We start from the raw sequence: 54,942 nt of genomic DNA on the forward strand, positions 1-54,942 counted from the left end.
CGGTCGCCGGTAGCCATGGAGAAACTGGCGGCGTGAAACCTTAACTGGTGTCCAGAATTACTTGACCAGTTCAGCTTGCTCGCGAAAGCGGAGTGTCAGTCAGCGCCGATGGGGAATGTGCCACCGCCATCGCGAGCAGGCTCGCTCCCACAAGATCAAGCGTTTCAGTCGCGATTGCGATACTGGGCCGGCACCCACTCATACTTTCCGGCTTCGCGTCGAATATGGCCGATACCGGGGAAGGGCAAATGCGCGACCGCAGACAGGCGCATTTCATCGGCTGAGGTTTCGAACTGACGCAGCCGCTGGGCTCGTGCGTTGTCCTGATTGACGTCAAAACTGATGGTCACCTCGGGCCGGGCGAACTGGATCAGGCCGACGTGCAGGATATCCCCCCAGAAATCGAGGCTTTGGCCCTGACTCTCGACCCTGTAGAAGCTATGGCCCGGCGTGTGGCCCGGTGTCGGGATGGCGGTGATGCCGGGGAGGAGGGTGGTCTTTGCGGTGAACGTCTTGACCTTGCCCGCCTCAAGGTAGGGGCCAATCGTCTTGCGCGCTTCTTCCAGGTGCTTGGGTTCGAGTCCTCTGCTCAGGTTGGCCGGATCCAGGAAGAAATCCACATCGGCCTGACCCACGTGAATGGTCGCGTTGGGGAATAGCATCTGCCCATCCCGCGTCAGCCCGCCGGAATGATCGGTGTGAATGTGGGTGATCAGAATGTCACTGATCTGCTCCGGCCGATAGCCAGCGGCGGCCAGGCTCTGGGGCAGTTTGCCGGCTACATTGCCGAACAGTTCGCCGGCGCCTGTATCCACCAGTACCAGATGAGAACCGGTGTCGATCACGTAGGCGTTGATCGAGGTTTCCACCGGGTTACGGACGAAGCCTTTTTGCAAAAGCGCGTCTATTTGCCCGGTGCTGATGCCCCGCAGCAGCGGGTGAAGATTAAGCGGTAGCGTACCGTCGCTCAGTGCGCTGACCTGTACCTCACCCACTTGGAATCGATAGACGCCCGGCAGCTGGGGTTTGTGTGATCGCGAGGCTTCTATTGGCGTTGCGGTGGAAGTCAGGGGGTAGATCGCTGCCGTGAGGAAAAGGGCAGCTAGCAATGTTGTGCGATGGAGAATGGATTGGGTGTGCATGGCAGGAATCCTGGGCAGCGCGAACCTCAGTGATCGCTGGAGCAAAGATAAGGCGACGGCGGGACGGGGGGAACGCCTGCCTCGGTTATACGACGCATCGTTGTGGCTGATGGCCGGGCGCAGTGACGCGCTTGGGTGAGCTCGTGGCGAGTGGGTTTATCCCCGCTGAAGGGGCGCACCAACTGTTTGGTGCGTGTTTAAGGCTATGCTTATCAGGTCCCCCATAAACACCAAGCAGCCCATCAGGAGAACCCGTGAAACAATCGACACCTGTCGCAGCGCTGCTCTGTCTGCTGCTCGGTACTGGCGTTGCCAGGGCCGAGCCGTATCAGGTGGTCACCGAAGAATGGGCCCCGTACAACTATCAGGAGAACAACCAGCTCACCGGCATGACCACTGAAATCGTGCGAGCCATCATGGCACTGACCGGGGATGACTTCGAGGTGCTGCTGCAGCCCAGCATGCGCGCCACCCAGGTACTGAGGACCCGAAGCAAGACCATCATGTTCTCGCTGTTTCGCACGGCGGAGCGCGAGCCGTTGTACAAGTGGGTCGGGCCGATCGTGGAAGAGTCCATTCATGCCTATCAGTTGGCCAGTACGCCGCCGGTGAACTCCCTGGAACAACTGCTGCACGCCCCGCAGATCACCACGCGACATGCCGGCCTGGTGCCGCAGATGCTGCAGTCGCTGGGCTTCAACAACCTGGACAAAAGTGCAACCGAGAGCAAGCTGCTCTACCGCATGCTGCTCGCCGGGCGCACCAAGATCATCGTAGGTGACACCGATGCCGGGGTGGCTTACTACAGCCGCCAGTTGAATATCGCACCGGGCACACTGCGCAAAATTCCCATCGAACTCTACCGGTCATCGCTGTACATCGCCTTCAGCCTTGACTCTGACGATGAGGTAGTGGCTGCGTGGATAAAGGCTTTGGAGCAGTTGCGGCGCTCTGGCGAGGTGGAGCGGATTCAGCGGCGGTATGAGCGGCCCGTCGGGCAATAAACGAAGCTCGCTCGTCACATCCTCACTTTACACTCTGCACGCGCATGTTGATGGACATGAAGTCCTTTTTGTCCGTGCTGGCGTGATAGAAGAAACCATAGTCAACCAAATAGTAATAATGCTCCAGCGGCACGGGGGTTGTGCTTGGGCGCTGTTGACGATGGCAGCTCAACGCCTTGGCGTTGCCGCTCAAGCCTGGGTTCAAACGTTTGGCGGGGCCTTCACTGTCGACGGTGCAGTCGACGGTTTTCGGCTCATCGCCCATGGTTCCAAGCAGATCGCTAGTGATGCTGCCCCGTTGGGTATAACTCAACTGACTGCCCACAGGCATGTGCTGCCAATCACCCCGAAAACTCAGGCTGTTGACGACCACGGTGTTTTCCGAGCGGGTGGCCTGCTCTCGGCCTGAAAGCCTGATCAGGCCGCGCCAGTTGATCTGGCGGCCATTGAGGTATTCGCTTTTGTGAACAATGTTGAGCTGCTGGGTCGCGGGGTCGGTCGACAGGAAGTACTCAGTGCGTTCTGGCCAGCTTTTTTCAGCATTACTGCCGGTGCCTGCCAGCTCTATATAGGTCAGCGTCTTGGCCGGCGGCGGCATGTGCAGTTGCTCGATACTCTTCAACACACCTGGGTTGATGTCGGGCAGCGCGTCAGCCGCCACCGGTGCCTTGGTGCGCGACTTGAGCGCCAGCAGACCGGCAATGCTTGTCGTCGCGCTGCACACGAGTTCAAACACCTTCAACTGATCCTCGTCGGCCGCCGCAATAACCTTGGCCTCGGGAAACATCTCGACTTTTCCGTCAGTTACTTCGTTATTGGAATTGAGGTAATAACGGGCCAACAGCTTGGCATTTCGTGCTGCACAGTCCATCGTGTACTGCTCACGGATCTGTGTGAAAGGTGCGTTGCTAATCGGGTTGAGACGTGTCTTCGGCTCGTCGTACGCCATCCAGAACTGCACCTGTTTGCCATTTTTTTGCAAACTGCTGTTATCGAGCAACAACCACCGTTCACCTTCGCCCTTCGCCACTTGGCGCCAGTCCGGGATGGGTAGCCTTTTACACGCCTGCGTGAAATCCCGGTTGTTCATCAGCGAGCTGTGATAGCGCGCGGGCAACGCAGTCGCCGGGGCATACTGGGCGGTATTGCTGGAGTAGGAGCGCCGGAGCATGAACGAATAAACCAGGGTGACCTGCGGTTTCGAGCAGGCCGCCGAAAACTGAACAGTTTGCCAGAACGGCAAATTCGGTTCGCGGGGTGCAAACACCTGGAAGTTGATGACGTCGCCCTCGCGCATCAGGCTGTTGGGCGTCAACGGTTGAGCGAGCAGGGCGGCTTGTTTATCGGCCGGCGTCTGGTGGCTGGCGCAAGCGGTTAGCAGCAGGGAGGCGAGGAAAAGGGTTGAGCGTTGCACAGAGGTCTCCGGTAAGTCCATTGAGGGAGGCGTTATTGCTTGGAGGGCAGGAGGTAGGATATAGCTTGTACTCATGCGTGTCGCCGAGGGTTGTGTTTCTTGGATCGAGCCCTCGTTGTGCCGGGCGAACAACCTTTCCTCCACCCAAACCCCTCAAAGCAACCTTTAAATGCCAGAATCTCTTTACCAGATGGTTTTGGAGATCACCATGCTTCACGCATTTGAACAACGGCTCGACCCTTTTCCGCCCGACGAGGCACCTCCGCCACCTGAAGGTCTGGCGCGGTTCCTGTGGGCCTGCACGCGGGGCGCTCGCGGTTACATTCTCGCGCTCGCGCTGCTCAGCGCCGCTGTGTCGATTTACGAAGCCTGGCTGTTTTCTTTTCTCGGGCAGGTCGTGGACATGCTATCGATCTGGCAGGCAGGCGGCGATGCGGCCAGGCAGGAAAGTCGAGTGCTGTGGGGCATCGGTGTGGTGCTGGTGACGAGCATTGGGCTGGTAGCGCTGCGCACGATGGTGCAGCACCAGATATTGGCGATCAATCTGCCGTTGCGGTTGCGCTGGGATTTTCACCGGCTGATGCTGCGGCAAAGCCTTTCGTTCTTCTCCGATGAGTTCTCCGGCCGGGTCACCACCAAGGTGATGCAGACGGCGCTGTCGGTGCGCGAGGTGTTATTCACCATTATCGAGATCGCTCCGGGGATCGGGGTGTACTTCATTGCGATCATCGCGTTGGCCGGCGGCTTTGACTTGAAGCTGATGCTGCCGTTCATTGTCTGGGTGGCGTTGTTCGGTCTTGCCATGCGCTACTTCGTGCCCCGCCTTGAGAAAGTAGGGCAGGAGCAGGCCCATGCGCGGTCATCAATGACCGGGCGTATCTCAGACGCCTACACCAACATCACCACGGTAAAGCTGTTCTCCCATTCCAAACGTGAAGCCCACTTCGCGCGCGCTGCCATGGAGGATTTCAAGCAGACCGGCTTTCGCCAGATGCGCCTGGTCAGCCAGTTCGAGATCGTCAATCAGGCATTGGTGGTCGGGTTGATCATGGGGGCAGGCGGTTATGCCCTATGGCTATGGCACCAAGGTCAAGTGGGCGCGGGTGCGGTGGCGGCGATTATTGCCATGGCGTTGCGCATCAATGGCATGTCGCACTGGATCATGTGGCAAATGACCTCGCTGTTCGAGAGCATCGGCACCGTGCAGGATGGCATGGCGACCCTGGCCTGCGGCCCCAAGGTGCAGGATGCCCCGGACGCCAGGGAGCTGGTCACCACGGGCGGCGCGGTGACTTTCGACAATGTGAGCTTCAATTACAACGGCGAACGCCAGGTGCTCGATGGCCTGAGCCTGAGCATTCGCCCGGGCGAAAAGATCGGGCTGGTGGGCCGCTCCGGTGCCGGTAAATCCACGCTGATCAACCTGCTGCTGCGCTTTTACGACGTGGACAAGGGTGAGATCCGCATCGACGGGCAGAACATCGCGCACGTCACCCAGGACAGTCTGCGCAGTGCCATCGGTATGGTGACTCAGGACACTTCGCTGCTGCACCGCTCCATTCGCGACAACATCGCCTATGGACGCCCCGATGCCACCGACGAGCAAATCCGCAGCGCCGCGGCCAGTGCCCAAGCCGATGGGTTCATCAGCCAACTGAGCGACAAGCAAGGCCACAGCGGCTACGACACCCTGGTGGGCGAGCGGGGTATCAAGCTTTCGGGCGGCCAGCGTCAACGCGTCGCCATTGCCCGGGTAATGCTCAAAAATGCCCCGATCCTGCTGCTTGACGAGGCCACCAGCGCCCTGGATTCAGAGGTCGAAGTCGCCATCCAGGAAAGCCTCGATGAAATGATGCAGGGCAAGACCGTGATCGCCATCGCCCATCGATTGTCCACGATTGCGGCGATGGACAGGCTGATCGTCATGGATGATGGACGCATCATCGAACAAGGCACCCACACCGAATTGCTCGGGAAAAACGGCACCTATGCGCGGTTGTGGCATCACCAGAGTGGCGGATTTCTGGGGGAGGATCAGGGCGTGGCTGAGGCGGTGGAGTAGGTATGAGGGGGAAATAGTCTGGAACGATCATTTTGTGGACTGGCTACTGAGATATCTAGTCGAGGCATCGATCCACTCAACATTCCAGGGAAGCCAATGCTCAGTTCGCTCATATCAAATGGTCAACCACAAACGCCTGACCCATCTGAACTGACGGTCCCCTGGTGGAGTTTTACGAAAACTGTCCTGGCTGGGACGGCTCTATCGTTGGTGCGTGATGGGCTGATTGGATTGGACGACCCCCTTGCTGATCAGCCTTTCACGCTACGCCAGCTGCTACGGCATGAGGCAGGACTCGCCGATTATGGCGAACTTGCGGAGTATCACGCCGCCGTTACGAACAGTGAATCAGCCTGGTCGGCCGATGAAATGATGCAACGCCTTGACGGCACTCGACTTCGATACACCCCTGGAACCGCTTGGCGCTACTCGAATGTGGGCTACTTGCTCATCGGCCGGCTCATTGAACGGCTGACAGATCTGACGCTCGATGAAGCAGTGAGTCAACGCGTGCTAACTCCCCTGGGCCTGTCGAACGTTCGCTTCGCTAAAACGCGAGCAGACCTACAAGCGACCCCTCTTGGAAGCGCCTCAAAATATGACCCCGCCTGGGTCTATCATGGCTTGCTGATCGGCCCGATTTCGCAAGCAGCGCTATTGCTGGACCGACTCCTTTCTGCCGATCTTTTCTCCAAGGGCCTGCTCCAGGAAATGCAGGCAGTACGAGCATTGGGCGGCCCGATTCCCGGACGCCCATGGATCACGCCTGGCTATGGCCTGGGTGTGATGCAGGGTGCGATTGACGGCGGATTTTCCCTCTGCGGACACACAGGCTGCGGGCCTGGCAGTGTCATTGCCGTTTACCGCATCTGCGATGGCGATGCATCGGTTTGTTGCGCCGCTTTTGAGAGGGGGGCTGGTGAAGGTGCGGTCGAAACCTTTGTGGTTGGACAGATGCTGCAAGTCCTGCGGCAGGGGGCTGAAGACGGCTAAATGTTCTTGGCTTCGGTCTCGTGATTGGCCTAACGCCTGCCTGCGGCGTCAAGCCATTACTGCTCAAGCATCAAACCACGCCAAAAGATGATCGGCTTTTCTACCCGTGCGGGTTCCGGTGGCAACTGCTCTTCTATGGACTTGTCGTGCGCTGGCGGCTCCTCTGGTTCAGGCGCCGCAGTCGGGTACTTGGCGGTATACACATCATCTACTGACATCTTTTGTCGTGCGCTTATTTGATTGTTATGGTGACTTTGCCTTTTGATCTGCCCTGCTCGACGTAGCGCAACGCCTCTGCGGTCGATGCAAAAGGGAAGGAGCGATCGATGACCGGTTTGATGACCCCAGCCTCGATAAGCGAGGTGATTTTCTGCAGTTGTATCCCGTTGGCTCGCATGAACAAAAACGCATAGCTCACCCCATGTCTGCGGGCTTTTCTGCGAATACCGCTGCTCAGCAGGCGCATGACTTGCCCCAGCACCCAGGACAGGCCTTGCTCTTGAGCAAATTGCGCGGTCGGCGGCCCTGAAAGGGAAATGAGCTGTCCGCCAGGTTTGAGCACCTTGATCGATTTCTCCAGTACATCGGCGCCGAGGCTGTTCAACACCACGTCGAAATCGCGCAACTCCTTTGCAAAATCCTGCTGTTTGTAATCGATGACCACATCCGCCCCGAGTGCTTTCACCCATTGAACATTCGCCGTACTGGTGGTGGTCGCAACGAAGGCGCCAAGGTGTTTGGCGAGCTGGATAGCAAACGTGCCGACTCCGCCTGATCCAGCATGAATCAACACCTTCTGGCCTTTTTTCAGCTGGGCGGTCTCAACCAGCACCTGCCAGGCCGTCAAAGCCGCCAAGGGGATGGCAGCCGCTTCGGCCATGTCGAGATTCGAGGGTTTCAGCGCGAGCGCGTTTTCGTCCACGGCGATCAGTTCAGCAAACGTCCCGATCCGGGCCTCTGGAGGACGTGCATAGACTTCGTCGCCTGGCTTGAATCGCTTCACCGCCGAACCCGTGCTAACAACCACTCCGGCCAGGTCATTGCCCAATACCAATGGAAACGTATAGGGCAGGATCAGTTTGAATTCCCCCGTTCTGATCTTCGAGTCCAACGGGTTCACGCTGGTTGCATGCACCTGAACCAGAACGTCATGCACACCGACCACAGGGTCGGGCACTTCGCCAATCATTCCGTTCTGCTTGCCGTAGCGGTCGATAAAAAATGCCTTCATGTTGCAGCTGCTCTTGTCGGGGGAATGAGAGTGGGGCGAGGCCGACCTGTCGACATGGGTCAGTCTTGAGTCAAATAGCGCTGCGCCACGGCGGACTGCCTGATCTGCGACAAAAGACCCTGACGCGCGGTTTGCAGGGCATCCCAGCGCTCGCCTTCATGCAGCGGAGGGATGGTCACCGGCTCGCGACGGTCGAAGCCCACCAGGGCGGCATCGACCAGATCACCCACTTCCATGATTTCGCTCAAAGTGTTGATGTCGATACCGGCGCGATCCCAAATCTCCGTGCGGGTGGCTGCGGGCAGTACGGCTTGCACATAGACACCCTGAGGCGACAGTTCCAGGCTCAAGCCTTGGGACAGGAACAGCACGAACGCCTTGGTCGCACCGTAGACCGTCATGCCGAACTCAGGCGCCAGACCCACCACCGAGCCGATGTTGATGATCGCGCCTTCACCTGCTTTGGCCAAGCGCGGCGCGATGGCGCTGGCGAGCCGCACCAGTGCGGTGGTGTTGAGGGCTACCAGTTGTGCAACGCTGTCGGTGCTTTGCTCGATGAAGGTGCCGGACTGTGCGGCGCCGGCATTGTTGACGAGGATGCCGATGCGCGCATCATCCCGCAGGCGCGCTTCGACGCTGTGCAGGTCAGTGAGTTGAGTCAGGTCGGCCTGAAGCACTTCAACGGCGACGTTGTGCTCGCCACGCAACTTCGCGGCGAGCGTTTCCAGGCGAGAGTGATCTCGGGCGACCAACACCAGATCATGTCCGCGTTGGGCGAAACGCTCAGCGTAAACCGCGCCAATGCCGGTGGACGCGCCAGTGATGAGAACGGTAGGGCGAGTAGTCATGATGTCAGCTCTTTGTGAGAAACATGGATTGGGATTGATGCATGAGAAAAAGTCAGGCTCGATCAGCCAGTGCCTGGGCCAAGGTATAGGCGGTAAACAGATTCAGGTCGCTCATGGGAGGTTGTTCCGTGTCCGTTGGTAACTGGTCTGATCGCTGGAAATTATGATGATGATCGAAATCTAAACTGTCAACGGTTTTGATTATGATCAACATCAATGTATGATCAGTCGATGAATTTCCAGCGGTAACGAGGTATCGAAACATGCGCGTGACCAAGGCCCAGGCCCAGGCAAATCGGGAGCACATCGTCGAAACAGCCTCAGTCGTATTTCGCGAGCGCGGTTTTGACGGGGTCGGCGTGGCCGACCTGATGGCCGCCGCCGGCTTCACCCATGGCGGTTTCTACAAACATTTCGGTTCGAAGGCTGACTTGATGGCCGAAGCCTCGGCGAAGAGTCTTGAGCAGTCACTGATCGGCGTCGACGCATTGAGCGTGAAGGACTTCATTGATGTGTATGTGTCGCGGGACCATCGCGACGGGCGCGCCACGGGTTGCACCATGGCAGCGTTGTGCGGTGACGCGGCACGTCAGTCGGACGATTTGAAGGCGGCATTCGCTGAAGGCATCGAGCGCATGTTGCAAACTCTCGGCGAAAAATACCCGACCGGGCCGGATGCGGTGCCGGGTGAGGCGAGGGGGAAAATGATCGACCTGCTGGCGCACGCGGTCGGCGCGATCATGCTATCGCGTGCCTGTCCTGACGACTCGGCGCTGGCCGATGAAATTCTGGCGGTGTGTCATGCGCAAATGATTGCATCTTTACCTAGGCGAGCGTAGCCCGAAGCCAAAATCCAAAGGCTCGAACCGCTCACTCGTGGCCATACGAACATTACGCAGACCCACGGTTTCCAAGTGTGAAGCGTACAACTGCTCCGAAAAATAACTGATCAAAATCGAACGACGGTGCGAACCCACCGAGTTCAGGCTGCCCGCATGCACCAAGTCCACATCGAACACCAGGATGTCACCGGCGCAACCTGAAAGCTGTACGGAGCGTGATTCGTTGGTGAAATCGAATGGCGGCGCTCCCGGCTCGGGCCGATGGCTGCCAGGCACGATACGCGTCGCGCCGTTCTCAGGGCCATAGTCGTCAAAAAAAGCCAGGGCCATGGCAATGTCGCCTGGCCGTTGGGCCGACAAGTCGCGGTGCAGCGGTTGATGGCCGCCACCGGCAAGAGGCTCGCGCCCCTCCACCTGCGACAGAAAGAACCGCTCCTCGATCAACTCCCCCGCGACCGCCAGCACCTGGGGCAGACGACACACAGCCTGAACCTTCGCATCATCGTCCAACAGCGAATGACGCCAGTCCATGCCACGCGGCACGGGCCATTGGTCCGACGGCCGCACACCAGCATCGAACACGGCACGCAGGTCTTCCAGCCATTCGGTTGGGATCGCTTGACGGAGCAGAGCGTACCCATTTCGATGGAGTTGATCGCGGTCAGTCATGGTTTCTCGACTTCCTTGTGCGCACGTTTGCAAGGCTAGTATTCAAAGCAAAGTTGGACCACCCGACACTGCAAAATCGAAAGTGACCAGAGACAAACCCGGAAGGTTTGCAGTTATCATCCGGCCACCATCCAAGAAAAGGACTTCACCGATGAAGCGTCTGTTCGTCTGCACCCTCCTCGCACTGGCCGTCGTCGGCTACGCCAAAGCCAACCAGAGCACCTTCGAAGAAACCAACCAGTGCTCGGAAGATATCGACTGCCAAGGGGATTTCATCTGCAAAAACGGCCTATGCGATCTTCCTGAACCCCAACAAAGCCTCGTTGCAAAACCCACCGTCACGACCCAAATCGCCCCCCCAGCGCCCCCCGGCGTTGCCTATGAAACCTTGCCCGTCAGTGCCGAGCGTGCCGGGCCTTTCACGACCCAGACCCAAGGGACGGGGACCGCGCTGAATTATCAAACGCGCGCTGGGGTGGTGAATGTCATGGAGGCAATTGTCGAGGAGGCTGAGTACACCGGGTATGTGGCGATTGAAAAGGCTTATACGTTTGGGCCGAGCCGGTATGTGGTGGTTGTTTCCACGGGGGAGGGTGGGAATGCTTGCCCGGCGTCTACTTATGTTTTTAGTTTTGATGCCAAGGTCGAGCGTGTTGATGGGAAGCGGGAGGTGGCTGGGTGTTCTGAGTTGGTTGAGGTTGTGGTGGAGGGGAATAGGTTGACGGTTAAGAAGGAGGGGGATGGGACTGTTGTTTTTAATGGGGTTGTGGAGTAGATCGGTGGGGGGGGCGTCTGTTTTCGGCCAGAAGCGGACCTTGAATATCCAAACAACTGCCGAGGTTCATAAACGCATCACGCGTGAGTGCTGGCTCGACGGGCTCGGATTCGGAACTACATGGCCCCGCAGAAACCCACGAACTCAAGATATGTCAAATGCGGGGTAAGCGTCCGGTTAAGGCACGTTGCGATGAGTAAACGCCTAGCAACTGGCCACATATGGCTCCATCAGCGAGCCTCCAACTGCGGATTTTCGATAAAAAAAGCCGCTTCACTGAAGCGGCTTTTCTTTACTTGGAGATGTTTGCTAATACTGCTGCTTTCGCGTCTCTACCGTCGACGGTAGTCACACCAGCCAGCCAGCTATCCAGAGTCTCAGGATGAGCGGCCAGCCATTTTTTCGCTGCACTCAAAGCGGGCTCCTTTTTGTCGAGGGAGTTCATGATGCTGCTCTCCATGTCGACCGTGAATTTCAGATTGCTGTACAACTTGCCAACGTTACCGCAGCGCTCGGCATAGCCTTTGGATGTGATGGTTTTGACCGTTGCTGCGCCGAAATCGGGACCGAAGGAATCATCACCACCCGTTAGATACACGATGTCCATGTTCACGTTCATTGGGTGAGGCGCCCACGCCAGGAACACAATGGGCTTCTTGCGTTGAATCGAGCGACCTACCTCTTGGATCATGCCTGCTTCACCAGACTCGACCAGTTTGAAATCCTTCAAACCATACGAGTTGTCCTTGATGATCTTCTGCACCAACGTGTTTCCGCCGCTACCAGGCTGGATGCCGTAAATGCGGCCTCCGAGCTGGTCTTTAAATTTCTCTATGTCCTTGAAATCCTTCAACCCCTCATCGGCCAGAAATTTTGGAACTGCGAGTGTGTATTTTGCACCTGTGAGGTTAGGGGTTGGGAGAACGGACAAAGAGTCCTTTAGGGGGGTAATCAGAGGATCCTGAGATGGCGACCAGTAGTTAATGAACGTATCCAGCTTGCCATCGCTAAGAGACTTCAGAACGATTGGCAGTGAAAGCATGCTGTCGTCAAATTTATAGCCCAGGCCTTCGGCAACCACCTGAGTCAATGCGTTTGTCGATATACCATCGAGCCATCCCACGTTCGCCGTCTTGATGACTTGGCAACTGCTGGGTTCTTGAGCCATAACCAACACGCTTTGAGATGCCAAGGTTACCGCGATCACGGTTTTGTAAAACTTGTTCATCCGACTCCCCTCTAGAGTTGCACTAACTCTGTTTGACGTATCTGGATGGCAGACTCAAATTTGCACGTGGCTGACGCTTATGAATTGCGCCTTTCCCGCTTCGATTATCGGCCAATCGCCAGTACGGCATAACCGCGTTTCTATTATGAGGAGCATGCGGTTTTCTTATGGATCAGTAGGGAGGGATCCACCTGGATATGCACGTAATAGCGGCAGCACGCTGCCGCTATTACGCAAATTTGAACCGTAAGTAGAGTGCCTAGGCCACAGGTTGGTCGAGCGCGCTGCGGCCCATAGTCTGGTCACCAACGTACTTTTGATCGAATGCTGGCCGAGTGAAAATCCTCCGAACCATAGGCTCGAAGTGCTCCAAAGGGCGAGTCGGGTAATCAGGGTCAAAGGATGATTGGTCCCACTCCTCACAGAAGCGCACACAACTCTCGTAGTAAGGGTGATCCTTGTACAGATCCCGCTCATTACGATCACCGCCGAAGAAGTGCACGTAGTAGTAGTTCTGGAAGAGGCCGTGATAATTGATGACCCAGGTCACCTCTGGACGAACATAAGGGCGAAGGATGGATGCTGCATACTGGGAGTGGTTGTAGGGGGCGAGCTCGTCGCCTAGGTCATGGATCAGCGCTGCAACCACCATCTCCTCATCTGCACCAGCGTCCTCAGCTCTACATGCGGTCTGAAGCGAATGAACGAGCCTGCTCACCTTGTAACCGCTTAGAGAGTGTTCCAGATCCCGCAGGCATTTGAGGAGCCGGTCAGGAAGCTCTTTTGCGAAATCAGTTTCCAGCTGGGTCAGCATTTCATATTCGGCTTTGGTGCCGTCTTTCATCTGGGTAAAAGCTACGGTTTCCATCATCAGTCCTCAGGCTTTCGAATCTTATTGAGCTTTCAAGCTTCTTTTCATGGCTTTGTAGATGCCTTTGGGGCCATCCATATCCATGTAGCAACCTTGCAGATGACGGCGACCTTCATTGGTATCAAAGCTCGTCCGGCCATGGAGGACACGCGTGTTATTGAACATTTGCAGCTCGCCCTTCTCCAGCTTGAAACGTCGCTCAAATGCCGGGTCCACAAAGAGCTCGCCCATGCGACGACGTGCACGGTGGAATACGGCCACGTCGTGTTCATTCAGCAACGGTAGATAGTCGAGGCGTGGGCTATAGCTGACACCTGTCATTCGGCCCAGCGCGTCGGTCATGATGATTGGCCGCCGCTCAATCAGCTCAACGTCGTTATCGACGTGGCGGTAACGCACAGGCACGTTGGCCAGCAGTTCGAAGCCTTCGGGATCTTCCAATTTAAGCTGCTCTGCGACCGCGAGACTGTCAACGAGTGTAGAGAGCCCCCCCGATGTTTCGTTGATCAGGCAGTGCAAAAGCTGGATGCCAGGCATCGGATCGCGATAAGGGTTATCGGTATGAGGATCGAGGTGAATTGAGCGATAGGCCAGGTCATTGGAGTTCGGCCGGGAGTACACCTCGAAGTACTTGCCGAAATTGGTTTCGCGCACCTGGCCAAAGACTCTGCCTACATCCAGAACTGACTCGGCTTCGGTAGGCACGTTCTGGATAACGACAACCCCATAGGTCAAAAACTTGCTGAATGCCTCCAATCGATAATCGAAGTCGGTCAGTCGGTTGAAGTCGATGTAGATGAGTTGGGTGTCAATGTTGCTCTTCCAACTGATGGGCGTTGGCAGGCCATCCAACGGATCGAAGTCGGCACGAAACTCCGTGAGGTCATACAGCCCCGCATAACCATCACTGAATGACAGCCATGCCTGATCTACGCCTTTGGCCTCTGCTTCAACCAGAGTGATGCCGTCAGGAAGGTTATGCGGGTTAAACAGTCTTTGCTGAGTAGTGACATCAAGACTGACAGCGTCCTGGCAGCGCTCCCGCAACCACAGAGGCGCTAGCACAATGGTTTCCCCTGGCAACTGTGCGATCACGGATGCCGGTTGTTGCTTGATTTCAAAAGTGACCTGTACCATGAGAACCTCCAAATAGGTGGTCTCAGTATCCTTACGTGCTCAGGGGATAAACACCCGCAATCCCCTTATTAGAGGGATGCATAAACGTTATGGAGCCGAGCGAACAGGACCTCCCGCCACTTAAATCTTTGGTCGCCTTTGAGGCCACAATCCGCTTGGGTTCGATGACGGCCGCAGCTGTTGAATTGGGCACTACTCAACCGGCAATTTCTCAGCGGATTCGCACCTTGGAGGAGTCGCTTGGGTGTGTACTCTTTGAACGTAACGGTAAGCTGTTGCGACCCACCTATGAGGGTCAGCAGATTTATTCAGGCCTAGCATCCCCGGTGAGTGAAATTAAGGCAGCGGTCAAGCGCATGCGTCGCCATTTCAACAAGCAGAAACCTACCATCTCGATCGCTGCGAATTTTGGATTCTGCTATTTCTGGCTTATGCCGAAATTGCCTGCGCTCCAGGGCCAGTTCCCCCAGATCCAATTCAAGATTCGCCCAGTAAACCTTGACGATGATCCGATGCTTCAAGATGCCGATATCGCCATTCAGTTTGGATCCCTCGACGGTGACTTCCGATTTGAAAAGCTACTGATCCCCGAGACGGTATTCCCAGTGTGCAGTCCAGATCTGGCTGAAAAACTGGGGCTACTGGAAGGTACGAAAATAAGCAGTATCGAGGATCTACCGCTGCTTCATAAGGACAGCGATGACTCCCGGTGGCTGGATTGGCATCACTGGTGCCTGCACGCGAAGATCACTCCGCCAGAGGAAGCGCCAGTTTTTTGCTTCAATAACTATCCGTTGCTGCTGACCGCTGCGCAGGAGGGTCAAGGTATCGCCTTGGGCTGGGCTGGGCTGATCGAAGAGCAGATCAAGGCGGGCAAATTGATCGCTCTCGGGCCTTCAGTAGACCGGCCTCACCGGGGTTACATTGTGAGATCGAACTATCACGAGACACTTCTGGTGAGGGATGTCCTTCAGTGGCTGATTGCGGCAAGCTGACCTTGAAGCCTGCGCCGTTGAATGTCCGCCAAATCCGTTTCCGCTGCTGAAAATCGTGCTGGCGAGGTATTAGATTTACTCGATGCCGATCCCGCCAGGGATCAGACTCGTCTATCCGGCGAGCTTTCTCGCCTAAATGGGTGTCCGGTTTCATTAAACCAATACAGTAGATCTTTAGCCCGGCCGGCTTTCATCATCGCTTTGATCAACTTGATTTTTTCCACAGTTTCAACCGTTCCCGAGAGTGGTTTGTTGAGTTTTTTGATTGAAACCTGTCGATGATCTCTTCTAGCAGATCACATCCATGAACGATACCTTGTCCGCTCCCGAGGTGAACGACAGTCTGCTCTTGGCCGAATGCAGACCTTGACCAACGTCTGCACATAGCCATTCTCTGCCAATCATAGGTGGTCAAATCCGATGTAAATGGCAGGTAAGGTCGAATGCATGCCACGGGGGAAGTCCGTGCAGAACTCATCGGCCAGCTAAGCAGAAACGGGCGCTTTAAGCGCCCGAAACTCTGTCAATGTTCAACCTGCGCCTGAAGCCGTCGACCAATCACTTCCAGCAAATCACACCCATCACGCAACGGAATTACCAAAAGTTGCGCCAAGTCCGAAAGCACCACTGTGTCGCTGGCGATCTCGGATCGGAACGCGATGTTTTCCAGTACTTGAGTCACCACACGGATGCGGTAATCAGCGGTTGCGTGCAAGACGTCCAGCGGGGCTTGAGTATCGATGAGTAGAGAGGCAGGCGTGCAGTCGATGCCGGTAATGGGGATGTATCTTTGCACGGGATTGCTCCGATCAGGTTAAAGGGCTGATCCGATTCACAGGTCGCCAAACCTGATCGCCATTCTGGGGCGACGGGATGACTATAGGTTTCCCTGCGCTCGACGGACAAGGCACTGGGGTCCGAGAGCTTTGTAGGAATCGCGATAGTTTTTTGCCAGAGAGGGCCTACAGACAGAGGGGCGATCGAATCTGTCGACACTGGACAGCTGCCCTAGGGAAATTTACTGTCGCGAGCTGCATGGATCTATCGAGCCAGTACTGTGATTAAAGGAGAGGGTTATGGAGAAATGGACGCTGCACTGGCTGGAAGCCTCTGGGAGCCTGGCCGAGTTTCGCCGCGAGTTGACTGACGAATTTGATGCCGCGTACGAGGCCGTTGCTCGCCTGATGCCCCCGCCGAGGCTCGATGTTCTGATTCAGAGGCTACCGGGCGAAACCATTCCGGAAATGGGTCTGGTAGGGCGGGCGTATCGCAGTTCCATGTTTTCCATGACCCTTGATCCCGATAATCCCAATTTCCTTTCCAGCCTATGCACCGGCGCGTTGCGTCGACATGTTATTCATGAGGTTCATCATTGCCTGCGCATGGGCGGTCCTGGCTATGGTTGGACTTTGGGCGAGGCTCTGGTCAGCGAAGGGCTTGCCGGTCAATTTGTTCGGCATTTGCTCGGTAGCGATCCGGAGCCTTGGGAACGTGCCATAGCGTTGGCTGATCTTTCAAACTCACCGGTCGGACTCCAGGCTCTCGAATCAAGGTATTACGATCACAACGAGTGGTTCTTTGGTTTCGGCGACAAGCCCAAATGGCTCGGTTACGCGTTGGGTTATCAAATGGCCGGACGCTGGCTTGCGTCGCGGGGGGAGGTTGATGTTTCAACCTGGGTCAACGTACCAGCAGCAGACATCATGGCCATTGCGCTGGAGGAAGGTTTGGTGTCGGCCGAGTCTTGAACGCCTCCCGCAACCGTTCAATTACCTTGCTGATCGAAGGCCCTTGGATTGCCGGAGGTGTAGGGCTTTCGCCGAATTCACGCCAAATGAATAACGTCAGCTCTGCGCCATCGGTCAACGTCTGGGCGTTCTCTAGTGTCCCAAACGTCTCCAGCAGCCTGTACCGCGCATCTTTCCAAAACAGTTCCTCGACCCAGTCGTAAACCGGGATGAAATGGAAGTGGATGGGGTAGCGGTAATCGTGGCCGAATCGGCTGATATAAAGCCATTTTGGGTTCAGTTGTGTTTCGAGAGTGCGCTGGATGTTTGCCATCAGACCACCCAGCTCTGCGAGCGCCGCGTCCGGCAATTGTGCCAATGAGTTTACGTGAACCTTGGAACCGAGCATGAGGTAGCCGGGCAGGGCGGATGCCAAGTGGTGGTTGACGATCCAATGGGTGGTTTCATGGAGGGCGAATCGTGGTGCTAATTCCAAAATAAACTCCCTGTCATCGTTCGGTTTGGGCTTACATGCGACTAAAGCTTACATCTCGGTTTACCAGTCGATCACCTACAACATTCTTGGGACTGCTTCGCCGCCCAGCGGTGCGGTACGACGTTTCGCTAAATCTCCTCCCCACAATGGAAGAGCGGTGCAGCTAGCCTTCGAACTCCGTTTGCAGCATCGCCAAAAACGCCTCCCTGGCAGGATACCGACCGGCGTTTTCATGCCAATAAAAAAGGTTATCGATCCCCGCCAGCTCGGGAAATTCATACCCCGTCCAACCCGCCCCCTGGCGGTATTGCTCATAGATCCCCCGAGGCACCAGCGAGACCCCTGCACCTGCACTGACGCAGCCGACGATGGCGCCGTAGCTGGCGATGCTGATGATCGGCTGCGTTTGCTCATGGCGTAGCAGCCATTGCTCCAGCGCCAAGCGGTACGGACAGCCCGTGGGCCACATGAAGATCGCTTTGCCTCGCAAATCTGCCGCGCTGCGCAGTGGGCCGTGAGACTCGGAGGCGATGAGCACCAGGTCTTCGCGGTACATCACGGCTCGCTTGAGTCCAGGTCGCTCCATGTCCACCGCTACGATTACGCCATCGAGCCGGTGATGCTGGACATCGTCCAGCAGCTGAGCCCAGGTGCCCGTGCTCAGTTCCAGGGATACTTGCGGGTACTGCGCGTGGTATTTGGCCAGCAACTGGGGCAGACGCCCCGTGGCGCTGGACTCGATCGCGCCAATGCGCAACGGGCCGCTCGGCGTGCTGTCAGGGGCTATTGCGCGGCGGGCTTCTTCTGTCAGGTTCAGTATTTTTGTCGCGTACCCCACAAACACTTCACCCGCCGGGCTGACTCGCAGTCCGCGACCTTCGCGGAAGAACAACGGCGTGCCGAGCTCCCGCTCCAAGGATTTGAGGCGTGCGGTGATGTTGGACGGCACACAGTGCAGCACTTCAGCGGCACGGGCGATGCTGCCGGTGTCGCAGACCGTCTTGAGCATGCGCAGTTGGGACAGTTCCATAGCTCACCCAAAGTGAATAGTAGGTTGAGTTTAAGTCACTTGTGCTGATGTGAGGTGGTTTCGATACTTCGAGGCAAATCGGCAGACGCTCAATGGGGCAGGGACTTCTAAATGGAAACGCGTTGTGTGTCGTTCGACGGTTCCTCCAGCAAACCCGGTGCGAGAATTATCCTCGCGACGATGTTCGTGATTTTTTGCTGGGCCTATTCTCCGATTGGCATTCGCATCGGCTTGCAGGCTTACGATCCGGGTCACTTGGCGCTGATGCGGTTTCTCATCGCTTCGGTGTTCATGGCCCTGGTCGCGATGGTCAAGGGTATTTCCCGGCCGCGTCTCAGGGACCTGCCATTGCTGGCGGTGCTGGGTTTCTTCGCTGTGAGCTTGCACCACATTGCGCTCAATTACGGTCAGCGTGGTGTCAGTGCCGGGGCCGCCAGTGTGCTCGCCCAGTCCACGCCTTTGTTCAGCGCTTTACTCGCACATTTTTTCTTCAAGGACAGAGTCAGTGGTTGGCAGTGGGGGTGCGTAGTGTGCGGCTTGTTTGGCGCTGCCGTGGTCGTGGCGGGGGATCGTGGCTTGGGTGATATGAACGCCCATGGACTATTGATCCTGCTGGCGGCGCTGTCCTGGAGTCTGTATTTCTCTCTCCAGAAACGTCATGCCTATCGATACGATGGATTGACCATGGTTTGCTACACCGTCTGGTCGGGCACAGTCCTGCTATTTATTTTCGCGCCGGGCCTGCTAATTGAAGCACAACACGCTTCTGTTTCGGTGAACCTGGCGGTGCTGATATTGGGTATTTTTCCCAGCGCGCTGGCGTACCTCGCATGGGCTTACGTGCTGGCGCATAGCAATGTAAGCCGCGCCTCCATGGCGCTTTACCTGATACCGCCCACCGCGATGTTGATGGCTTCTTTGGTGCTGGCCGAGCGCCCGTCAGTGATGGTGGTGGTTGGGGCGGTTATCGTGTTGACGAGCGTGCTGGCGTTGAATCTTGAGCCGGTGAAGGGGGCAAATGCCAGCTGATTCTGTAGTGGTTGTAGGCAATGACGTCGGAGGGTTGCGAAAGGCAACTCCAGCCTGACGAACCGTTGCCATGGCGAAAACGAGAGTCGTCGGCTGACTTCACAACGGTCGTGAGGCACGGTTCTACGCGTTTCGTCTGATCCGTATTTTTCTGTTAAAGCTGCCGCTGTAATCAACCCAGTTCCCACCTCAGAATAGCCAGGCGGTTTGCCTATCAAACCGCCCGTGTAGCGCAGTTTTCTGCTCCAGGAGTGCTCATGACGAAGATGGCGATTTTTTTGGGTGGTTTTTTGGCACTGACCCTTTTGATTGGCGTGCTGGCGACGATTTCGCCGGTGTAGACACAAGCCCGCAGACAAGGTGGTCCTGTAGCAAAGGAATGCTTCAGCGGAATACTGAAGCAAACCCGGTCGCTTTTTGTGGCGAGGGGATTTATCCCCGTTGTGGGAGCAAAGCTTGCTCGCGAAGCAGGCGCCTCGGTTGCTGAAAGATTGCATCGCCTGCATCGCGGGCAAGCCTTGCTCCCACAATGAGTTCTGTGTGGATCGGGGAGCAGTTCTCAGCGCCTACCGATGCAAAATCACCTGCGCAATCTCCTGCAACCCCATCACCCGCTGTGCGGCGTTGAGTTTGATCGCTTCCTTGGGCATGCCGAAGACCACGCAGCTGGCTTCGTCCTGGGCCACGGTGCTGCTGCCGGCGTCGAGCATTTCTTTCAGGCCGCGGGCGCCGTCATCGCCCATGCCGGTCATGATGATGCCGGTGGCGTTGCGGCCGGCGAATTTGGCCACTGAGCGAAACAGCACGTCCACCGATGGGCGGTGGCGGTTGACCAGGGGGCCATCCACCACTTGTACGTGATAGAACGCGCCGCTGCGTGTCACCATCATGTGTTTGCCGCCTGGGGCGATGAGGGCCAGGCCTGGGTGGATGCGGTCGTTGTTGCGGGCTTCGCGTACTTCGATCTGGCACAGGCTGTTGAGTCGGGCGGCAAACGAGGCGGTGAATTTTTCCGGCATGTGCTGGACGATGACGATCCCTGGGCACACCCGTGGCAAGGCGGTCAGCACCGCTTCCAGGGCCTGGGTGCCGCCGGTGGACGTGCCGAGGGCGACGATGCGTTCGGTGGTCTGGGCCATGGCATGGCCGTTGGCGGCCGGCAGCATGGCGTCGGCGGTGAGTTTGGTGGCTGGGGTCAGCGGCGCTGGGGCAGGGCGTTTGCCCAGGTTTTTGACGTTGACCTGGGCGGCGGCGCGGATGGCTGATATCAACTCCGGTGCCGACTCCAGCAGGAAATTCTTCAAGCCGCTGGTGGGCTTGGTGATGATTTCCACCGCGCCGGCGGCCATGGCTTGCAAGGTGGTTTCGGCGCCCCTGGGCGTCAGGGACGAGCAGATCACCACCGGCGTGGGACGCTCGCTCATGATTTTCTTCAAGAAGGTGATGCCGTCCATGCGCGGCATCTCCACATCCAGCACGATTACGTCGGGCCACTCCCGGGCCAGTTTGTCCATGGCGAAAATCGGATCGGACGCCGCACCCATCACATGAATGTCCGGCGTGTCGCTGAGGATCGCCAGCAGTACCTGGCGAACCACGGCAGAGTCATCCACCAGCAGTACATTTATCTTTTTTGACATGGTTAATGCCGGGTCCTTATCGGTTGATGCCTGACCCACACGTCGCCGCTGCACAGGTCAAAGATGATGCTTCGGTAGCCCGTGCTGCCCATGTCCTGGGCGATCAGGTCCAGGCGGTACAGCGCGGCCATTTCCAGCGCTGCGTTGACGTTCATCCGCGCCACGTCGCCGAACGGCACCTGGCGTTGCAGCTCCGGGAACATTTCGCCGCCGCCGAACAGCTTGAGCTGGTAATCCTCGGGTTCGGTGCGATGGGCCTTTGCCTGGCGGACGAACAGTTCGATGGCTTCGTCGGCGTACATGCCGTTCAGCGCCGTGGAGCAGCGCGCCCGGCTGGGCAACATGTAATGGCACATGCCGCCGATCTTGCGCTCCGGATGCCACAGGGTGACGGCCACGCAAGAGCCGAGAATGGTGCGCAGGCGAGTCGGGCTGGTGGCGAAACGAAACTCGCCGGGCGCCAGATACACCTCGGGCATTTGCTTGAGCGCGGCGCTCATGGCTTGCGATAAATCGAAGGTGCCACCAGTTTCAACGCATCGGATACGCCGTTGAGGCTTTCGGAGTGGCTCACGATGAAATACCCGCCGGACTTGAGCCGCGGGAGCAACCTGGCGACCACTTTGCTTTTGGTGGGTTGGTCGAAATAGATCATGACGTTGCGCAGGAAGATGACATCGAACTCGCCCAGCTCCGGCAAGGTGTCGTTGAGGTTGACCTGGATGAAGTTGACCCGGCTGCGCAACGCCCGGTCGATGAGGAATGTGCCTTGCTGGCTGCCGGTGCCCTTCAGGCAATATTTCACCAGCAACGGTTGGGGCAGGGTACGGGCGCGTTCCATGGGGTAATGTCCGGAACGGGCCTTGGCCAGTACCTGGCTGCTGATGTCTGAACCGATGATTTCCCAAGGTGTGGTGCCCAGTCCTTCGGCCAGGGTCATGGCCAGGCTGTAGGGCTCTTCACCCGAGGAACTGGCGGCGCTCCACAGGCGGAAGGTTTTACCCGGCGTTGCATGGGGCAGCACATGTTCGCGCAGGAAATCGAAGTGCTTGGGCTCGCGGAAAAAGTAGGTTTCGTTGGTGGTGAGCAGGTCCAGCGCCACCTGCAATTCCTCGGTGCGCTGGCCGCTCATGATCAGCTTGAAATACTCGCCGTAACTGCCCAGTTCATAGTGCTTGAGGCGCTTGAACAACCGCCCGGCCACCAGGGCCTTCTTGGCCGGTGACAGGTTGATGCCCGCGGCTTGATACAGCCAGGCTTGAAACTGGCTGAACTCACGGTCATTGAGCGCCAATGAGTTCACAGTGCGTTCCTTGCAGGTGTCTGCGTTCATTGGTTTTCAGCTTCCAGCGCGGCAGGGCTGGCCTGGGCCAGCTGCGACATTTCATCGATGGACAGCACTCGGTCCACCTCCAGTACGATCACGAACTTGCCGTCGACCTTGGCCATGCCGCTGATGAAATCGGCGCGGATCTTCGCCCCGAAACTCGGTGGCGGTTCGATCTGCGAAGCCGGGATCTCCAGCACCGCCGACACCGTGTCCACCAGCAGGCCGATGTCCTGGGCGGGGCCGTCCTCGGTGTTGGCCTCGATGATCACCACGCACGAACGCCGGGTGATCGCCGAGTTCTGTCGGCCGAACCGGGCCGACAGGTCCACCACCGGCACGACCGCGCCGCGCAGGTTGATCACCCCGCGTACGAAGGCCGGCATCATCGGCACCACCGTCAGGTTGCCGTACTCGATGATTTCTTTGATGCACAGGATGCCGATGGCAAACATCTCCGTGCCGAGCATAAACGTCAGGTATTGCGCTTCTTCCTCAACCGCGATGGCGGCTTGACGTGTGGTCGCGATGGCGCCCATGCCTTTTCTCCTTTTAAGCGAAGCCCGTAGGGCCGGACCGTCAGAACCGGGTGAATTCGGATTCGTCTGGCGCGCTGGCCATGTTGTAGGCAAATGCCTTGGGCATCACCGCCGCGGGCGCACGGGCTGTCTTGCGACTGGACGGGCCGGGCGTGTTGTCCACCTTCAGTGGCTGGCTGGCCGATTTGGCCGGCGCGTCCAGGGTGAAGAAGCTCATGGCCTGTTGCAGCTGTTCGGCCTGGCTGCTCATTTCTTCTGCGGTGGCGGCCAATTCTTCGCTGCTGGAAGCATTCTGCTGGGTCACCTGGTTGAGCTGGGTCATGGCTGTGTTGATCTGCGCCACGCCGGCGGCCTGTTCTTCGGAAGCGGCGCTGATTTCCTGCACCAGGTCCGAGGTCTTGTTGATGGACGGGACCATTTCGTTCAGCAGGTGCCCGGCTTTCTCAGCCATGTCGACGCTGCTGGACGACAGCTCGCCGATCTCCTGGGCCGCCACCTGGCTGCGTTCAGCCAGTTTGCGCACCTCGGCGGCGACGACCGCGAAGCCTTTGCCATGCTCACCGGCGCGGGCCGCTTCGATTGCAGCGTTGAGCGCCAGCAGGTTGGTCTGGTAGGCGATGTCATCGATGATGCTGATGCGTTGGGCGATTTTCTTCATCGCCACCACGGTCTGCTGCACCGATTCACCGCCGTCGGTGGCTTCCTTGGCGGCCTTGCTGGCCATGCCGTCGGTGACCTTGGCGTTTTCGGTGTTCTGGTTGATGCTGGCGCTCATCTGTTCGATGGAGGCGCTGGTTTCTTCGACGCTGGCCGCCTGCTCGCTGGTGGCCTGGCTCATGGATTGCGCGGTGGCGCTGACTTCTTCGGAGGCGCTGGCCAGGTTGTCGGCGGCGTTGCGCACTTCACCGATGATATGGGACAGCTTGCCCACCATGTTTTGCATGGCGTTGAGCACCATGCCGGTTTCGTCCTTGGAGCCGCTTTCGATTTTCGCGTTCAGGTTGCCTTCGGCCAGTTGCTCGGCAACCAAGGCCGCCTGTTTCAGGGGGCGGGAAATGATCCGCGAAATGAACAGTGCCAGGCCCAGGCCCACCAGCAGGGCGGCAACCAGCACGGCGATGATCGACAGACGCGCATTCTCATACAGTTCCGTACCATGGGCGCTGGCCACGTCGGCCCCGGCGGCATTGAGCTCAACCAGTTTCTGCAGGTCGGCGGTCACCAGGTCGAAATGACGTTTGGATTCGCCCTTGAGCAACGTCTGGGCTTCGTTGAGCAAATTTTGTCGGGACAGTGCGAACAGGTCTTTGCTAACGGCCAGGTACGCGGCCCAGTCGCTGCGGGCAGTGTCGAACAGCTGGCGATCTTCGGCACTGGACAGCAGTTTTTCATAGGTCGCCAGACGCGTTTCGAAACCCTGCTTGGCTTCGTCCGCTTCTTTTTCGATGGCCGTGCGCTCCTGCTCGGAGTCAGCGGAAATGTGGCGATTTTCCTTGAGGCGATAGTTCGCCGCGTAGAAGCGCATGCCCGAGGCGGCGCGCATCGAAGTCATCCAGTTTTCGCGGATCTCGATGGTTGTGCCGTTGACCTCGTTGAGTTGGATAATCGAGAACACCCCCATGACGGCGGTCAACGCGAGCACCACCAGAAACGAGGTGATCAGTTTGGTGGCGATTCTAAGATCGTAGAACCATTTCATTGGGAAGTACCTCTCCATGGAATTGCTAAAGCGTCAGCGAGCAGTGGCTTGTTGTGATTGAGTCGAGGTGTAGCGGTTGTCTATTTGGGCGATCTGCGTGAGCAGCGCCGGCACGTCGAGAATCAACGCCACAGCGCCGCTGCCCAGGATCGTCGAGCCGCTGATGCCGCGCAGCGCGCCGAACAACTTGCCCAGGGGTTTGATCACGGTCTGGAATTCACCGAGCAGGTCATCCACCACCAGCCCGGCCTTGAGTTCGGCGTAGCGCACCACCACCACGTTCTGCCGGCGCGAGGCCGGGCCTTCGTGGTTGAAGTGATCGCGCAGGTACACCAGCGGCAGCACTTCTCCGCGCAGGTCGAGGTAGCCTTGTTCGCGGCTGCAAACCCCGTCGTCCTCGCTCAGCTCGATGCATTCCTGAACCATGTCCAGGGGAATGACGTACGTGGACTGGCCGATGCCCACCAGAAAGCCATTGATGATCGCCAGCGTCAGCGGCAGGCGGATGCGCACCACGGTGCCCTGGCCCGGTTGGCTGTCCAGGTCGACAGTGCCGCGCAGCAGGGTAATGTTGCGCTTGACCACATCCATGCCGACGCCACGCCCGGAAAGGTTGGTGACGGCCTGGGCGGTGGAGAAACCCGGCTCGAAGATCAGGTTGTAGATTTCCTGGTCGGTGGGGCTGGCGCCAAGGGCAACCAGGCCGCGTTCCTGGGCTTTTTCCAGGATTCGGTCACGGTTCAGGCCGGCGCCGTCGTCGGCGATTTCCAGCACGATGCTGCCTGAGTCGTGATAGGCATTGAGGTGCAGATGGCCTTTGGCCGGTTTACCGGCCGCCAGCCGCGCCTCGGCGGTTTCGATGCCGTGGTCCATGGCGTTGCGCAACAGGTGCATGAGCGGGTCACCGATTTTTTCCACCACGGTTTTATCCAGCTCGGTCTCCGCACCGCTGATAATCAGGTCAATGTCCTTGCCCAGTTCCTGGCTGACATCGCGCACCACCCGGCGGAACCGGTTGAAGGTTTCACCGATGGGGATCATGCGCAGACGCAAGGCGCCGTCGAGAATTTCTTCCACCAGGCCGGACACCGTTGAAGTTGACTCTTGCAACGAGTCGTCGTTGCAGTGGCGGGCCAGCAGGCTGGCGCCGGCGCTGGCGATGACCAGCTCGCCCACCAGGTTGATCAACTCGTCGAGCTTGTCGGCGTTGACCCGCACATAGGCGCCGTCCTTGGCCTTGCCGTCGCTGGTTGCCGGTTGCTTGTCGGGCGTGACCTGAGCGGGCATGCGCGCAGCCGAACGCTGGTCCGGCATCAGTTCGCCGGTGGTGACCATTGCCGTGTTGGGGTCAGCCTGCTCTTGAGTGGTGGCAACCAGCCCGGTGTTCGTCTGCGGCACGGGGTCATCAATGGCGACGATCTGGATCTGGCAATCTTCGCGCACGAAATCGAAGACTTCGTTGATCGCCCCGTGGCCGGCAGCCGAACTGAACTCAATGTCGAACCCCAGGTAGCAGGACTCGGCATCCCAGGTTTCGGCCGAGGGCATTACGTCGGTCAGCGTGGTGATGTGGATGATCTCACCGAGGGTTTGCAGGTAACGCAGAAATGACAGCGGGTCCATGCCGTTGCGGAACACCTCCGGGCCAAAACGCAGGGCAATATGCCAGAGGCGCGTTTCGGTGGGCGCTTGTGTGTCGCTTGCTTCGGCGGGCTTCGGGGCTTCGGCAGGCGAGGGCGCCTGATATTCCTGAAGGATCTGGCACAGCTCCATTTCCCGGGCCAGGGCCGGGGGCGCCAGTTTCGCGCCCTGGTTGGCCACCACATTGATCAGCTCCAGCATGTGATCACTGGACTTGAGCAGCACGGCGATCAGGCCGGCGTCCACTTCGACGCTGCCATTGCGCAACCGATCGAGTACGTCTTCGACGATGTGGGTGAAACTGACGATGGGTTCCAGGCCGAACAGCCCGGCCGAGCCCTTGATCGTATGGGCCGCCCGGAAGATCGCGCCGATAGCATCATCGTCGCCCGGGTCGCTTTCCAGTTGCAGCAGGGACTCTTCCATCGCCTGCAACTGTTCCCGTGCCTCGACGATGAACGTTTGTTGTGCCTGATCGAGATTGATGCTCACGCTCATATCCTTTGTCGTGTCCGACGTGTTGCGAGGTCTCTATACAACCAGGTTGCACAGGGCGAGTGTTTCCGTGACGGCCTTGCTGTGGCCCGTTATCTCCAGGCGGGTACCGGCCTTGGGAGCCTCGCGCTGGACCATCATCAGCAGTTGCAGGCCGGCGCCGTCCATTTCCGTGATCTGCGACAGATCCAGCGCCATGCGCGGCGTCGCCCCCAGGCGCGGCAGCAACTGCGCGGCGAGGTCGGCGGCGGTGTAGATCGTCAGCTCTCCGTCGATCTGCACCTGCGCGGTGTCGTCCTGTGTTTCGTACAGCAAGGGCATTTCACTCTCCGCGAATCAAGGAAGAATCAGCTTGGACACCGCCGCCAGCATCTGCGCCGGCTGGAACGGCTTGACCACCCAGGCCTTGGCACCCGCCGCCTGGCCCTCGAGTTTTTTCGACTCCTGGGATTCGGTGGTGAGCATGATGATCGGCGTGAACTTGTAGCTGGCCAGCTTCTTGACCTCCTTGACGAAGGTGATGCCGTCCATGTTCGGCATGTTCACGTCACTGATGATCAGGTGCACCTTCTGGCCATTGAGCTTGCCCAGTGCATCCTTGCCATCGCTGGCCTCGATCACGTCGTAGCCGGCACTTTTCAACGCGATGCCGACGACCTGCCGGACGCTCGCGGAGTCGTCGACAACCAATACACTTTTAGCCATGAACGGCTCTCCTAGAAGAAGGTTATTTCCTGTGAATTCTGTTGCGCGCCCGATTCGCCGTGGTGGTTGCGGCGTTGTTCTTCGGTGGCGTAAGTGGTTTCCATGCGCGCCAGCCATTGGCGGGCATCGATGGAAACGGCCTGGTCGGGCGACTGACTGGCCTGCTGCATATGCACATGCAGGTCCTCGATGTTGTCGCGCACGTGGCTGAGAATCTGGCTGACCCGATCCTGGAATTGCAGGTTGACCAGCACTTCGGTGAGCTCGTCGCGAATACCGAAGCTTTCCTGCTGCAGCAGGTCGGCCGATTCGGCCAGCCGCCCGGTGACGCTCTTGAAGCGTTCCAGCACGCGCTGGATGCTGTCCTCGGAGACGCTGACCGACTGGCTGTCCTGATCCGCGCCGCTGGAGGCGGCCTGGACCAGTTGAGTGATGGCGCTATTGATGATGTCGACCTTGGCCGACATCTGCTGGCCAGTCTCGCTGGACTTGCTCGACAGGCTGCGCACGGCGTCGGCCACCACCGCAAAACCGCGCCCGGCTTCGCCCGCACGGGCGGCTTCGATGGCGGCGTTGAGGGCCAGCAAGTTGGTTTGCGCGGCAATGGCCGCGACATCGGCGGCCATGGTTCGCAGCTCGCCGGTGTAGGCGGTGAGGTTACGCACCTGGGCCAGGGTTTCATCGCGGCTGGCCTGGGTGGCTTTCAGGGAGTCGATGACCTGGACCAGCTCACCTTCGCTTTGGGCCAGCACCTGCACGGCGCCGCCACTGCTGTTGCCGGCCAGCTCACCGGCGGCCAGTTGCGAAGCTTGCACGGTATCTTCCAGGCGTGAAGAGATGCCGGTGAAGCGATTGGTCAGCGAGACGATCGCGGTTTCGGTCTGCTGCCGGGAGCTTTCCACCTGCTTGGCCCAGATCGGCATGGCACCGAGGATGACTTCGTTGAGTTGCGCGCTGGCCTTATGGTTCAAGTGGTCGGCGGCGTGTAGCGCGTGATGGGCAATGGCGGCGGCGACGGCTCTGTCGATCTGCTGGTGCTGGGCGCGGGCAGCCCACACGCCGACCCCGGCGCCAATGGCCAGGAGCACGGCACACAACCCCAGGTTTTGTGTACTTGGGCCGTTGAGAACCAACAGGCCGACGCTCGCGATCAGGGCCACAAACAAGCTGGACCAAAGGATGCGCGGCGGAGTTTGGGAATGGGAATGACCGTGTGAATACGACGTCATGGTTCGGTCCTTGAACAGTGTTGCTAACAGGTTATTTACGAATAACTGGTTATCTGCGACCCCACCCCGGACTTTAAGACCGGTCGTCCGATTCCTGCATGGCCGAGGGCGTTGACCTGCCCAGTGAGTGGCACTGTGCTATCTGAGATTAGACGCAGTCGCTGAAATGTCGAGGCGCCCTGACGAACAGATGAGTCGCCCACAACCCCTTGCGCCTTGCTCCCACAGATTCCCTCACCACCATCCGGGAATAAGCTAAATTACCCCGCATCGGATTTTGAACCTGCCATCACGAGCCCTCATGCCCACCCAGCCTCTCTGGAAAATCTACCTTCTGTTCCTGGCCCCCATGGTCCTGTCCAATTTCCTGCAATCGATGTCCGGCACGCTCAATAGCATCTACATCGGCCAGATGCTCGGCACCCAGGCATTGGCGGCGGTATCAGGCATGTTTCCCATCCTGTTTTTCTTTATCGCGCTGGTGATTGGCCTGGGCGCGGGAGCAGGGGTGTTGATCGGGCAGGCTTACGGCGCCGGGGAAACCGGCACGGTGAAGGCGATTGCCGGTACCACGTTATTGCTGGCGGCGATCATCGGGCTGGTGGCGGCGGTGCTCGGCACCGTGTTCGCGCGCCAGGCGCTGCAGGGGCTGGGGACGCCGGCCGATGTGCTGGAGGACGCGGTGTCCTATGCCCGGGTGATGATGTGGATCCTGCCGATACTGCTGGTGTTCGTGGTGTTTACCCAGTTGCTGCGCGGGGTGAGCGATACGCTGTCGCCCATGCTGGCCTTGCTGGTGTCCACCAGCGTCGGGCTGCTGCTGACGCCGGCGCTGATTCGCGGCTGGCTGGGGCTGCCGCAGATGGGCATCGAGAGCGCGGCGCTGGCGGGGCTGGTGGGTACGGCGTCGGCCATGGTCATGCTCGCGTGGCGCCTGAACCGTCGCGAGCACGCCCTGGCGCCGGACCGGGCGTTGTTCGCGGCGATGCGCCTGGACATGGACATCCTCGGCAAGGTGCTGCGCATCGGCCTGCCCACGGGGTTGCAGATGGTGGTGATCTCACTGTCGGAGCTGGTGATCCTGGCGCTGGTCAATGGCCACGGGTCCCAGGCCACGGCCGCCTATGGCGCGGTGACGCAGATCGTCAATTACGTGCAGTTCCCGGCGTTGTCGATTGCCATCACCGCCTCGATCCTCGGCGCCCAGGCCATCGGTGCCGGGCGTCTGGAGCGTCTGGGGCCGATCCTGCGCACCGGCCTGTTGATCAACGTCTGGCTCACCGGTGGGCTGGTGGTCTTGGGATATCTGTTGTCTCACTGGCTGCTGGGGCTGTTCATCACCGACCCGGCGGCGCGAATCCAGGCCGAACATCTGCTGCACATCATGCTCTGGAGCCTGCTGGTCTTCGGCTTCCAGGCGGTGGTCGGCGGCATCATGCGCGCCAGCGGCACGGTGCTGATGCCGGTGGCGATTTCGATCTTCTGCATCGTCGGCGTTCAGCTGCCAGTGGCCTACCTGCTGGACGCGCAGTTCGGCCTGCAAGGGGTATGGATGGCGTTTCCGGTGGCTTACTTGAGCATGCTGGTGTTGCAGACCCTGTACTACAAGATGGTCTGGCAGCATCAGCGGATTGAGCGGTTGGTGTAGCTCTGCGCTTTCTGACACAACAAAAAACCTGTGGGAGCGAGCCTGCTCGCGATAGCGTCGGCACATTCGGCATCGATGCGCGCTGACTCACCGCCATCGCGAGCAGGCTCGCTCCCACAGGGATTCGGTGCCTGGCGATGTTACAGTGGCCGGCATTCTCCTACCGCCATCACCGAGGATTTCGATGTCTGCCCGCCCGCCCTCCAGTGTTTCCTATCGCGCCTTCCTCTTCGACATGGACGGCACGCTGCTCAATTCCATCGCCGCGGCCGAGCGGATCTGGACGCGCTGGGCCCTTCGTCACGGTGTGGAGGTGGCGAGCTTTCTGCCGACCATCCACGGCGTGCGCGCCATCGACACCATTGCCCGCCAGCGCCTGCCAGGGGTAGATGCCCTGGCCGAGGCCGAGCAGATTACCCGCGAGGAAATCGAAGACGTGGAAGGTGTGGTGCCGGTGCCCGGTGCTGCAGCATTTCTCAACAGCCTGCCGCCCCTGCAGTGGGCCATCGTCACCTCGGCGCCCATGGCGCTGGCCTTGCGGCGCATGGAAGCGGCCGGCATTCCACGTCCGGCGGTGATGGTCACCGCCGAGGATGTGAGCGACGGCAAACCCAATCCGGCCTGTTATCGACTGGCAGCGGAGCGCTTGCAAGTCGCCCCCCAGGACTGCCTGGTGTTCGAGGATGCCGAAGCGGGTATCAAGGCCGGCGAGGCGGCGGGAGCGGATGTGTGGGTGGTGACGGCGACGCATACGCATCCGGTGGCCACCCCCCATCCGCTGATCAAGGATTACCGTGGGCTTGGCCTTGAGGTGGATGAGGCCGGACGGATGCGACTGAACCCGACGCTGTGATCGCAGCAGACCCCCTGTGGGAGCGAGCCTGCTCGCGATAGCGTCGGCACATTCAGCATTGATGCAATCTGATCCGCCGCCATCGCGAGCAGGCTCGCTCCCACAGTTGGATCTGTGGTGATCGTTGAACCGGTCAGGTCACCACGCGATAGCACGGTTCATACGCCGCGCCGCCCGGCAGTTTCATGCGGTGCTGGGCGACGAAGGCCTGGAGCAGCCGGTCGAGGGGTTCCATGATGGCGGCATCGCCGTGGATCTCGTAAGGACCGTGTTCTTCGATCAGGCGGATACCCTTGTCCTTGACGTTACCGGCCACGATCCCCGAGAACGCCCGGCGCAAGTTGGCGGCCAGTTCGTGGGCGGGCAGGTCGCGCCTCAGGCCCAGGCTGGCCATGTTGGCGTGGGTCGGGTCGAACGGGCGCTGGAAGCCTTCGTCGATTTTCAGCAACCAGTTGAAGTGGAAAGCGTCGTTGCGTTCGCGGCGGAACTGTTTGACCGCCTTGAGCCCTTGGGTCATCTGCCGAGCCACTTCGGCCGGGTCGTCGATGATGATCTGGTAGTGCTTCTGCGCAGCCTCGCCCAGGGTCGCACCGACAAAGGCATGCAGTTGATCAAGGTACGGCGCGGCGCTCTTGGGCCCGGTCAGAACAACCGGGAAGGGCAGGTCCTGGTTGGCCGGGTGCATCAGGATACCCAGCAAGTAGAGGAACTCTTCCGCCGTACCGGCGCCGCCCGGGAAGATGATGATGCCGTGGCCCACGCGCACGAAAGCTTCCAGGCGCTTCTCGATGTCCGGCAGGATCACCAGCTCATTGACGATCGGGTTCGGCGCTTCGGCGGCGATGATGCCAGGCTCCGTCAGCCCCAGGTAACGGCCGCCGTGGATACGCTGTTTGGCGTGGGCGATGGTGGCGCCTTTCATCGGGCCTTTCATCACGCCCGGGCCGCAGCCGGTGCAGATGTCCAGGCTGCGCAGGCCCAGTTCGTGGCCGACTTTCTTGGTGTATTTGTATTCTTCGGTGTTGATCGAGTGGCCGCCCCAGCACACGACGATTTTTGGCTCCACCCCAGGGCGCAATGTGCGGGCGTTGCGCAGCAGGTGGAAGACGTAGTCGCTGATGCCCTGGGAGGAGCTGAGGTCGATGCGCTGGCTGTCCAGTTCGTTCTCGGTGTAGACGATGTCGCGCAGGGCGCTGAACAGCATCTCGCGGGTGCTGGCGATCATTTCGCCATCGACGAAGGCGTCGGCCGGGGCGTTCAGCAGTTCCAGGCGTACGCCGCGGTCTTGCTGGTGAATACGGATCTCGAAGTCTTTGTAGGCTTCCAGGATGGTCTTGGCGTTATCGACATGGGCGCCGGTGTTGAGAATGGCCAGGGCGCACTGGCGGAAGAGGGTATAGATACTGCCGGAACCGGCTTCACTCAGTTGCTGGACTTCGCGCTGGGACAAAGTCTCCAGGCTGCCCTTCGGGCTGACCGAGGCGTTGATTACATGTCTTTGATTCATTCAGCTTTCCTTGAAAACGATGCCGTACTCACAACGACGGCATCTTGAAAAAAACGTCCACGCAGAAAGATCGCACGATCCTTGCGGTATCGCCATGGACTTTGATCCGGATCCTTCGGGTCGGTTGCAACACAAAATGAGCTCCAGCATAGCTAAATCCACCGGGCAGGCGATAATGCGGGACTTTTTTTACCCCGCACAAGGAAATTGCACCGCGATGTTCGAGCTCAAGCCGTGGGACGCCGAAGTCTACCGACGCCAGACCCGACGCAGTACCCTCATCGTCGCCGTGACGTTCCTGGCACTGGCGATGCTGTTGTCCAGCCTTTCGGTGATGCTGTTCGGCACACCCGGGGGGGATAATTTTCGCTTCAATCTCGGCGGGGTGATTGCCGCGGTGTTGGTGATGGTCGCCTTGATGCGTCTGTATTTCTGGTCGCAGCCGTGGATGGCCGCGGCGGTGTACGGCTGGCAGCTCAAGCGCAGCCTGATGAGCATCACCAATGTGATGCACCAGGTGAAGGCCGGTGTGCAGGCCCAGGACGTGGCGGCCATGAAGCTGCTACGGTTTTATCATCTGGGATTGACGCAGATGCATCAACTGGACGCCAACTCCAGCGCCCAGGGCTCACTCGCCCGAGAGGCTGATGAGCATCTGACAAGGATGCAGGCGCTCAATCTCGACAGCGAGCAAGCTCGGCTGGACCCGATCTGGATCGACATGGTGAAAAAGGCTTATAGCGGACGCTGATCGACGCCTCAGGGCAATGACAGATTAAGCGCCGGAGCGCAGCAGGCGTGCGCCCCAGCGATTTTCCAGGTTACGATTTTCTGCCCGCGCCTTGGTTGCGGTCAGTTCCTTTGCGGCCCGCCTCAGTGCCTTTCTGACGATCACTTGCAACGTTACCGCCCGACGCATGGCCGCCTTTCTTGCCGGCTTCCGATGCTTTTTCCCGATCATTTGCGAAGTTGCCTTGGTTTTTGTTTCCACTACTGGCCATTTCGAGCATCCTCATTTTGGTTACGCGAGCAACGAGCCTCGCATAATTTGTGAAAGGAAATGGCCGGCAAAAGTTTAATGAAAACACTTCGTCAGATGACGAACGGCACGCACTGACCGCACGGGGTCACTGGTCCTCGCCACCACTGATTTTCCAATGCTTGGCATCCACCGGGAAAACCACTTGCTCGACCCGGTGCGCGATGCCGAAGGCCAAAGAGTTTTCGGCCGGGATGACCCGTTCTTCGGCGCAAAGACATTTGAAAATGTCCAACTGAGTGGCGGCGCCGGCGGTTTCCTTGACGTAGATTTCCACGTACCGCGCCACGTCGTTGTCCAGGCTGGACAGGTATTCCCGCAAACGCGAGTGATCCACCGACTTCTGGCCGAAATACCAGTTCATCGGGTGAATCAGAAAACGCGAGTGAGGCGTGGTGGTGCGGTCGCTGGCGGCCAAGTACATGATGATGCCCATGGACTCGATATTGCCGGCATTCACGGCACGCACCGGCACCGGAAGGGATTTGATGAAGGTGTAGAGGGTAAAGCCGAAGTTGGTACTGCCACCGATCGTCGAGAGATTGAGCATCAGTGAGTCGGCGCCTTTTTCAATGGCATCCAGGCAGTTGTCCCGGAAGCGCTCGGTCGTTCCCTGATCGATCTGGCAATGAAAATGGACAATGTGTTCGGACATTTCAAACTCCTGTCGACTTCCCGTTGAACGGTCTGCGCAGTGGTGGCGCCGTACAGTTGGGAGTTCGCAGGTGCGCGGATGTTCCTCGTCTGAGGCCGGATGTTGGCGTTCGCGCAGGTGTGGTTCGCCGGGTTCAGCACGCTTCGGCAGTTTGGGCCATGCGTTGCAGGAACATCGCCAGCGCGGCTTCCTCCTCGCTGAGGCCTTTGCGGACCCGGGGGTTGGGCAGCTCCCTCAGCGAACCCAGCAGGAAACCCTCCACCACGGCGGGATGGATGTAGCATTTACGACAGACGGAGGGGGTATTGCCCAGTTGCCGGGCAACCTGCCTGACCATCTCGGCGAGGTGTTTTTTTGCCTCGCTCTCGGTTTCCCAGCACAGCAGTCGCAGCCCCGCCAGAGCCGCCGCGCTGCCGGCCCAGGTGCGGTAGTCCTTGGCGGTGAAGTCCGCGCCGGTGAGGCTCTTGAGGTAGGCGTTGATATCGGACGAGCTGACGGAGTGGCGTTCGCCGTTGTCGTCCAGGTACTGGAACAGGTTCTGCCCTGGAATCTCCTGGCAACGCTTGATGATCCGCGCCAGACGCCGGTCTTTCACGGTGATCTGGTGTTCGACGCCGCTCTTGCCACGGAATTGGAAGGCAATTGCGCTGCCGTTGACCTCCACATGCTTGCTGCGCAGGGTGGTCAGGCCGTAGGAGCGGTTGTCCCGGGCATACTGGGTGTTGCCGACCCGGATCAGGGTGATGTCCAGCAACGTGATAACCGTGGCCATGACCTTGTCGCGGCTGAATCCGGGCGTGGCCAGGATCTGCTCCAGGCGTTTGCGCAAGCGCGGCAGGGTACGGCCGAACTCCAGCATTCGGGAGTATTTGTCGGCATCGCGCACTTCCCGCCAGCGCGGGTGATAGCGGTACTGCTTACGCCCACGAGCGTCCCGACCGGTGGCCTGGAGATGGCCGCGCGGGTCGGTGCAGATCCATACATCGGTGTAGGCCGGCGGTACGGCCAAGGCGTTGATGCGCTGGATTTCGGCCGCATCGGTGATCCGCTGGCCCTGAGGATCGAAATAGCAGAACTTGCCCCGCAACTTTTTGCGGGAGATACCAGGGGCGGTGTCATCGACATAATGCAGATCGGCCGGCAGCGCATCCGGCGGCAGGGTGTCGGGCATGAAAGAATCCTTGGCAGCAAATCCGGGGCCTGTGATCGATTGACCGCAGCCCATTGTGGTCGTGCCAAGTTTCTGAGGTGGCCCGCAACACCCACGAATCAGGGTTGGACCGCCAGACCTGTGGGAGCGAGCCTGCTCGCGATAGCGTCAGATCAGTTCACACCCATGTTGACTGAACCACCGCGATCGCGAGCAAGCCCGCTTCCACAAGGGATTTGTCTGGGGCGATACCCTACGCCAACACCGCCACCGCCTTGATCTGCGCCCACAGCAACTGCCCCGGATGAAGCTTCAGCTGATCGCGGGAGTAACGGGTGATGCGCGCCAACAGCGGCGTGCCAGCAGCCTCCAGCCGAATCAACACATGGGCGGCGTTGTCGGCGGCCAGTTCGCTGACCACGGTAACGGGCAAACGGTTGAGGATGCTGGTCTGGGCATCGTTCGCCAGGCTGAGGCTGACGTCACGGGCCTGGACCTTGAAGCGCAACGGCTGTCCGACGGCCAGAGGCGTGTGGGCGACACGCACGTTCAAGAGGCTGTCGGGCAGTGTCAGGGACAGCAGTTGATAGGCTGCGTCATAACCGCTGACCTTGCCCTGGACCACCACGCCCGCGTCATCGCCCAATGCCAGTGGCAGGTCGAGTCGCGCCAGTGTTTCGCCAATCGGCCCGCTGGCCAGCACGCGACCGGCCTCCAGCAACACGATGTGGTCGGCCAGGCGCGCCACTTCGTCCTGCGAGTGGCTGACGTACAGCACTGGGATGTCCAGCTCATCGTGCAGGCGTTGCAGGTAAGGCAGGATTTCGTTCTTGCGCCGAGTATCCAGGGCGGCCAGGGGCTCGTCCATCAGCAGCAGTCGCGGGCTGGTCAACAGGGCTCGGGCGATGCCGACCCGCTGGCGTTCACCGCCGGACAGGTTGTGTGGCTGTCGATCGAGCAAGTGACCAATGCCCAGCAGTTCGGTGGCCTGGTCCATGTCCACCCGTCGTTGCGCCGGTGCGATGCGCTTGAGGCCGAACGCCAGATTAGCCTGCACGGACAGATGCGCGAACAGGCTCGCCTCCTGGAACACGTACCCCAGCGCCCGTTGATGGGGCGGCACGAACACCCCGCGCTCGCTGTCCTGCCAGACTTCGCCGTTGACCTCGATGAAACCCCGGGTCGGCCGTTCCAGCCCGGCGATGCAGCGCAGGCAGGTGGTCTTGCCGGAACCGGACTGGCCGTACAGCGCGGTCACGCCACGGCCCGGCAGTTGCACATCCAGGTCCAGGGAGAAGTCTCCATGGTCGAGCTGAAAACGCGCTTGAATCATCGATCAGCTCCAGCCGGCCCGGGTTCGGCGGCTGGAATACAACGCCAGCAGCACAAGAAATGAAAACACCAGCATTGCCGCCGCCAGCCAATGAGCCTGGGCGTACTCCAGGGCTTCGACATGGTCGTAGATCTGCACCGACACCACGCGGGTCTTTTCGGGGATGTTGCCGCCGATCATCAGCACCACGCCGAATTCGCCGACGGTGTGGGCAAAGCCGAGGATTGCCGCAGTGATGAAACCGGGGCGGGCCAAGGGCAGGATGACACTGAAAAACGTATCCCAGGGACCGGCCCGCAAAGTGGCCGCCACTTCCAGGGGACGACTGCCGATAGCGGAGAATGCGTTCTGCAATGGCTGCACCACAAACGGCATGGAGTAGATCACCGAGCCGATCACCAGCCCGGTGAAACTGAAGGTGAGGGTGCCCAGCCCGACGGCCTGGGTGAATTGACCGATCCAGCCGTTGGGGCCCAGGGCGAGCAACAGGTAAAAGCCGATCACCGTGGGTGGCAGCACCAATGGCAGGGCCACCACCGCGCCCACCGGCCCGCGTAGCCAGGACTGGGTACGTGACAGCCACAGGGCGATGGGCGTGCCGATCAGCAGCAGGATCACTGTGGTCAGCGAGGCCAGTTTCAGGGTCAGCCAAATGGCGGCGTAGTCGGCACTGGTCAGTGGCATTTAGCGTTGATAACCGTAGGCTTGGATGATGGCGGTGGCTTTCGGGCCTCTGAGGTAATCCATGAACGCCGAGGCGGCGGCGTTGTTTCGCCCTTTGTTGAGGATCACCGCGTCCTGTTTGATCGGGTCATGCAGCTCGGCGGGGACGATCCATGCCGAACCGCTGGCCACCTTGCCGTCCTTGTACACCTGGGACAAGGCCACGAAGCCGAGTTCTGCGTTGCCGGTAGAAACGAACTGATAAGCCTGGGTGATGTTCTGGCCTTCGACGAGCTTGCCTTTGACTTGCCCGGACAACCCCAGTTTGTCCAGCACCTGGGTGGCGGCCAAACCGTAGGGCGCGGTTTTCGGGTTGGCGATGGACAGGTGCTGGAAGCCGTTGTCCTTGAGCACCTGGCCCTGGCTGTCGACATAACCGTCCTTGGCCGACCACAGCGCCAGCGTGCCGACCGCATAGGTGAAGCGCGAACCCTTGACGGTGTCGCCTTCGCTTTCGAGCCTGGCCGGGGTGGTGTCGTCGGCGGCGAGGAAGACTTCGAACGGGGCGCCGTTCTTGATCTGGGTGTAGAACTGCCCGGTCGCGCCATAGGCCGCCACCAGCTTGTGGCCAGTGTCTTTCTCGAAGCCGGCGGCGATGGCCTGGACCGGTGCGGTGAAATTGGACGCCACGGCCACCTGCACCTCATCGGCCTGGACGGCGCCAACGCAAAAGAGTGTAGTCAGCAGCAACGGCGCGAAGCGGGTGAGGTGCATAAAGGCTCCGAAAGGTCGGTTTCGCTATATACGGAAATATATAGCGAATGGCCGATAAACGGAACGCGGCATTTTGCGGACGTTGGTGTGAGAGGGCGGCCGCCATCGCGAGCAAGCCCGCTCCCACAGGTCCAGTGGTGTGCCCAGATGTTGTGTTCACCACCGATCCCCTGTGGGAGCGAGCCTGCTCGCGATGGCGTTCCAACAGACGATGACGACCGTCAGGACCGCCCACGGCCGTTCAGTTGGGCCAGGGCCTCCTGGGCCAGTTGTCGGGTCAGCTCCGCGGTCGACAGCTCCCGACCCATGGGGAACGCCTGGCCGGCCCACAGGTTGCTGAAGTCTTCTTCATCCTTGGCGCGCAACGGCAGCAACGCACCGCCAGCCAGGGGGAATGCCGGCGCTATCGGACTCATCGGCCCGATCTCGCGCATCACCCGGTTGACGATGCCCCGGGCCGGGCGGCCGGTGAACAGGTTGGTGACTGCGGTTTGGCTTTCCTTGGCCGTGCGCAGCGCCCGGTGATGGGCCGCGCTGATCTTCGCCTCGGGGGTGAACAGATAGGCGCTGCCCAGTTGCACCGCCGATGCGCCCAGAGCAAACGCTGCGACGATACCCCGCGCATCGCCAATACCGCCCGCAGCGATCACCGGCACGCTCACCGCATCCACCACCTGGGGCAGCAAGGCAAACAGGCCGACCTGGGTGTTGAGGTCGTCGCTGAGGAACATCCCGCGATGGCCGCCGGCTTCATAGCCCATGGCGATGATCGCGTCACAACCGTGCTGTTCCAGCCAGATGGCTTCCTCGACGGTGGTGGCCGACGACAGGACTTTAGCGCCGGTGGCTTTCACCCGATCCAGCAGGGACTTCTCCGGCAGGCCGAAGTGGAAGCTGACCACTGCAGGACGCATCTGCTCCAGCACCCGGCAGGCTGCATCATCGAACGGCGTGCGGTTGGACACCGGCGTCGGCGCGTCGAAGTCAGCGCCCAGTTCTTCGTAGTAGGGCTTGAGGTGCTGCTTCCAGGCCTCGGCGCGCGGCTCGTCGAGCACGGGTGGCTGGTGACAGAAAAAATTCACGTTGAACGGCTTGTCGGTCTGTTCGCTGATCGTCGTCAGCGCTTGGCGCAATTGCTCGACATCCAGCATCGCCGCCGGCATCGAACCCAGCCCGCCGACATTGCAGGCGGCGATCACCATGGCCGGCCCCGTCACTCCGGCCATCGGCCCCTGGATGATGGGTAGCTCGATGCCAAGCAGGTCAAGAATGCGAGTGTCTGGCCACTGGCTCATGTACAGGTCTCCGACGGCAGAGGAAAACAGCGTTTTTAGCAGGTGTGGCCCGGCCAGGGCCAGTCGAGTTTTTCAATCGGATGCGGCAACTTGATCCCGACGGCCAGCGGGTTACCATGCGCGCTTCATTTCTCAAGGAGCCTGACCCATGGACGTCAAACTCAAGGCAGTCGAACCCTTTACCGTGGCCGGCCTGCAGGTACACACGCGCAACGCTGACGAACAGCAGCCTGACATGGCACGGATCGGCCCGATGTGGCAGCAATTCTTCAGCGAAGGGTTGTTCGACAAGATCCCCGCCAGGCAGTCGGAATCGTTTGTCTACGGGGTCTATTCCAACTATGAGTCCGACGCCACCGGCTACTTTGATGTGACGGCCGGGGTGCAGGTGGATGCGACCAGCGCAGGCTACGCCGCCGTGGACATCGAAGGCGGGGATTACCTGATGTTTTCGGCCAAGGGGCCGATGCCCGATTGCGTGATCCAGACCTGGGGCCTGATCTGGGCATATTTCGCGGACAACCCGCAGACACTGCGCCGCTTCACCACCGATTTCGAGGTCTACAGCGGCCCCGACTCGGTGGCGATCTACATCGGCGTTCAGTCCGCGGACGAGCGCTCCAGCGCCAGCAACTGACGCTTGCGCTCCACGCCCCAGCGATAGCCTGACAGGTTGCCGTCGCTGCGCACCACCCGGTGGCAAGGGATCGCCACCGCCAGGCTGTTGGCCCCGCAGGCCTGGGCCACGGCGCGCACGGCTTTAGGCATGCCGATGCGCTGGGCGATCTCGGCATAGCTGGCGGTGCTGCCCGGCGGAATATCCCGCAGGGCCTGCCAGACCCGTTCCTGGAACGCCGTGCCTTGCAGGTCCAGCGGCAGGTCCAGGCCCAGGGCCGGTGCCTCGATAAAGCCCACCACCTGGGCGATCAATTGCTCGAATTCGCGGTCGGCACCGATCAGGTTGGCGCGGCGAAACTTGTCTTGCAGGTCCCGCACCAGCGCGTCCGGATCGTCCCCCAGCAGGATCGCGCACACACCGCGTTCGCTTTGTGCCACCAGAATCGCCCCGAGGGAACATTGGCCGACGGCGAAACGAATGTCGGTGTTCTGCCCGGCGGCGCGATAATCGGCGGGTTTCATGCCCAGCACCTTGTCGGCGGCTTCATAAAAGCGGCTGTTGGAATTGAAGCCGGCGTCGTACAGCGCTTGGGTGATCGATCCACCATCGCTCAGGCGTTCGCGCACCTTGCGCGAGCGGTGGGCGGCGGCATAACCCTTGGGTGTCAGGCCGGTGACGGCCTTGAACACCCGGTGGAAGTGGAAGGGACTCAAGCCTGCGCTTTGCGCCAGTTCATTGAGCCCAGGCAGTTCTTCGGCAGCCTCGATCTGCCGGCAGGCGGCCGCGACCCGGGCCGCTTGTTGGGCGGCGAGCTGGGTCTGGTCCCTGGCCACTCGCTTGCTGGGACGATACCCCGCCGCCTGGGCCTGTTCCGGCGTGTCGAAAAATTCCACGTTCCGCGGATTGGGCAGGCGCGACAGGCTGCTGGGATGGCAATAGATGCCGGTGGTTTTCACGCCATAGACGAATTGCCCGTCGGCGCGCGGATCCCGGGCGAGCACGGCGGCCCAGCGAGGATCCTGTTCAGCGGTGAGGGTGTTCGAAGTGCTGTTCATGGTCGTTATGTCCATTGGCCCGTTTTGGCTAAGGTAGCGAGCCTGTGAGATGGCAACACTCCGGGTCTTGCGGTTGAATTCTGCATGGTTACCCGGCGGTGCGGAACGTCAGGTTGATCCGCTGGGCGCCCAGCTTCGGATGCTGGCCTTGCTTGAGCGGCAGCACGCCGTGATAACGCAACCGGTCCACGCCGCCCCAGACCACGATATCGCCGTGGAACAGTGGAACGCGCAGACTTTTGTCGCTGCGCTCGAACCCGCCGAACTGGAAGACTGCCGGTAAGCCCAGGGACATGGAGACGATGGGGGCGCTGAGGCAGCGTTCGTTCTTGTCCTGATGCAGCGACATTCGCGCGCCGGGCACGTAACGGTTGATCAGGCAGGCGTCGGGCTCGAAGTGCTCGAAGTGGGCCTGCCGGGCGGCGGCCTGGGCCAGTTCGCGGAACACCGCTGGCATGTCGGGCCAGGGTTGGCCGGTCTGTGGGTCTTGGGCCGTGTAGCGATAGCCACTGCGGTCGGTGGTCCAGCCCAGCGCGCCGCAACTGCTCAAGGCCACTGACATGGTAAAACCGCCAGGCGTGACCATCTGCCGGAACGGCGCGGCCAGCAACACCGCTTCCAGGGCCGGCAGCAAACGTTCGAGCCAGGGCAGGGCGAAACCGCGCAACACAAACGCTTGCTCGCCGATCTGTTCGGTCAGGCCGGGTGTCGTCGGCGTCTCGTCGGCGAACAGGTCCAGCGTGATAGGGGTGTCGTCACTGCGCATCATGAAAAATGATTCCAAGTGTATGCCGGCTACCGCTGTGCACGCGGCTGACGCCATGGCGCATGTTCACCCGATAATAACCGCGAACGCCTTTGACCGGCCGTTGGTGCACGGCAAATAACAGAGCATCGCCCTGTTTCAGATCGATAACCTGCGCACGTGACTGCATGCGCGGGCGCTGTTCAGTGAGAACGAACTCGCCGCCGGTAAAGTCCTGGCCCGGTTCCGACAGCAGAATCGCCACCTGCAGCGGGAATACGTGCTCGCCGTACAGGTCCTGATGCAGGCAGTTGTAGTCCTGCGGGCCGTATTGCAGCAACAACGGCGTAGGACGCCGTTGCCCGGCGGTGTGACAGCGTTCAATGAAAGCCGGATGCTCGTAGGGGTAGCGCACCTCAAGGCCCATGCATTCGTTCCAGCGATTGGCCAGCGGTACCAACCGCGGATACAAGGATTGACGCAACTGCTGGACGAGGTCGGGCAGCGGATAGCGAAAATACTGATACTCCCCGCGCCCGTATCCGTGGCGGGCCATGATCACCTTCGAACGGAAAAGGTTGGGTTCGGCGTATAGGCCACTGAGCATCCTGCATTGCTCGGCCGTAAGCAGGTTACGGATGATTGCGCTGCCGTCCTGGTCGAGGTCTTGTTCCAGGGAGGGCCAGTCAAGGGTGTTGACGTGTTGGGCCAGCGAGGGCGCATGAAGGCTCGGGAGCATGATCGAAGACCTGGCAAATAGAGTGCGGTCAGTCTGGCAGGCGCTCAGGTCTGCGGCACTCCGGGGCTTGCGGTCAATGTCCCTTGACCGAGCTCAACCCAACCATTTGTCTCAAACGTCACGACACCTGTTAGATCTGACAGTAGCCAGTTCCCCCGCCCTGGAGTGTGATAACGACGTTCCCGAGAGGCTCGCGATTGTCACCCACCAGGAGAGCATGATGGATATCCAATCCAGCACATTGAACGAACTATTCAAGTTGTACCCCGTGATCATCATGGGTTGGGTCACCCCGGTGAGACCGGCCGGCATTGCTCAGGTGGGTATCCCCAAAAGCCTTTACGACGACCAGCCCAAGGGCCTTGAATGTCTGATTGATCCATGGGTATTGGCCCAGAGTCATTCCTGGACATTGGAAGCGGATGATCGGGCTGACTTGTATCTCAATGACGAGCCCGCTCCCGTGACAGGCGATACAGTCCGGCCGGGGGAGGAAAGCCTGCGCATGCGCTTGTATGTACCCCACAGGCGGTTGCGTCATGGCGTCAACCGGCTGTACTACAAAGTGACCCGCGCCAGCGGCGGCGACGAGGTCTCGGATGACTTGACCTTCCTGTATCACCTGCGTGCTCCGGGTGAACCTGCGCCGGAAGGCCTGGAACTGCTGATTCCAGCCGATGTAATCGACGAAGGGGTCAGCGCCGAGCGGGCGGCGCAAGGGGTGACGTTCGGTTTCGACTACAGCAACCGGCGGCCCTACGATCGTATTCAGTTTCTGCTGGGCGATGCGACCGATGAATGGGAGATAGCCGACGGCGCCCCGGTCCCGGAGGTGAGGACACTGTTCACCGACAAATTCCAGGAAGCGGGTGACAACCGCAGGGCACAGGTCGAGTTCAGGGTGCTCGACCAATTGGGCAACTCCAGTCAGTCGTCAGTTTATTTTCTGGATATTCACCTGAACCGTCTTGCTCCGCCAGAAATTACCTCAGTGAAAGACGGCAAAGAAGTTGAAATTCCGCATGGCGCAAGCACTGTGGAAACGGCCGTCATGCTCAGCGGCACCGCCAGTGGCGATAAAGGAGTGGATATTTTTGACGTTGTGGATTTCAAAGGCTCTGCCCACGTCAGCAGCAACGGTATCTGGAACTTCGCCGTCATCGGTCTGGCTCTCGGTGAGCACAGTTTCACCGCGAAAGCGCTCTACGGTAGCGGTCAGGTGTCGTCGGCAAGAGACCTGACCGTGGCGTTCCCTCTGAGTTTTGGGGACGCCTATGTCATGGCCACGCAGAACTACGTCATTGCGGACCATCGATTGCCCAACAATCCAATCCCCTCCAGCAACGCGAGTTACACGCGTGTCGCGGTAGGTGGGGTTCCTCCCCACAAATACTCGTCATCGAACCCACAAGTGGCTGTGGTGGACGCGGATACGGGGTATGTGCGTGCTGCGGGCAATGGCCAGGCGCAAATCACTGTCACCGACGGGGACGGCATCACTGCGTCCTATACCATTACCGTTTCGGGCGTGCAGGTAGTCTCACTCCTGGTCAGTGTCATGTGGGGGCAGGGTGGGGTACTTGAGGAAGCTGTCTATGATGCTTTCATTGGGAGCTACCGGCACGAAGGCGATTTACCCTCGATACTGGGTTGGCCGAATTCTTGGTATTGGGCGAGACGGGGGCATGAGAATCAGACCCATGGGATCGTGAGAGACTTAGCCGGGGGAAGTACTCTTCAACTTAAATCGTCTTATTTTCCTGCGGTGCAACATTTGAGATAAGGCAAGCATTCTTAGTGGCGAGGGCGCTTGCTTGCGCTGGTTGGCGCAGCCGGTCCAAGGGGCGGATGCAATCTTCCGGCAGGCGATGTACACCGGCTTGACGATTGCTGCGCCGCCAATCAGGGCAAGCCCCCTCGCCACAAAGAGCCTACGAAACCTTTACAACGGTTTACTGACCCTGACGTCGCTGATCACATCATCGGTCTGGCCATGGATTGCCTGCAGCGCTGCCATGGCTTCTTCCTTTGTGCCGGTTTCCAGTTGCGCGAATTCGAAGCGGCGTTCGCCGTTGAGCTTGTACTTGATGACGTATTTGGTTGTCTGGGCCACGGTTTTGCCTGTCTTGAAGGGCGATGCTCAGCTCAGTTTCGAGCTGGAACGCCGGATGATTTTGATTTTGTGGGTCAGGGTCGGCTTGCGCGTGACGCTGATGGCACGGCGGTTGACGGTGTCGATGGTGATGTTCCAGAAACCGGTGCTCGGTGCGGTGATCCTGGCCGGGAACGTGTCGAACGCGCCGCCGTGATAGGTGTGCCGGCCGCCGTTCTTGAAGCTGCGGAAGTTGGCGTCGTTCATCAAGCGGATGTTGCACATTTGAGAGCATTCGATGACGACGATATCGTCTTCGTTGAGGTGTTCGCGCTGGTGTATGAATTTCATGGGCGCCTCCAGAAGGGCTTTTTCTACCAAATCAAAACGATAGCAAGGTCAATGCTGCGCAGTTTATCAGCACCGGGTGCTAATATCCGGCCTGCGCCCCACGCTTTGTTCATTTATCGCAGGATGCGCAAAAAAAGACGCAGGATGCTGGAGAAAAGCAGCGTTTGCATTGTCGGAGGATCTTTATCGGAGGAATCATATGAAGCGCAGTGTGTGGGTGTTGGCATTGGCCATGAGTGGATGTGCATCGGTATCGGACATCAACCAGACGCCGCCCACCATGAATGTCATCTCCGGAAAGAAACCCCACGAATATGCCAAGTGCGTCGCTGACAAGCTGGCCAGCACCCGGGGTCCGCTGCAAATGGAACCTCACAAGAATGGCGTGCGCTTGATCGTCCCCGGCAAATTGTCGACGCTGCCGGCGGCGGTGTTCGATATTGACGAGCGCTCCAGTGGCAGCAGCATCAAGCTGCACGAAAGCCTGTCCAACGTGCCCGTGCGTCCGGGTGATGTGCAGGACGCGGCCAACGCCTGCATTTCCGGTTGAGCCAGGGCTCGGCCTGACGAGCAGGCCGGGCATCGGATAAACTGCTGCCCTCGACAAAAAATGCCGCCACGGTCGACGTTGGCGGCATTGTCATTTATGGAGTCAGTCGATGAAGCGCGAGCAGGTGCGTGAGCGCCATGCAGAAGGTCTTATCTGCGCCACCCATGTGATTCAGAACCCGGCGACCCCGGGGGAGTGGATCGTCTTTTTCAAGAAAAGCGCAGGACGCAGCTTTTTTCTGGTGGACGACCAGGACGAAGTTGAATCCTTCAGCCGCCTCGATGACCTGATCGAGATCATCCGCGGCCTGGGGATCAAGTTCGCCGAGATCCACATCTGAGAGTCAGACCACGGGTTTATTTACACACCACCAGGACGCTGCGGCTGGTGAAGTTGCCGACATCCACACCCAGGGTCTTGTCGCTTTCCTTGGCTTGCGGCGTGCCATCGGTACCGACGATGCGGTAGCCGGTGCCGGCACAGGAGGCGTCAGCCTTTTCATAACAGGTGGCCCAGGAGTTCGCTTCGCCGGAGCAATCGATGGTCAGGCCTTGTTCGCCGGTGTTCAGGTAGGTTTTTTCGGCTGTGGCACAGCCTGCCAGGGCCAGGACTGCAAACAGCGCCAGAAATTTTTTCATGGAATCGTCATCGAGAAGGAAGGGGCTGGCGCGAGGTTATAGCGAATGGCCATTTCGGTACAGATAAACAAAGCCCCGTTCCATGTCCAGGCGACATTTACTTGAGGCTTGTCTCGTTACTTTTTACGACGGGGGCTGCGCGCTGGAGCCGTTTCACGCTCTTTGGTTGCCGGGGCAGCGCGCTCGTCCTGAAACACGGCGGCCACTTCCACCGCCATCGCTTTGCTGGGCAAGGGGCCGGCGACCTGTTCACCGTGGTAGTTGATGATCCACCACTGACCGTCTTTGTCCTGGCTGACCGAATAACCGTTTGCGTTTTTTGTTGCCGACATCTAACTGCCTCATTGGCGGGATCAAGAGCGCCATGATACGTCAAATGCTCGCAAACAGCGCCCATGAGCGTACAGTGAGACCGCTTGGCCCTCGCAATGAAAGATGATTGAACTATCCGCCATTTTTTATTTCTCTATGATGGCATCGGTTGGCCAGCTTGGGCATTGTAAGGTGCCTGCGGCCTGATTAGACTGCGCCGAAACTCGTACACACCGCCTTTTCAAGGACTTATATGATCAAGAAATGCTTGTTCCCAGCAGCCGGTTACGGTACTCGCTTCCTGCCAGCGACTAAAGCCATGCCCAAAGAAATGCTGCCGGTGGTGAACAAGCCACTGATCCAGTACGGCGTCGAAGAAGCCCTTGCTGCGGGCTTGACGGAAATCTCCATCGTCACTGGCCGCGGCAAGCGCGCCCTGGAAGACCATTTCGACATCAGCTACGAGCTGGAAAACCAGATCAAGGGCACCGACAAAGAGAAGTACCTGGTCGGCATCCGCAAACTGCTGGACGAATGTTCGTTCTCCTACACCCGCCAGACCGAAATGAAAGGCCTGGGCCACGCGATCCTGACCGGTCGCCCACTGATTGGTGACGAACCTTTCGCCGTGGTCCTGGCGGACGACCTGTGCGTCAACCTCGAAGGCGACGGCGTGTTGACCCAGATGGTCAAGCTGTACAAGCAGTTCCGCTGCTCCATCGTGGCGATCCAGGAAGTCGATCCGCAGGAAACCAACAAGTACGGCGTAATCGCCGGCGAAATGATCCGCGACGACATCTACCGCGTCCACAGCATGGTTGAAAAACCAAAGCCTGAAGATGCACCGTCGAACCTGGCGATCATCGGTCGCTACATCCTGACCCCGGACATCTTCGACCTGATCGAACAGACCGAGCCAGGCAAGGGCGGTGAAATCCAGATCACCGACGCCCTGATGAAGCAGGCCCAGAACGGCTGCGTCATGGCCTACAAATTCAAAGGCAAGCGTTTCGACTGCGGTGGCGCCGAAGGCTACATCGACGCGACCAACTTCTGCTTCGAGAACTTCTACAAGACGGGTAAGGCGTACTGATCGCCTGCGCCGCACCTTGAAAAACGCCCCGACTGGTTCGGGGCGTTTTTTTGTCTGGATAATGCTCTCACTCCAACAAAATCCCTGTGGGAGCGGGCTTGCTCGCGATGGCGCCGGCACATCCAGCATCACCACAAGCTGACCCACCGCTATCGCGAGCAGGCTCGCTCCCACAGGTTTTGGCCCGACTGATCGGTGTTACCCATTTCGCCTGGCTTTTTCATTTCCCGCCCCCATAACCATCGCAACGCTGCCTCGCGTGAAAACAGCAGGTATGCTGATGGCCTGCCGAAGGAGAGAGAAAATGGCCTACGATTTTGACTTGTATGTGATTGGCGCCGGTTCCGGCGGTGTGCGGGCTGCGCGGTTCGCGGCCGGTTTCGGGGCCAAGGTGGCCGTGGCGGAGAGCCGCTACCTGGGCGGTACCTGCGTGAACGTGGGGTGTGTGCCGAAGAAACTGCTGGTCTACGGTGCGCATTATGCCGAGGACCTCGAGCAAGCGTCGGCCTATGGCTGGACGACGGGAGAAGCGAGTTTCGACTGGGCCACGCTGATCGCCAACAAGGATCGGGAAATCAATCGCCTCAACGGGATATACCGCAACCTGCTGGTCAACAGCGGCGTGGTGTTGCACGAGGGCCACGCCAGGCTCACCGGACCCCATGAGGTCGAGATCAACGGCCAGCGCTACACCGCCGAACACATCATGATCGCCACAGGTGGCTGGCCGGTGATACCGGACATTCCGGGCCGTGAGCACGCGATCAGCTCCAACGAGGCGTTTTTCCTCAAGGAACTGCCCAAGCGCGTCATCGTGGTGGGCGGTGGCTACATTGCCGTGGAGTTCGCCGGAATCTTCCATGGCATGGGCGCGCAGACCTCGTTGCTGTATCGCGGTGAGCTGTTCCTGCGCGGCTTTGATGGCGCGGTACGCAAGCATCTGGCCGAAGAGCTGAGCCGTCGCGGCCTGGATCTGCAATTCAACGCGGACATCAAAAGCATCGAAAAACTGGCCGATGGCAGCCTGGAGGTAGAGCTCAAGGATGGTCGCATACTGGCCACCGATTGCGTGTTCTACGCCACCGGCCGGCGGCCGATGCTCGACAATCTGGGCCTTGAACACACCGGTGTCACGCTGGACGAGAAGGGCTTCGTCAAGGTCAACGAAAAGTACGAGACCGCCGAGCCGTCGATCCTGGCCATTGGTGATGTGATCGGTCGGGTACAACTCACCCCCGTCGCCCTGGCTGAAGGCATGGCGGTGGCGCGGCGGCTGTTCAAGCCCGAGCAGTATCGTCTGGTGGATTACCGGATGATCCCCACGGCTGTGTTCAGCCTGCCGAATATCGGCACGGTCGGCCTGACTGAAGAGCAAGCCAGGGAGGAGGGGAAGGAAGTCCAGGTGTTCGAAAGCCGCTTCCGCCCGATGAAACTGACCCTCACCGACTGCCAGGAGCGCACGCTGATGAAGCTGGTAGTGGATGCCCAAACGGACAAAGTGCTGGGCTGCCACATGGTCGGGCCGGATGCCGGGGAAATCGTCCAGGGGCTTGCCATCGCGCTCAAGGCTGGCGCTACCAAGCGTGATTTCGACGAGACCATCGGCGTACACCCGACTGCCGCCGAGGAATTCGTCACGATGCGAACTCCCGTAGCGTCCTGATCCTTGGGCCCCACCTATGGCGAGCGAGCCCGCTCGCCATATTAGGTTTTCTTCTATCTATTAAGCGGCTGATAGCCAAAACCAATCATTCACATCAGGTTTGCCAATGAGCCTGCCGGGGGATGAGTGGTTAAGATTCACGTCATCAACTTTTCAACCCCTGACGGAGAGTCATCAATGCCTATCATCAACAGCCAAGTTAAACCGTTCAACGCTACCGCTTTCAAAAACGGCGAATTCGTCCAGGTTTCGGATGCCGATCTGAAAGGCAAGTGGTCCGTGGTGTTCTTCTACCCGGCCGACTTCACCTTCGTTTGCCCAACCGAGCTGGAAGACCTGGCCGACAACTACGCTGAATTCAAGAAGCTGGGTGTCGAAATCTACAGCGTCTCCACCGACACTCACTTTGCTCACGCTGCCTGGCACAACACCTCGCCAGCCATTGGCAAGATCCAGTACACCATGATCGGTGACCCAACCCACGTCATCTCCCGCAACTTCGACGTGCTGATCGAAGAAGTTGGCCTGGCTGACCGCGGTACTTTCGTGATCAACCCTGAAGGTCAGATCAAAATCGTTGAAATCAACGACGGCGGCGTAGGCCGTGACGCTTCCGAGCTGCTGCGCAAGGTCAAGGCTGCTCAGTACGTTGCTGCTCACCCGGGCGAAGTCTGCCCAGCCAAGTGGAAAGAAGGCGAGGCCACTCTGGCTCCGTCCCTGGACCTGGTCGGCAAGATCTAAGTCTGTGAGTCATCCGAGGGCGATCCGCTCTTAATCAAGCAAGCCGCTTCGCCCCAAAAAACGCCCGGGCGAGATTCGCTCGGGCGTTGTTTTTTCTGAAATTCAAAAAATGGAAATCGCCCGTATGTTGGACGCCAATCTTAAAGCTCAGTTGAAGTCATACCTGGAACGGGTCACCCAGCCGATCGAGATCGTCGCCTCCCTCGACGACGGTGCGAAATCCCAGGAAATGCTCGCGTTACTCAAAGACGTTGCCAGTCTGTGTGACCAGATTACCTTGCTCGACAACGGCACCGATGCGCGCAAGCCTTCGTTTTCGTTGAATCGCCCAGGAGCCGATATCAGCCTGCGTTTTGCCGGTATCCCCATGGGCCACGAATTCACTTCGCTGGTGTTGGCCTTGCTGCAAGTCGGCGGTCATCCTTCCAAGGCCAGTGTCGAAGTCATCGAACAGATTCGCTCCCTTGAAGGCGAGTTCAACTTCGAGACCTATTTCTCGCTGTCCTGCCAGAACTGCCCGGACGTGGTCCAGGCCCTGAACCTGATGGCGGTGCTGAACCCGAATATCCGCCACGTCGCCATCGACGGCGCGCTGTTCCAGGCCGAGGTCGACGAACGCCAGATCATGGCCGTGCCGAGTGTTTATCTCAATGGCGTGAACTTTGGCCAGGGCCGCATGGGCCTGGAAGAAATCCTCGCCAAGATCGACACCAGTGGTATCGAGCGCCAGGCTGAGAAGATCAGCGCCAAGCAGGCTTTTGATGTGCTGGTGGTGGGCGGTGGCCCAGCCGGCGCTTCGGCGGCTATCTATGCGGCCCGCAAGGGCATCCGCACCGGTGTCGCGGCTGAGCGCTTCGGCGGTCAGGTGCTCGACACCATGGCCATCGAGAACTTCATCTCGGTGCAGGAAACCGAAGGGCCGAAATTGGCCGTCGCCCTGGAAGAGCACGTCAAGCAGTACGACGTGGACATCATGAACCTGCAACGCGCCGATGCATTGGTACCAGGCAAGGATGGCGCGCTGCACGAAATCAAATTCGCCAGTGGTGCGAGCCTCAAGGCCAAGACCGTGATTCTGGCGACCGGTGCGCGCTGGCGTGAAATGAACGTGCCGGGCGAGCAGCAGTACCGCAACAAGGGCGTGGCGTACTGCCCGCACTGCGACGGCCCGCTGTTTAAAGGCAAACGCGTGGCAGTGATCGGCGGCGGTAACTCCGGCGTGGAAGCGGCCATTGACCTGGCCGGTATCGTAGCCCACGTCACTTTGTTGGAGTTCGACGTGCAATTGCGTGCCGACGCGGTATTGCAGCGCAAACTGCACAGCCTGCCGAACGTGACCGTGATCACCAACGCCCAGACCACCGAAGTGACGGGCGATGGCCAGAAGGTCAATGGCTTGCGTTACAAAGACCGCCCAAGCGGTGAAGTACGGGACGTGGCGCTGGAAGGGATCTTCGTGCAGATCGGTCTGTTGCCTAACACCGATTGGCTCAAAGGCACCGTCGAGCTGTCGCCACGCGGCGAGATCATTGTCGATGCCCGCGGTGAAACCTTGATCCCGGGTGTGTTCGCCGCCGGTGACGTGACGACTGTTCCGTACAAGCAGATCGTGATCGCCGTAGGCGAGGGGGCCAAGGCTTCGTTGAGCGCCTTTGACCATCTGATCCGTACCTCCGCGCCGGCATAAACAGATAGCCGATAGCGGGAAAAACAAAACCCCATGAGCCCAGTGCTCATGGGGTTTTTTTTTGGGATCACGCATTACCCTGTGGGAGCGAGCCTGCTCGCGATAGCAGACTGTCTGGTACATCAATGTTGAATGCGCTGCCGCTATCGCGAGCAGGCTCGCTCCCACAGGGGGCTGTGGGATTTTTATTGCCCACACACCCTACGGTGGCGCTTACAGCGGCGCAGGCTGGATGATTTCAACCCAGTAGCCATCCGGGTCCTTGATGAATGCCAGGCTTTTCATGCGACCGTCGTTCAGGCGCTTCTGGAAGTCGCAGCCCAGCGCTTCGAAGCGCTCGCAAGCGGCCACGATGTCCGGGACCGAGATGCAGATGTGGCCGAACCCGCGTGGGTCAGTGTTGCCGTTGTGGTAGGCGAACGCCGGGTCGCTTTCGGTGCCGTGGTTGTGGGTCAGCTCCAGGATGCCGGGGATGGATTTCATCCATTCGGTGCGCTGTGCAGCGTCGGCCGGAATCTGGCTCTTGTCCACCAAGGCGAGGAAGTACAGGCTGAATTCGGCTTCCGGGAAATCGCGTTTTTCCACCAGGGAAAAACCCAACACCCGGGTGTAGAAATCCAGGGACTTGGTGATGTCCTTGACCCGCAGCATGGTGTGGTTGAAGACGAATTTGGCCGTGGCGGTATCGGGTTGGGCGGTGACGCCAGGGAAAGTGTTGAGTTCGTGCAGGCTCATGGGCCCTCCGGAAAATAAGTGGGGCAAACGGCATCGCAACTTTGCTGCGACGGTCCTGGGCTTGCGCTAAACGGCTTCCTTGCAGGTGCACCCATGATACGCAAGGGGCGCGGCATCGCCAAACGCCTCTGGCTATTGCTTGCCTGGGCGGCGGGCTTCAGACTTTACGAATCGTCCTTGAGTGCAATGCAATGATTCGACCGTTCCTTTCGCTGTTTGTCCTGCTGCTGGCCGCGATGGCAAATGTCGCTGTCCAGGCCGCCGAACCGCAGGTCGCCTGGCCCCCAGGCTGGGTCATCGAACCATTGCCCTCTGATGCGGGCACCTCGTCGGCAGCGCCGGGAACGACCCGGCAACGGGCGACAAAGAGTGATTCAGCGGGCACGGCGGTGATGGTCATGGAACTGACCACGACACCCATCGAGCCGGGTCATCAAGTCAACTTGCAAGGCGTGTTACTGGAAATGCGCAAATCAATTCAAAAGGACTTTTATCAGAGCGGTTATCAAAGTGTCTGTAATAAGATTCATTCTTCGATGTTGGGCGACGTTGCCGCACTGGAGACCACTTGCACGATCACGCAAAACGGTCGGCACGTGTTATCTCAGACACTCGTCGCTGCACTAAAGGAGGGCAGGGCTAATGTGCTGTCCTATGCGGGGCAGGCTCAGGAGTTTGTAGAAAACCAGGATGAAATACAGTCGGTACGAAATAGCCTGAAACTATAAAGCCCTCGGTATTAGAACTACTTAATCCAGAAATCCTGCCCCCATAAAAAACCCTGAGCAGGCTCAGGGTTTTTTTCATTCGGCCAGCTTTCTCAGCTGCGCAACCAGGCGTCAACGGTTTTTGCACCGTACTGTTCTTTCCAGGCTTTCAGGCCTCGATGGTTGCCGCCTTTGGTTTCGATCAGTTCACCTGTGTGCGGGTTCTGGTACACCTTGACCACTCGCGCACGGCGGGTTTTGACAGGCTTGGTCGATGGCAGGCCCCCCTTGGCCGGGTTCGGGTCGAGAATCGCGATGACGTCGCGCAGGCTCTTGCCGTAGGTTTTCATCAGTCCCTGGAGCTTCTCTTCGAATTCGATTTCTTTCTTGAGCCCGGCATCATTCTTCAGCTTTTCCAGCTGCTTGAGCCGCTCTTGAAGGTCCTGTTCTGCTTTACGAAATTCAGCGAGTCTGGACAATATCGTTACTCCAATCAGAATATTTGGCTGATACCAACCGCAAACAAAGCTATAAGCCAAGTGCCTTGAAGCGACTCGGTGATAATGACGCTCCTGCTATTAGCCACAGGTAAAAAAATTGTAGTAGTGAAACCCACGGGTGTAAATCGTAACTTTTTCGTTATGTAACAAGGGATGCGAATTTTATCAGTCCGACTGTGGTTGTCCGTGGAGGGACGTAGCACCAGGGCTTTCAATGACGGACACCGCCGCAATGAAATCCGCGCCACTCATCGGGCGACCAAATAGATAACCCTGCAAAAAGTTCACCCCGTGAGCGGCCAGATAGTTGCTTTGTTCAACGGTTTCGACCCCCTCGGCAACGATACCCAAGTCCAGCTTGCCCGACAGTTCGATGATGCTGTCAAGGATGTGCCGTGACAGGGCATCGACGCCAATCATGGCAACAAAGCTCTGGTCGATTTTCAGGAAGTCCACGTTGAACTGGCGCAAGTAGCCCAGGCTGGAATGACCGGTGCCGAAGTCGTCGATTGCGATCTTCACCCCCAGTTCACGCAGGTGCTGGAACAGCTGGTGAGTGGTGGGTGTCGGTTCGATCAGCTCGCGCTCGGTCAGTTCCAGCACCAAGGTAATGACCCCTCGATCTGCCCGATCAACTCTTCGCTGGTCTGTCGGCTCTGTTGCTCCAGTGTCCGTTCCGCCTGCATGTACAGAATGCCCAGCCCTGACAGTATCGGCAGCACGCCGCAGAGCAGCGTGATCAGGTTGCGACGGGGCCGCTTGCGCAAACGAGTGGCGGTCAATGGCATCTGCATAACCTGTGAGGGCTTGAGGAACAGCTTCGATAGTGTATTCGGTTGCCGGTGATCAGACTGACTGCCTCGCCAGCTCGATAAATGCCAGGGTAGCGGGCGAGGCCTGTCGGCTGTCCAGTACCGCCAGGCCTATCTGACGCGGAACCTGTGGCGACAATGGCCGCGTGACGAACCGTGGGTTGTCGCCGCCCGGCAGTGAACCTTCGGACACCAGGGTCACGGCCTCGCCGCGGCTG

General features: G+C 59.3%; 60 protein-coding genes and 1 pseudogene (1 of these 61 only partly in view). 21 read left to right on the plus strand and 40 right to left on the minus strand.

Going from position 1 to position 54,942, the window contains the following annotated elements; translation table 11 throughout:
- Positions 1-164 precede the first annotated feature (164 nt).
- A complete protein-coding gene (locus tag T3A99_RS13770; protein ID WP_188251585.1) occupies positions 165-1,142 on the minus strand; it encodes an MBL fold metallo-hydrolase in 978 nt (325 codons plus the stop codon).
- Between the two features lie 254 nt (positions 1,143-1,396).
- Here T3A99_RS13770 and T3A99_RS13775 point away from each other — a divergent pair, with 254 nt between their 5' ends.
- Positions 1,397-2,146 carry a substrate-binding periplasmic protein gene (locus tag T3A99_RS13775; protein ID WP_322834471.1) on the plus strand — a complete coding sequence of 250 codons (750 nt, stop codon included), beginning with the start codon at positions 1,397-1,399 and terminating at the stop codon, positions 2,144-2,146.
- A 22-nt stretch (positions 2,147-2,168) separates the two neighbouring features.
- Here T3A99_RS13775 and T3A99_RS13780 read toward each other — a convergent pair whose 3' ends face one another.
- On the minus strand, positions 2,169-3,635 hold the full coding sequence (locus T3A99_RS13780) for a surface-adhesin E family protein (RefSeq protein WP_322834472.1): 1,467 nt from the start codon (positions 3,633-3,635) through the stop codon (positions 2,169-2,171).
- Positions 3,636-3,768: 133 nt separating this feature from the next.
- On the opposite strand from T3A99_RS13780, the gene T3A99_RS13785 reads away from it, so the two are divergent.
- A complete protein-coding gene (locus T3A99_RS13785) occupies positions 3,769-5,622 on the plus strand; it encodes an ABC transporter ATP-binding protein (RefSeq protein ID WP_322834473.1) in 1,854 nt (617 codons plus the stop codon).
- A 96-nt stretch (positions 5,623-5,718) separates the two neighbouring features.
- Positions 5,719-6,615, plus strand: coding sequence for a serine hydrolase domain-containing protein (locus T3A99_RS13790; protein WP_322834474.1), 897 nt, complete (start codon positions 5,719-5,721; stop codon positions 6,613-6,615).
- Between the two features lie 232 nt (positions 6,616-6,847).
- On the opposite strand, the gene T3A99_RS13795 is transcribed toward T3A99_RS13790, so the two are convergent.
- Positions 6,848-7,846 carry an NADP-dependent oxidoreductase gene (locus tag T3A99_RS13795; protein ID WP_173407093.1) on the minus strand — a complete coding sequence of 333 codons (999 nt, stop codon included), beginning with the start codon at positions 7,844-7,846 and terminating at the stop codon, positions 6,848-6,850.
- Between the two features lie 59 nt (positions 7,847-7,905).
- Positions 7,906-8,694: an SDR family NAD(P)-dependent oxidoreductase gene (locus T3A99_RS13800; RefSeq protein ID WP_076385372.1), complete on the minus strand. Its 789-nt coding sequence runs from the start codon at positions 8,692-8,694 to the stop codon at positions 7,906-7,908.
- 263 nt (positions 8,695-8,957) lie between these two features.
- Between T3A99_RS13800 and T3A99_RS13805 the strand changes: the two genes are divergently transcribed.
- Positions 8,958-9,533, plus strand: a complete 576-nt coding sequence (locus T3A99_RS13805; RefSeq protein WP_160892875.1) for a TetR/AcrR family transcriptional regulator — start codon at positions 8,958-8,960, stop codon at positions 9,531-9,533.
- Here the strand turns inward: T3A99_RS13805 and T3A99_RS13810 are convergent.
- Complete coding sequence (locus T3A99_RS13810) at positions 9,516-10,205, minus strand: phytanoyl-CoA dioxygenase family protein (protein ID WP_322834475.1); 690 nt, start codon at positions 10,203-10,205, stop codon at positions 9,516-9,518. The two genes, T3A99_RS13805 and T3A99_RS13810, sit on opposite strands and share 18 nt — an antisense overlap.
- A 151-nt stretch (positions 10,206-10,356) precedes the next feature.
- Between T3A99_RS13810 and T3A99_RS13815 the strand changes: the two genes are divergently transcribed.
- Positions 10,357-10,980, plus strand: a complete 624-nt coding sequence (locus T3A99_RS13815) for a hypothetical protein (RefSeq protein ID WP_322834476.1) — start codon at positions 10,357-10,359, stop codon at positions 10,978-10,980.
- A gap of 292 nt (positions 10,981-11,272) precedes the next feature.
- Here the strand turns inward: T3A99_RS13815 and choX are convergent, their stop codons facing one another.
- The 3 genes from choX to T3A99_RS13830 form a co-directional block, all read right to left on the minus strand.
- Positions 11,273-12,208, minus strand: a complete 936-nt coding sequence (choX, locus tag T3A99_RS13820) for a choline ABC transporter substrate-binding protein (protein WP_321144461.1) — start codon at positions 12,206-12,208, stop codon at positions 11,273-11,275.
- A 259-nt stretch (positions 12,209-12,467) separates the two neighbouring features.
- Positions 12,468-13,076 carry an HD domain-containing protein gene (locus tag T3A99_RS13825; RefSeq protein WP_322834477.1) on the minus strand — a complete coding sequence of 203 codons (609 nt, stop codon included), beginning with the start codon at positions 13,074-13,076 and terminating at the stop codon, positions 12,468-12,470.
- Positions 13,077-13,100: 24 nt separating this feature from the next.
- Positions 13,101-14,216 carry a TauD/TfdA family dioxygenase gene (locus T3A99_RS13830; RefSeq protein ID WP_322834478.1) on the minus strand — a complete coding sequence of 372 codons (1,116 nt, stop codon included), beginning with the start codon at positions 14,214-14,216 and terminating at the stop codon, positions 13,101-13,103.
- An 89-nt stretch (positions 14,217-14,305) separates the two neighbouring features.
- On the opposite strand from T3A99_RS13830, the gene T3A99_RS13835 reads away from it, so the two are divergent.
- Both T3A99_RS13835 and T3A99_RS13840 read left to right on the plus strand, forming a co-directional pair.
- Positions 14,306-15,211 (plus strand): LysR substrate-binding domain-containing protein, encoded by a 906-nt coding sequence (locus tag T3A99_RS13835; RefSeq protein ID WP_099603087.1) that lies wholly within the window; start codon positions 14,306-14,308, stop codon positions 15,209-15,211.
- A gap of 21 nt (positions 15,212-15,232) precedes the next feature.
- Positions 15,233-15,493: a hypothetical protein gene (locus T3A99_RS13840; RefSeq protein WP_322834479.1), complete on the plus strand. Its 261-nt coding sequence runs from the start codon at positions 15,233-15,235 to the stop codon at positions 15,491-15,493.
- A 241-nt stretch (positions 15,494-15,734) separates the two neighbouring features.
- Here T3A99_RS13840 and T3A99_RS13845 read toward each other — a convergent pair whose 3' ends face one another.
- Positions 15,735-16,007, minus strand: coding sequence for a hypothetical protein (locus T3A99_RS13845; RefSeq protein ID WP_047227669.1), 273 nt, complete (start codon positions 16,005-16,007; stop codon positions 15,735-15,737).
- A gap of 280 nt (positions 16,008-16,287) precedes the next feature.
- Between T3A99_RS13845 and T3A99_RS13850 the strand changes: the two genes are divergently transcribed.
- Positions 16,288-16,959 (plus strand): DUF2268 domain-containing putative Zn-dependent protease, encoded by a 672-nt coding sequence (locus T3A99_RS13850; protein WP_322834480.1) that lies wholly within the window; start codon positions 16,288-16,290, stop codon positions 16,957-16,959.
- Here T3A99_RS13850 and T3A99_RS13855 read toward each other — a convergent pair.
- Both T3A99_RS13855 and T3A99_RS13860 read right to left on the minus strand, forming a co-directional pair.
- Positions 16,913-17,434, minus strand: a complete 522-nt coding sequence (locus T3A99_RS13855) for an HIT family protein (RefSeq protein ID WP_322834481.1) — start codon at positions 17,432-17,434, stop codon at positions 16,913-16,915. The two genes, T3A99_RS13850 and T3A99_RS13855, sit on opposite strands and share 47 nt — an antisense overlap.
- A gap of 163 nt (positions 17,435-17,597) precedes the next feature.
- Positions 17,598-18,464 (minus strand): LysR substrate-binding domain-containing protein, encoded by an 867-nt coding sequence (locus tag T3A99_RS13860; RefSeq protein WP_322834482.1) that lies wholly within the window; start codon positions 18,462-18,464, stop codon positions 17,598-17,600.
- Between the two features lie 111 nt (positions 18,465-18,575).
- On the opposite strand from T3A99_RS13860, the gene T3A99_RS13865 reads away from it, so the two are divergent.
- Positions 18,576-19,493, plus strand: coding sequence for a DMT family transporter (locus T3A99_RS13865; protein ID WP_322834483.1), 918 nt, complete (start codon positions 18,576-18,578; stop codon positions 19,491-19,493).
- A 566-nt stretch (positions 19,494-20,059) separates the two neighbouring features.
- Here T3A99_RS13865 and T3A99_RS13870 read toward each other — a convergent pair.
- The 9 genes from T3A99_RS13870 to T3A99_RS13910 are packed head-to-tail and all read right to left on the minus strand — an operon-like array spanning position 20,060 to position 28,768.
- Positions 20,060-21,133: a protein-glutamate methylesterase/protein-glutamine glutaminase gene (locus tag T3A99_RS13870; RefSeq protein WP_160892863.1), complete on the minus strand. Its 1,074-nt coding sequence runs from the start codon at positions 21,131-21,133 to the stop codon at positions 20,060-20,062.
- A gap of 2 nt (positions 21,134-21,135) precedes the next feature.
- On the minus strand, positions 21,136-21,633 hold the full coding sequence (cheD, locus tag T3A99_RS13875; RefSeq protein ID WP_047227663.1) for a chemoreceptor glutamine deamidase CheD: 498 nt from the start codon (positions 21,631-21,633) through the stop codon (positions 21,136-21,138).
- Entirely contained in the window at positions 21,630-22,466 is an 837-nt protein-coding gene (locus T3A99_RS13880; protein ID WP_047227662.1) for a CheR family methyltransferase, read from the minus strand. Before T3A99_RS13880 ends, cheD begins: the two co-directional genes overlap by 4 nt.
- A complete protein-coding gene (locus tag T3A99_RS13885; protein WP_047227661.1) occupies positions 22,463-22,999 on the minus strand; it encodes a chemotaxis protein CheW in 537 nt (178 codons plus the stop codon). Before T3A99_RS13885 ends, T3A99_RS13880 begins: the two co-directional genes overlap by 4 nt.
- Before the next feature lie 40 nt (positions 23,000-23,039).
- Positions 23,040-24,698 (minus strand): methyl-accepting chemotaxis protein, encoded by a 1,659-nt coding sequence (locus T3A99_RS13890; protein WP_047227660.1) that lies wholly within the window; start codon positions 24,696-24,698, stop codon positions 23,040-23,042.
- Positions 24,699-24,731: 33 nt separating this feature from the next.
- Entirely contained in the window at positions 24,732-26,831 is a 2,100-nt protein-coding gene (locus tag T3A99_RS13895) for a chemotaxis protein CheA (RefSeq protein WP_274091200.1), read from the minus strand.
- A 39-nt stretch (positions 26,832-26,870) separates the two neighbouring features.
- Positions 26,871-27,155: an STAS domain-containing protein gene (locus tag T3A99_RS13900; protein ID WP_047227659.1), complete on the minus strand. Its 285-nt coding sequence runs from the start codon at positions 27,153-27,155 to the stop codon at positions 26,871-26,873.
- Positions 27,156-27,170: 15 nt separating this feature from the next.
- Positions 27,171-27,539, minus strand: a complete 369-nt coding sequence (locus tag T3A99_RS13905; protein WP_047227658.1) for a response regulator — start codon at positions 27,537-27,539, stop codon at positions 27,171-27,173.
- An 11-nt stretch (positions 27,540-27,550) separates the two neighbouring features.
- A complete protein-coding gene (locus tag T3A99_RS13910; protein ID WP_047227657.1) occupies positions 27,551-28,768 on the minus strand; it encodes a methyl-accepting chemotaxis protein in 1,218 nt (405 codons plus the stop codon).
- A gap of 301 nt (positions 28,769-29,069) precedes the next feature.
- Between T3A99_RS13910 and T3A99_RS13915 the strand changes: the two genes are divergently transcribed.
- Positions 29,070-30,416, plus strand: a complete 1,347-nt coding sequence (locus T3A99_RS13915; RefSeq protein WP_047227656.1) for an MATE family efflux transporter — start codon at positions 29,070-29,072, stop codon at positions 30,414-30,416.
- Positions 30,417-30,600: 184 nt separating this feature from the next.
- Positions 30,601-31,269, plus strand: coding sequence for an HAD family hydrolase (locus T3A99_RS13920; protein WP_139050591.1), 669 nt, complete (start codon positions 30,601-30,603; stop codon positions 31,267-31,269).
- A 133-nt stretch (positions 31,270-31,402) separates the two neighbouring features.
- On the opposite strand, the gene ppnN is transcribed toward T3A99_RS13920, so the two are convergent.
- Positions 31,403-32,776, minus strand: a complete 1,374-nt coding sequence (ppnN, locus tag T3A99_RS13925; protein WP_047227654.1) for a nucleotide 5'-monophosphate nucleosidase PpnN — start codon at positions 32,774-32,776, stop codon at positions 31,403-31,405.
- 217 nt (positions 32,777-32,993) lie between these two features.
- Here ppnN and T3A99_RS13930 point away from each other — a divergent pair, with 217 nt between their 5' ends.
- Positions 32,994-33,527, plus strand: a complete 534-nt coding sequence (locus T3A99_RS13930) for a DUF3087 family protein (RefSeq protein ID WP_160892857.1) — start codon at positions 32,994-32,996, stop codon at positions 33,525-33,527.
- 70 nt (positions 33,528-33,597) lie between these two features.
- Here the strand turns inward: T3A99_RS13930 and T3A99_RS13935 are convergent, their stop codons facing one another.
- From T3A99_RS13935 to T3A99_RS13965, 7 genes are all read right to left on the minus strand, one after another.
- Positions 33,598-33,777, minus strand: a complete 180-nt coding sequence (locus T3A99_RS13935; protein ID WP_047227652.1) for a general stress protein — start codon at positions 33,775-33,777, stop codon at positions 33,598-33,600.
- A gap of 126 nt (positions 33,778-33,903) precedes the next feature.
- A complete protein-coding gene (locus tag T3A99_RS13940) occupies positions 33,904-34,470 on the minus strand; it encodes an ATP-dependent Clp protease proteolytic subunit (protein ID WP_047227651.1) in 567 nt (188 codons plus the stop codon).
- Positions 34,471-34,603: 133 nt separating this feature from the next.
- On the minus strand, positions 34,604-35,641 hold the full coding sequence (locus T3A99_RS13945) for a DNA topoisomerase IB (protein WP_322834484.1): 1,038 nt from the start codon (positions 35,639-35,641) through the stop codon (positions 34,604-34,606).
- Between the two features lie 232 nt (positions 35,642-35,873).
- Complete coding sequence (gene modC / locus T3A99_RS13950; protein ID WP_107322756.1) at positions 35,874-36,953, minus strand: molybdenum ABC transporter ATP-binding protein; 1,080 nt, start codon at positions 36,951-36,953, stop codon at positions 35,874-35,876.
- A gap of 3 nt (positions 36,954-36,956) precedes the next feature.
- Positions 36,957-37,637 carry a molybdate ABC transporter permease subunit gene (gene modB, locus T3A99_RS13955; RefSeq protein ID WP_047227648.1) on the minus strand — a complete coding sequence of 227 codons (681 nt, stop codon included), beginning with the start codon at positions 37,635-37,637 and terminating at the stop codon, positions 36,957-36,959.
- Positions 37,638-38,390 (minus strand): molybdate ABC transporter substrate-binding protein, encoded by a 753-nt coding sequence (modA, locus tag T3A99_RS13960; protein WP_322834485.1) that lies wholly within the window; start codon positions 38,388-38,390, stop codon positions 37,638-37,640.
- Between the two features lie 221 nt (positions 38,391-38,611).
- Positions 38,612-39,685 (minus strand): nitronate monooxygenase, encoded by a 1,074-nt coding sequence (locus T3A99_RS13965; RefSeq protein ID WP_322834486.1) that lies wholly within the window; start codon positions 39,683-39,685, stop codon positions 38,612-38,614.
- A gap of 148 nt (positions 39,686-39,833) precedes the next feature.
- Between T3A99_RS13965 and T3A99_RS13970 the strand changes: the two genes are divergently transcribed.
- Entirely contained in the window at positions 39,834-40,322 is a 489-nt protein-coding gene (locus tag T3A99_RS13970; RefSeq protein WP_160892849.1) for a GyrI-like domain-containing protein, read from the plus strand.
- Here T3A99_RS13970 and ada read toward each other — a convergent pair.
- From ada to T3A99_RS13985, 3 genes are all read right to left on the minus strand, one after another.
- Positions 40,286-41,359 (minus strand): bifunctional DNA-binding transcriptional regulator/O6-methylguanine-DNA methyltransferase Ada, encoded by a 1,074-nt coding sequence (ada, locus tag T3A99_RS13975; protein ID WP_047227644.1) that lies wholly within the window; start codon positions 41,357-41,359, stop codon positions 40,286-40,288. The genes T3A99_RS13970 and ada overlap by 37 nt on opposite strands.
- A gap of 88 nt (positions 41,360-41,447) precedes the next feature.
- Positions 41,448-42,128: a DNA oxidative demethylase AlkB gene (gene alkB, locus T3A99_RS13980; protein WP_416221557.1), complete on the minus strand. Its 681-nt coding sequence runs from the start codon at positions 42,126-42,128 to the stop codon at positions 41,448-41,450.
- Positions 42,115-42,843, minus strand: coding sequence for a 2OG-Fe(II) oxygenase (locus T3A99_RS13985; RefSeq protein ID WP_322834487.1), 729 nt, complete (start codon positions 42,841-42,843; stop codon positions 42,115-42,117). The genes alkB and T3A99_RS13985 overlap by 14 nt, the downstream gene beginning before the upstream one ends.
- A gap of 220 nt (positions 42,844-43,063) precedes the next feature.
- Between T3A99_RS13985 and T3A99_RS13990 the strand changes: the two genes are divergently transcribed.
- Positions 43,064-44,626 carry an Ig-like domain-containing protein gene (locus T3A99_RS13990; protein ID WP_322834488.1) on the plus strand — a complete coding sequence of 521 codons (1,563 nt, stop codon included), beginning with the start codon at positions 43,064-43,066 and terminating at the stop codon, positions 44,624-44,626.
- Between the two features lie 159 nt (positions 44,627-44,785).
- On the opposite strand, the gene T3A99_RS13995 is transcribed toward T3A99_RS13990, so the two are convergent.
- Positions 44,786-44,956 (minus strand): hypothetical protein, encoded by a 171-nt coding sequence (locus T3A99_RS13995; RefSeq protein WP_172833800.1) that lies wholly within the window; start codon positions 44,954-44,956, stop codon positions 44,786-44,788.
- 27 nt (positions 44,957-44,983) lie between these two features.
- Positions 44,984-45,286 (minus strand): DUF1883 domain-containing protein, encoded by a 303-nt coding sequence (locus T3A99_RS14000; RefSeq protein ID WP_003182962.1) that lies wholly within the window; start codon positions 45,284-45,286, stop codon positions 44,984-44,986.
- A gap of 199 nt (positions 45,287-45,485) precedes the next feature.
- Here T3A99_RS14000 and T3A99_RS14005 point away from each other — a divergent pair, with 199 nt between their 5' ends.
- A complete protein-coding gene (locus T3A99_RS14005; RefSeq protein WP_047227642.1) occupies positions 45,486-45,836 on the plus strand; it encodes a hypothetical protein in 351 nt (116 codons plus the stop codon).
- A 109-nt stretch (positions 45,837-45,945) separates the two neighbouring features.
- Positions 45,946-46,176: a hypothetical protein gene (locus T3A99_RS14010; protein ID WP_047227641.1), complete on the plus strand. Its 231-nt coding sequence runs from the start codon at positions 45,946-45,948 to the stop codon at positions 46,174-46,176.
- Between the two features lie 16 nt (positions 46,177-46,192).
- Here the strand turns inward: T3A99_RS14010 and T3A99_RS14015 are convergent, their stop codons facing one another.
- Positions 46,193-46,474 (minus strand): hypothetical protein, encoded by a 282-nt coding sequence (locus tag T3A99_RS14015; RefSeq protein WP_047227640.1) that lies wholly within the window; start codon positions 46,472-46,474, stop codon positions 46,193-46,195.
- A 116-nt stretch (positions 46,475-46,590) separates the two neighbouring features.
- A complete protein-coding gene (locus tag T3A99_RS14020) occupies positions 46,591-46,806 on the minus strand; it encodes a hypothetical protein (RefSeq protein ID WP_047227639.1) in 216 nt (71 codons plus the stop codon).
- Between the two features lie 233 nt (positions 46,807-47,039).
- Here T3A99_RS14020 and galU point away from each other — a divergent pair, with 233 nt between their 5' ends.
- From galU to ahpF, 4 genes are all read left to right on the plus strand, one after another.
- Positions 47,040-47,879 (plus strand): UTP--glucose-1-phosphate uridylyltransferase GalU, encoded by an 840-nt coding sequence (galU, locus tag T3A99_RS14025; protein WP_047227638.1) that lies wholly within the window; start codon positions 47,040-47,042, stop codon positions 47,877-47,879.
- 304 nt (positions 47,880-48,183) lie between these two features.
- The gene (gene gorA / locus T3A99_RS14030) at positions 48,184-49,542 is read left to right on the plus strand and encodes a glutathione-disulfide reductase (RefSeq protein WP_274091195.1); all 1,359 of its coding nucleotides are present in this window, start codon (positions 48,184-48,186) and stop codon (positions 49,540-49,542) included.
- A 177-nt stretch (positions 49,543-49,719) separates the two neighbouring features.
- Positions 49,720-50,283 (plus strand): alkyl hydroperoxide reductase subunit C, encoded by a 564-nt coding sequence (ahpC, locus tag T3A99_RS14035; RefSeq protein ID WP_047227636.1) that lies wholly within the window; start codon positions 49,720-49,722, stop codon positions 50,281-50,283.
- 124 nt (positions 50,284-50,407) lie between these two features.
- Positions 50,408-51,970, plus strand: coding sequence for an alkyl hydroperoxide reductase subunit F (ahpF, locus tag T3A99_RS14040; protein WP_322834489.1), 1,563 nt, complete (start codon positions 50,408-50,410; stop codon positions 51,968-51,970).
- 213 nt (positions 51,971-52,183) lie between these two features.
- Here the strand turns inward: ahpF and gloA are convergent, their stop codons facing one another.
- A complete protein-coding gene (gloA, locus tag T3A99_RS14045) occupies positions 52,184-52,705 on the minus strand; it encodes a lactoylglutathione lyase (protein WP_047227634.1) in 522 nt (173 codons plus the stop codon).
- 191 nt (positions 52,706-52,896) lie between these two features.
- Between gloA and T3A99_RS14050 the strand changes: the two genes are divergently transcribed.
- On the plus strand, positions 52,897-53,433 hold the full coding sequence (locus T3A99_RS14050; protein ID WP_047227633.1) for a DUF4946 domain-containing protein: 537 nt from the start codon (positions 52,897-52,899) through the stop codon (positions 53,431-53,433).
- A gap of 92 nt (positions 53,434-53,525) precedes the next feature.
- Here T3A99_RS14050 and T3A99_RS14055 read toward each other — a convergent pair whose 3' ends face one another.
- The 4 genes and pseudogenes from T3A99_RS14055 to T3A99_RS14070 form a co-directional block, all read right to left on the minus strand.
- Positions 53,526-53,891, minus strand: a complete 366-nt coding sequence (locus tag T3A99_RS14055; RefSeq protein WP_047227632.1) for a histone-like nucleoid-structuring protein, MvaT/MvaU family — start codon at positions 53,889-53,891, stop codon at positions 53,526-53,528.
- A gap of 186 nt (positions 53,892-54,077) precedes the next feature.
- Positions 54,078-54,530 (minus strand): annotated as a pseudogene (locus T3A99_RS14060) (EAL domain-containing protein); the annotation flags it as partial.
- The gene (locus T3A99_RS14065; RefSeq protein WP_160892843.1) at positions 54,503-54,700 is read right to left on the minus strand and encodes a hypothetical protein; all 198 of its coding nucleotides are present in this window, start codon (positions 54,698-54,700) and stop codon (positions 54,503-54,505) included. The pseudogene T3A99_RS14060 and the gene T3A99_RS14065, both read right to left, overlap by 28 nt.
- Before the next feature lie 58 nt (positions 54,701-54,758).
- Positions 54,759-54,942: the 3' portion of a LysR family transcriptional regulator gene (locus T3A99_RS14070; RefSeq protein WP_281459340.1), read on the minus strand. Its footprint extends 683 nt past the window's final position; only the last 184 of its 867 coding nucleotides appear in the window; the start codon falls outside the window, past its right edge — the gene reads right to left on this strand; it ends in the stop codon at positions 54,759-54,761.

Source organism: Pseudomonas sp. N-137 (genome assembly GCF_034555295.1).
Lineage (GTDB): Bacteria > Pseudomonadota > Gammaproteobacteria > Pseudomonadales > Pseudomonadaceae > Aquipseudomonas > Aquipseudomonas rhizophila.

Coding starts and splice junctions, on each gene's coding strand:
- T3A99_RS13770 (WP_188251585.1), bottom strand. CDS start 1,142: ATGCACACCCAATCCATTCTCCATCGCACAACATTGCTAGCTGCCCTT.
- T3A99_RS13780 (WP_322834472.1), bottom strand. CDS start 3,635: ATGAGTACAAGCTATATCCTACCTCCTGCCCTCCAAGCAATAACGCCT.
- T3A99_RS13785 (WP_322834473.1), top strand. CDS start 3,769: ATGCTTCACGCATTTGAACAACGGCTCGACCCTTTTCCGCCCGACGAG.
- T3A99_RS13790 (WP_322834474.1), top strand. CDS start 5,719: ATGCTCAGTTCGCTCATATCAAATGGTCAACCACAAACGCCTGACCCA.
- T3A99_RS13795 (WP_173407093.1), bottom strand. CDS start 7,846: ATGAAGGCATTTTTTATCGACCGCTACGGCAAGCAGAACGGAATGATT.
- T3A99_RS13800 (WP_076385372.1), bottom strand. CDS start 8,694: ATGACTACTCGCCCTACCGTTCTCATCACTGGCGCGTCCACCGGCATT.
- T3A99_RS13805 (WP_160892875.1), top strand. CDS start 8,958: ATGCGCGTGACCAAGGCCCAGGCCCAGGCAAATCGGGAGCACATCGTC.
- T3A99_RS13810 (WP_322834475.1), bottom strand. CDS start 10,205: ATGACTGACCGCGATCAACTCCATCGAAATGGGTACGCTCTGCTCCGT.
- T3A99_RS13815 (WP_322834476.1), top strand. CDS start 10,357: ATGAAGCGTCTGTTCGTCTGCACCCTCCTCGCACTGGCCGTCGTCGGC.
- choX (WP_321144461.1), bottom strand. CDS start 12,208: ATGAACAAGTTTTACAAAACCGTGATCGCGGTAACCTTGGCATCTCAA.
- T3A99_RS13825 (WP_322834477.1), bottom strand. CDS start 13,076: ATGGAAACCGTAGCTTTTACCCAGATGAAAGACGGCACCAAAGCCGAA.
- T3A99_RS13830 (WP_322834478.1), bottom strand. CDS start 14,216: ATGGTACAGGTCACTTTTGAAATCAAGCAACAACCGGCATCCGTGATC.
- T3A99_RS13835 (WP_099603087.1), top strand. CDS start 14,306: ATGGAGCCGAGCGAACAGGACCTCCCGCCACTTAAATCTTTGGTCGCC.
- T3A99_RS13840 (WP_322834479.1), top strand. CDS start 15,233: ATGTCCGCCAAATCCGTTTCCGCTGCTGAAAATCGTGCTGGCGAGGTA.
- T3A99_RS13850 (WP_322834480.1), top strand. CDS start 16,288: ATGGAGAAATGGACGCTGCACTGGCTGGAAGCCTCTGGGAGCCTGGCC.
- T3A99_RS13860 (WP_322834482.1), bottom strand. CDS start 18,464: ATGGAACTGTCCCAACTGCGCATGCTCAAGACGGTCTGCGACACCGGC.
- T3A99_RS13865 (WP_322834483.1), top strand. CDS start 18,576: ATGGAAACGCGTTGTGTGTCGTTCGACGGTTCCTCCAGCAAACCCGGT.
- T3A99_RS13870 (WP_160892863.1), bottom strand. CDS start 21,133: ATGTCAAAAAAGATAAATGTACTGCTGGTGGATGACTCTGCCGTGGTT.
- cheD (WP_047227663.1), bottom strand. CDS start 21,633: ATGAGCGCCGCGCTCAAGCAAATGCCCGAGGTGTATCTGGCGCCCGGC.
- T3A99_RS13880 (WP_047227662.1), bottom strand. CDS start 22,466: ATGAACGCAGACACCTGCAAGGAACGCACTGTGAACTCATTGGCGCTC.
- T3A99_RS13885 (WP_047227661.1), bottom strand. CDS start 22,999: ATGGGCGCCATCGCGACCACACGTCAAGCCGCCATCGCGGTTGAGGAA.
- T3A99_RS13890 (WP_047227660.1), bottom strand. CDS start 24,698: ATGAAATGGTTCTACGATCTTAGAATCGCCACCAAACTGATCACCTCG.
- T3A99_RS13900 (WP_047227659.1), bottom strand. CDS start 27,155: ATGCCCTTGCTGTACGAAACACAGGACGACACCGCGCAGGTGCAGATC.
- T3A99_RS13905 (WP_047227658.1), bottom strand. CDS start 27,539: ATGGCTAAAAGTGTATTGGTTGTCGACGACTCCGCGAGCGTCCGGCAG.
- T3A99_RS13910 (WP_047227657.1), bottom strand. CDS start 28,768: ATGACGTCGTATTCACACGGTCATTCCCATTCCCAAACTCCGCCGCGC.
- T3A99_RS13915 (WP_047227656.1), top strand. CDS start 29,070: ATGCCCACCCAGCCTCTCTGGAAAATCTACCTTCTGTTCCTGGCCCCC.
- T3A99_RS13920 (WP_139050591.1), top strand. CDS start 30,601: ATGTCTGCCCGCCCGCCCTCCAGTGTTTCCTATCGCGCCTTCCTCTTC.
- ppnN (WP_047227654.1), bottom strand. CDS start 32,776: ATGAATCAAAGACATGTAATCAACGCCTCGGTCAGCCCGAAGGGCAGC.
- T3A99_RS13930 (WP_160892857.1), top strand. CDS start 32,994: ATGTTCGAGCTCAAGCCGTGGGACGCCGAAGTCTACCGACGCCAGACC.
- T3A99_RS13935 (WP_047227652.1), bottom strand. CDS start 33,777: ATGGCCAGTAGTGGAAACAAAAACCAAGGCAACTTCGCAAATGATCGG.
- T3A99_RS13940 (WP_047227651.1), bottom strand. CDS start 34,470: ATGTCCGAACACATTGTCCATTTTCATTGCCAGATCGATCAGGGAACG.
- T3A99_RS13945 (WP_322834484.1), bottom strand. CDS start 35,641: ATGCCCGACACCCTGCCGCCGGATGCGCTGCCGGCCGATCTGCATTAT.
- modC (WP_107322756.1), bottom strand. CDS start 36,953: ATGATTCAAGCGCGTTTTCAGCTCGACCATGGAGACTTCTCCCTGGAC.
- modB (WP_047227648.1), bottom strand. CDS start 37,637: ATGCCACTGACCAGTGCCGACTACGCCGCCATTTGGCTGACCCTGAAA.
- modA (WP_322834485.1), bottom strand. CDS start 38,390: ATGCACCTCACCCGCTTCGCGCCGTTGCTGCTGACTACACTCTTTTGC.
- T3A99_RS13965 (WP_322834486.1), bottom strand. CDS start 39,685: ATGAGCCAGTGGCCAGACACTCGCATTCTTGACCTGCTTGGCATCGAG.
- T3A99_RS13970 (WP_160892849.1), top strand. CDS start 39,834: ATGGACGTCAAACTCAAGGCAGTCGAACCCTTTACCGTGGCCGGCCTG.
- ada (WP_047227644.1), bottom strand. CDS start 41,359: ATGAACAGCACTTCGAACACCCTCACCGCTGAACAGGATCCTCGCTGG.
- alkB (WP_416221557.1), bottom strand. CDS start 42,128: ATGATGCGCAGTGACGACACCCCTATCACGCTGGACCTGTTCGCCGAC.
- T3A99_RS13985 (WP_322834487.1), bottom strand. CDS start 42,843: ATGCTCCCGAGCCTTCATGCGCCCTCGCTGGCCCAACACGTCAACACC.
- T3A99_RS13990 (WP_322834488.1), top strand. CDS start 43,064: ATGGATATCCAATCCAGCACATTGAACGAACTATTCAAGTTGTACCCC.
- T3A99_RS14000 (WP_003182962.1), bottom strand. CDS start 45,286: ATGAAATTCATACACCAGCGCGAACACCTCAACGAAGACGATATCGTC.
- T3A99_RS14005 (WP_047227642.1), top strand. CDS start 45,486: ATGAAGCGCAGTGTGTGGGTGTTGGCATTGGCCATGAGTGGATGTGCA.
- T3A99_RS14010 (WP_047227641.1), top strand. CDS start 45,946: ATGAAGCGCGAGCAGGTGCGTGAGCGCCATGCAGAAGGTCTTATCTGC.
- T3A99_RS14015 (WP_047227640.1), bottom strand. CDS start 46,474: ATGAAAAAATTTCTGGCGCTGTTTGCAGTCCTGGCCCTGGCAGGCTGT.
- T3A99_RS14020 (WP_047227639.1), bottom strand. CDS start 46,806: ATGTCGGCAACAAAAAACGCAAACGGTTATTCGGTCAGCCAGGACAAA.
- galU (WP_047227638.1), top strand. CDS start 47,040: ATGATCAAGAAATGCTTGTTCCCAGCAGCCGGTTACGGTACTCGCTTC.
- gorA (WP_274091195.1), top strand. CDS start 48,184: ATGGCCTACGATTTTGACTTGTATGTGATTGGCGCCGGTTCCGGCGGT.
- ahpC (WP_047227636.1), top strand. CDS start 49,720: ATGCCTATCATCAACAGCCAAGTTAAACCGTTCAACGCTACCGCTTTC.
- ahpF (WP_322834489.1), top strand. CDS start 50,408: ATGTTGGACGCCAATCTTAAAGCTCAGTTGAAGTCATACCTGGAACGG.
- gloA (WP_047227634.1), bottom strand. CDS start 52,705: ATGAGCCTGCACGAACTCAACACTTTCCCTGGCGTCACCGCCCAACCC.
- T3A99_RS14050 (WP_047227633.1), top strand. CDS start 52,897: ATGATTCGACCGTTCCTTTCGCTGTTTGTCCTGCTGCTGGCCGCGATG.
- T3A99_RS14065 (WP_160892843.1), bottom strand. CDS start 54,700: ATGCCATTGACCGCCACTCGTTTGCGCAAGCGGCCCCGTCGCAACCTG.